General features: G+C 67.5%; 45 protein-coding genes and 1 pseudogene (1 of these 46 running past the window's edge). 19 read left to right on the forward strand and 27 right to left on the reverse strand.

Features of this window, described 5'->3' with window-relative positions; translation table 11 throughout:
* The first annotated feature begins 73 nt into the window (after positions 1 to 73).
* Together BYZ73_RS16500 and BYZ73_RS22440 are read left to right on the forward strand one after the other, a co-directional pair.
* Positions 74 to 298, forward strand: coding sequence for a hypothetical protein (locus BYZ73_RS16500; RefSeq protein WP_112316789.1), 225 nt, complete (start codon positions 74 to 76; stop codon positions 296 to 298).
* Positions 292 to 435 (forward strand): glycoside hydrolase family protein, encoded by a 144-nt coding sequence (locus BYZ73_RS22440; protein WP_181498088.1) that lies wholly within the window; start codon positions 292 to 294, stop codon positions 433 to 435. Before BYZ73_RS16500 ends, BYZ73_RS22440 begins: the two co-directional genes overlap by 7 nt.
* Here the strand turns inward: BYZ73_RS22440 and BYZ73_RS16505 are convergent.
* The 5 genes and pseudogenes from BYZ73_RS16505 to BYZ73_RS16530 all read right to left on the reverse strand — a co-directional run bounded on the left by BYZ73_RS16505 (position 427) and on the right by BYZ73_RS16530 (position 5,348).
* On the reverse strand, positions 427 to 813 hold the full coding sequence (locus BYZ73_RS16505; RefSeq protein ID WP_112316790.1) for a hypothetical protein: 387 nt from the start codon (positions 811 to 813) through the stop codon (positions 427 to 429). The genes BYZ73_RS22440 and BYZ73_RS16505 overlap by 9 nt on opposite strands.
* 9 nt (positions 814 to 822) lie before the next feature.
* Positions 823 to 1,116 (reverse strand): annotated as a pseudogene (locus BYZ73_RS16510) (PoNe immunity protein domain-containing protein); the annotation flags it as partial.
* Positions 1,117 to 1,678: 562 nt separating this feature from the next.
* On the reverse strand, positions 1,679 to 2,152 hold the full coding sequence (locus BYZ73_RS16520) for a hypothetical protein (RefSeq protein ID WP_112316792.1): 474 nt from the start codon (positions 2,150 to 2,152) through the stop codon (positions 1,679 to 1,681).
* A 90-nt stretch (positions 2,153 to 2,242) separates the two neighbouring features.
* Positions 2,243 to 2,632: a response regulator gene (locus BYZ73_RS16525; protein ID WP_146176210.1), complete on the reverse strand. Its 390-nt coding sequence runs from the start codon at positions 2,630 to 2,632 to the stop codon at positions 2,243 to 2,245.
* Positions 2,562 to 5,348, reverse strand: a complete 2,787-nt coding sequence (locus BYZ73_RS16530) for a transporter substrate-binding domain-containing protein (protein WP_112316793.1) — start codon at positions 5,346 to 5,348, stop codon at positions 2,562 to 2,564. Before BYZ73_RS16530 ends, BYZ73_RS16525 begins: the two co-directional genes overlap by 71 nt.
* A gap of 341 nt (positions 5,349 to 5,689) precedes the next feature.
* On the opposite strand from BYZ73_RS16530, the gene BYZ73_RS16535 reads away from it, so the two are divergent.
* On the forward strand, positions 5,690 to 6,529 hold the full coding sequence (locus tag BYZ73_RS16535; RefSeq protein WP_112316794.1) for a beta/alpha barrel domain-containing protein: 840 nt from the start codon (positions 5,690 to 5,692) through the stop codon (positions 6,527 to 6,529).
* On the opposite strand, the gene BYZ73_RS16540 is transcribed toward BYZ73_RS16535, so the two are convergent.
* Positions 6,526 to 6,903, reverse strand: coding sequence for a VOC family protein (locus tag BYZ73_RS16540; RefSeq protein ID WP_108023097.1), 378 nt, complete (start codon positions 6,901 to 6,903; stop codon positions 6,526 to 6,528). The genes BYZ73_RS16535 and BYZ73_RS16540 overlap by 4 nt on opposite strands.
* Before the next feature lie 104 nt (positions 6,904 to 7,007).
* On the opposite strand from BYZ73_RS16540, the gene ilvD reads away from it, so the two are divergent.
* Positions 7,008 to 8,846: a dihydroxy-acid dehydratase gene (gene ilvD, locus BYZ73_RS16545; RefSeq protein ID WP_112316795.1), complete on the forward strand. Its 1,839-nt coding sequence runs from the start codon at positions 7,008 to 7,010 to the stop codon at positions 8,844 to 8,846.
* Between the two features lie 105 nt (positions 8,847 to 8,951).
* Complete coding sequence (locus tag BYZ73_RS16550; protein WP_112316796.1) at positions 8,952 to 9,947, forward strand: NAD(P)H-binding protein; 996 nt, start codon at positions 8,952 to 8,954, stop codon at positions 9,945 to 9,947.
* Positions 9,948 to 9,957: 10 nt separating this feature from the next.
* Here BYZ73_RS16550 and BYZ73_RS16555 read toward each other — a convergent pair whose 3' ends face one another.
* On the reverse strand, positions 9,958 to 11,376 hold the full coding sequence (locus tag BYZ73_RS16555; RefSeq protein WP_112316797.1) for a TrkH family potassium uptake protein: 1,419 nt from the start codon (positions 11,374 to 11,376) through the stop codon (positions 9,958 to 9,960).
* Positions 11,377 to 11,789: 413 nt separating this feature from the next.
* On the opposite strand from BYZ73_RS16555, the gene BYZ73_RS16560 reads away from it, so the two are divergent.
* The 3 genes from BYZ73_RS16560 (at position 11,790) to BYZ73_RS16570 (ending at position 21,739) form a co-directional block, all read left to right on the forward strand.
* Positions 11,790 to 12,302, forward strand: a complete 513-nt coding sequence (locus BYZ73_RS16560; RefSeq protein ID WP_220086854.1) for a c-type cytochrome — start codon at positions 11,790 to 11,792, stop codon at positions 12,300 to 12,302.
* Positions 12,303 to 12,673: 371 nt separating this feature from the next.
* The gene (locus tag BYZ73_RS16565) at positions 12,674 to 16,966 is read left to right on the forward strand and encodes a hypothetical protein (protein WP_220086855.1); all 4,293 of its coding nucleotides are present in this window, start codon (positions 12,674 to 12,676) and stop codon (positions 16,964 to 16,966) included.
* Positions 16,967 to 16,978: 12 nt separating this feature from the next.
* Complete coding sequence (locus BYZ73_RS16570) at positions 16,979 to 21,739, forward strand: hypothetical protein (RefSeq protein WP_112316798.1); 4,761 nt, start codon at positions 16,979 to 16,981, stop codon at positions 21,737 to 21,739.
* Between the two features lie 23 nt (positions 21,740 to 21,762).
* Here BYZ73_RS16570 and BYZ73_RS16575 read toward each other — a convergent pair whose 3' ends face one another.
* Complete coding sequence (locus BYZ73_RS16575) at positions 21,763 to 22,146, reverse strand: GFA family protein (RefSeq protein ID WP_112316799.1); 384 nt, start codon at positions 22,144 to 22,146, stop codon at positions 21,763 to 21,765.
* 228 nt (positions 22,147 to 22,374) lie between these two features.
* Between BYZ73_RS16575 and BYZ73_RS16580 the strand changes: the two genes are divergently transcribed.
* On the forward strand, positions 22,375 to 22,773 hold the full coding sequence (locus BYZ73_RS16580; protein ID WP_108023690.1) for a DUF2177 family protein: 399 nt from the start codon (positions 22,375 to 22,377) through the stop codon (positions 22,771 to 22,773).
* 83 nt (positions 22,774 to 22,856) lie between these two features.
* Here BYZ73_RS16580 and BYZ73_RS16585 read toward each other — a convergent pair whose 3' ends face one another.
* Complete coding sequence (locus BYZ73_RS16585) at positions 22,857 to 23,063, reverse strand: cold-shock protein (RefSeq protein WP_108023109.1); 207 nt, start codon at positions 23,061 to 23,063, stop codon at positions 22,857 to 22,859.
* 220 nt (positions 23,064 to 23,283) lie between these two features.
* On the opposite strand from BYZ73_RS16585, the gene BYZ73_RS16590 reads away from it, so the two are divergent.
* Positions 23,284 to 23,610 (forward strand): arsenate reductase family protein, encoded by a 327-nt coding sequence (locus tag BYZ73_RS16590; protein WP_112316800.1) that lies wholly within the window; start codon positions 23,284 to 23,286, stop codon positions 23,608 to 23,610.
* 76 nt (positions 23,611 to 23,686) lie between these two features.
* On the opposite strand, the gene thrS is transcribed toward BYZ73_RS16590, so the two are convergent.
* Both thrS and BYZ73_RS16600 read right to left on the reverse strand, forming a co-directional pair.
* Entirely contained in the window at positions 23,687 to 25,633 is a 1,947-nt protein-coding gene (gene thrS, locus BYZ73_RS16595) for a threonine--tRNA ligase (protein ID WP_112316801.1), read from the reverse strand.
* Positions 25,634 to 25,792: 159 nt separating this feature from the next.
* Entirely contained in the window at positions 25,793 to 28,762 is a 2,970-nt protein-coding gene (locus BYZ73_RS16600) for a valine--tRNA ligase (protein WP_112316802.1), read from the reverse strand.
* A gap of 121 nt (positions 28,763 to 28,883) precedes the next feature.
* On the opposite strand from BYZ73_RS16600, the gene BYZ73_RS16605 reads away from it, so the two are divergent.
* Positions 28,884 to 31,172 carry a xanthine dehydrogenase family protein molybdopterin-binding subunit gene (locus tag BYZ73_RS16605; RefSeq protein WP_112316803.1) on the forward strand — a complete coding sequence of 763 codons (2,289 nt, stop codon included), beginning with the start codon at positions 28,884 to 28,886 and terminating at the stop codon, positions 31,170 to 31,172.
* 78 nt (positions 31,173 to 31,250) lie between these two features.
* Here BYZ73_RS16605 and metF read toward each other — a convergent pair whose 3' ends face one another.
* Positions 31,251 to 32,120 (reverse strand): methylenetetrahydrofolate reductase [NAD(P)H], encoded by an 870-nt coding sequence (gene metF, locus BYZ73_RS16610; protein ID WP_112316804.1) that lies wholly within the window; start codon positions 32,118 to 32,120, stop codon positions 31,251 to 31,253.
* A gap of 103 nt (positions 32,121 to 32,223) precedes the next feature.
* Between metF and BYZ73_RS16615 the strand changes: the two genes are divergently transcribed.
* The 3 genes from BYZ73_RS16615 to BYZ73_RS16625 all read left to right on the forward strand — a co-directional run bounded on the left by BYZ73_RS16615 (position 32,224) and on the right by BYZ73_RS16625 (position 34,332).
* The gene (locus BYZ73_RS16615; RefSeq protein ID WP_108023121.1) at positions 32,224 to 33,138 is read left to right on the forward strand and encodes a LysR family transcriptional regulator; all 915 of its coding nucleotides are present in this window, start codon (positions 32,224 to 32,226) and stop codon (positions 33,136 to 33,138) included.
* Between the two features lie 80 nt (positions 33,139 to 33,218).
* Entirely contained in the window at positions 33,219 to 34,007 is a 789-nt protein-coding gene (locus BYZ73_RS16620; protein ID WP_112316805.1) for an inositol monophosphatase family protein, read from the forward strand.
* Between the two features lie 79 nt (positions 34,008 to 34,086).
* Positions 34,087 to 34,332, forward strand: a complete 246-nt coding sequence (locus tag BYZ73_RS16625; protein ID WP_245943201.1) for a hypothetical protein — start codon at positions 34,087 to 34,089, stop codon at positions 34,330 to 34,332.
* A gap of 42 nt (positions 34,333 to 34,374) precedes the next feature.
* Here BYZ73_RS16625 and BYZ73_RS16630 read toward each other — a convergent pair whose 3' ends face one another.
* Genes BYZ73_RS16630 through putA form a run of 3 tightly spaced genes read right to left on the reverse strand, consistent with a single transcriptional unit; the run spans position 34,375 to position 38,975 of the window.
* Positions 34,375 to 34,734: a GFA family protein gene (locus tag BYZ73_RS16630; RefSeq protein WP_220086856.1), complete on the reverse strand. Its 360-nt coding sequence runs from the start codon at positions 34,732 to 34,734 to the stop codon at positions 34,375 to 34,377.
* Positions 34,734 to 35,474 (reverse strand): rhomboid family intramembrane serine protease, encoded by a 741-nt coding sequence (locus BYZ73_RS16635; protein ID WP_112316807.1) that lies wholly within the window; start codon positions 35,472 to 35,474, stop codon positions 34,734 to 34,736. Before BYZ73_RS16635 ends, BYZ73_RS16630 begins: the two co-directional genes overlap by 1 nt.
* Before the next feature lie 30 nt (positions 35,475 to 35,504).
* The gene (gene putA / locus BYZ73_RS16640; RefSeq protein WP_112316808.1) at positions 35,505 to 38,975 is read right to left on the reverse strand and encodes a bifunctional proline dehydrogenase/L-glutamate gamma-semialdehyde dehydrogenase PutA; all 3,471 of its coding nucleotides are present in this window, start codon (positions 38,973 to 38,975) and stop codon (positions 35,505 to 35,507) included.
* A 104-nt stretch (positions 38,976 to 39,079) separates the two neighbouring features.
* On the opposite strand from putA, the gene BYZ73_RS16645 reads away from it, so the two are divergent.
* The 5 genes from BYZ73_RS16645 to BYZ73_RS16665 all read left to right on the forward strand — a co-directional run bounded on the left by BYZ73_RS16645 (position 39,080) and on the right by BYZ73_RS16665 (position 44,006).
* Positions 39,080 to 39,556: an Lrp/AsnC family transcriptional regulator gene (locus BYZ73_RS16645; protein WP_112316809.1), complete on the forward strand. Its 477-nt coding sequence runs from the start codon at positions 39,080 to 39,082 to the stop codon at positions 39,554 to 39,556.
* A 297-nt stretch (positions 39,557 to 39,853) separates the two neighbouring features.
* Positions 39,854 to 41,308 (forward strand): glucose-6-phosphate dehydrogenase, encoded by a 1,455-nt coding sequence (gene zwf / locus BYZ73_RS16650; RefSeq protein ID WP_108023131.1) that lies wholly within the window; start codon positions 39,854 to 39,856, stop codon positions 41,306 to 41,308.
* The gene (gene pgl / locus BYZ73_RS16655) at positions 41,305 to 41,967 is read left to right on the forward strand and encodes a 6-phosphogluconolactonase (RefSeq protein WP_112316810.1); all 663 of its coding nucleotides are present in this window, start codon (positions 41,305 to 41,307) and stop codon (positions 41,965 to 41,967) included. Before zwf ends, pgl begins: the two co-directional genes overlap by 4 nt.
* A gap of 4 nt (positions 41,968 to 41,971) precedes the next feature.
* Positions 41,972 to 43,615 carry a glucose-6-phosphate isomerase gene (gene pgi / locus BYZ73_RS16660; protein ID WP_112316811.1) on the forward strand — a complete coding sequence of 548 codons (1,644 nt, stop codon included), beginning with the start codon at positions 41,972 to 41,974 and terminating at the stop codon, positions 43,613 to 43,615.
* Between the two features lie 103 nt (positions 43,616 to 43,718).
* A complete protein-coding gene (locus tag BYZ73_RS16665; RefSeq protein WP_108023138.1) occupies positions 43,719 to 44,006 on the forward strand; it encodes a hypothetical protein in 288 nt (95 codons plus the stop codon).
* Positions 44,007 to 44,318: 312 nt separating this feature from the next.
* Here the strand turns inward: BYZ73_RS16665 and BYZ73_RS16670 are convergent, their stop codons facing one another.
* From BYZ73_RS16670 to BYZ73_RS16725, 12 genes are all read right to left on the reverse strand, one after another.
* Positions 44,319 to 46,238: a heavy metal translocating P-type ATPase gene (locus BYZ73_RS16670; RefSeq protein WP_112316812.1), complete on the reverse strand. Its 1,920-nt coding sequence runs from the start codon at positions 46,236 to 46,238 to the stop codon at positions 44,319 to 44,321.
* Positions 46,239 to 46,531: 293 nt separating this feature from the next.
* Positions 46,532 to 48,070, reverse strand: coding sequence for a nitrogenase molybdenum-iron protein subunit beta (gene nifK, locus BYZ73_RS16675; RefSeq protein WP_108023142.1), 1,539 nt, complete (start codon positions 48,068 to 48,070; stop codon positions 46,532 to 46,534).
* 94 nt (positions 48,071 to 48,164) lie between these two features.
* A complete protein-coding gene (gene nifD, locus BYZ73_RS16680; protein ID WP_108023144.1) occupies positions 48,165 to 49,637 on the reverse strand; it encodes a nitrogenase molybdenum-iron protein alpha chain in 1,473 nt (490 codons plus the stop codon).
* Between the two features lie 58 nt (positions 49,638 to 49,695).
* On the reverse strand, positions 49,696 to 50,571 hold the full coding sequence (nifH, locus tag BYZ73_RS16685; RefSeq protein ID WP_075786406.1) for a nitrogenase iron protein: 876 nt from the start codon (positions 50,569 to 50,571) through the stop codon (positions 49,696 to 49,698).
* A gap of 372 nt (positions 50,572 to 50,943) precedes the next feature.
* The gene (locus BYZ73_RS16690) at positions 50,944 to 51,771 is read right to left on the reverse strand and encodes an SIR2 family NAD-dependent protein deacylase (RefSeq protein ID WP_112316813.1); all 828 of its coding nucleotides are present in this window, start codon (positions 51,769 to 51,771) and stop codon (positions 50,944 to 50,946) included.
* 5 nt (positions 51,772 to 51,776) lie between these two features.
* Positions 51,777 to 51,986, reverse strand: a complete 210-nt coding sequence (gene nifT / locus BYZ73_RS16695; protein WP_108023147.1) for a putative nitrogen fixation protein NifT — start codon at positions 51,984 to 51,986, stop codon at positions 51,777 to 51,779.
* Positions 51,983 to 52,270, reverse strand: a complete 288-nt coding sequence (locus BYZ73_RS16700) for a nitrogen fixation protein NifZ (RefSeq protein WP_075786403.1) — start codon at positions 52,268 to 52,270, stop codon at positions 51,983 to 51,985. The genes nifT and BYZ73_RS16700 overlap by 4 nt, the downstream gene beginning before the upstream one ends.
* Positions 52,257 to 53,045, reverse strand: coding sequence for a 4Fe4S-binding leucine-rich repeat protein (locus BYZ73_RS16705; RefSeq protein ID WP_112316814.1), 789 nt, complete (start codon positions 53,043 to 53,045; stop codon positions 52,257 to 52,259). Before BYZ73_RS16705 ends, BYZ73_RS16700 begins: the two co-directional genes overlap by 14 nt.
* Positions 53,046 to 53,051: 6 nt before the next feature.
* Entirely contained in the window at positions 53,052 to 53,246 is a 195-nt protein-coding gene (locus BYZ73_RS16710) for a 4Fe-4S dicluster domain-containing protein (protein WP_075786401.1), read from the reverse strand.
* A gap of 32 nt (positions 53,247 to 53,278) precedes the next feature.
* Positions 53,279 to 54,757 (reverse strand): nitrogenase cofactor biosynthesis protein NifB, encoded by a 1,479-nt coding sequence (gene nifB / locus BYZ73_RS16715; RefSeq protein WP_112316815.1) that lies wholly within the window; start codon positions 54,755 to 54,757, stop codon positions 53,279 to 53,281.
* A 260-nt stretch (positions 54,758 to 55,017) separates the two neighbouring features.
* Complete coding sequence (gene nifA, locus BYZ73_RS16720; protein WP_425451095.1) at positions 55,018 to 56,805, reverse strand: nif-specific transcriptional activator NifA; 1,788 nt, start codon at positions 56,803 to 56,805, stop codon at positions 55,018 to 55,020.
* Positions 56,806 to 57,130: 325 nt separating this feature from the next.
* On the reverse strand, positions 57,131 to 57,671 hold the 3' portion of the coding sequence (locus BYZ73_RS16725) for a cytochrome-c peroxidase (protein ID WP_108023154.1). The gene runs 503 nt beyond the window's last position; only the last 541 of its 1,044 coding nucleotides appear in the window; its start codon lies beyond the right edge, outside the window — the gene reads right to left on this strand; its stop codon occupies positions 57,131 to 57,133.

Raw genomic sequence — 57,671 nt, forward strand, 5'->3', positions numbered from 1 at the left:
CGGCAATGTCGGCACCTTCGGCGGCGGGCGGGCGGCCCTCTACCGCCGCCGCGAATACCTCGCGGACTGAGCCATGATCGAGGCCACCGACCACGCGATCCGCACCCTTCTGGCGCTTCTGGGCGCGCTGGTGCTGGTCTGGCTCCGCACCGATGGCATGGCGCTGATCGCGCGCATGGGCATCGTGCTGGCCTCGGGCGCCACACGCGCACCGCGCGGCCGGGCATGGTCCTGGCGGATGCGGACTGCGAGGCCCTGCTGCGGCCCGAGGTCCGCGACTATCGTGCCCGGTTGCTGACCTTCTTCTCGGCCGAGACGCGCGCCCGGCGCCTGAACGCGGGCGACGTGCGGGGCGCCTGCGAGGGCCTGACCTGGTGGAACAAGGCGGGTGAAGAGGTCGTCAAGCGGGTCGGGCAACTCGTTCCATTACCGTAACTCGTCCAAATCTATCGCGCGCGAGACATCACGGGTCGGCACAAAACGCGGCGGTGCGGCACGAAGGGCTGAGGCATCTTCGCTCGTGGCCTCGTCGTTGCCGAGATCCGCCATCATGTCAGAGCGCAGATCGATCGGCGCGGATATTCCCTTCTCATCCAAACACGGCATCGGATTTGGAATGAAATATGAACCTTTCAGGATGAAATCCGCATGCGGTTGCGCTTCCAGATTCGCTTGGGACATGCCCTCCGGCAAGCCGTCGAAAAGTCCGTCCGGAGGCAGAAAATTACCGTTCTCGAACGGAAGTCTCTCCAAATGGCCGGGTTCGAATTTCCTCCCGTCCTCCATCAACGACTTCCAATCAGCCGTCAGCATGTGCTCCCCTCAAGCGACGGGTCGGCAGCTGCGCGCCCAATCGGCCCATTCGGCCGGGTAATGCGGGTGGCCGCGCAAATCGGTATTGTCGATCCCGAAAGCAACCGAGGCCGCGGCCGCCTCCAGGCACCAGTAGCCGACATAGGTACTGTTCTCGCCAAGATCCTCCGCCCGCGTGGTCTGGGCCGCAAGCTCGGTTGCCATCTCATCATACCAACCCTTCAGGAATCTCCCCAAATGATGCGGACGTGCGAAATCGGGTTCTTCGGGGTCTATGGCGAGCCACAGGTTCTGATAGGCACTGGGCCAATGAACCGGACTTTGCGGGGGATATCGTCAAGACCAAGCTGACGTCGGAAGGCTGACCAGATCCGGTCGTAGCCGCCATAATCGCGCTTGGTCAGATCGAACTGATCGAGGGCATCGAAGAAGGCCTTCGCCTCGGCCTGCCCGGCGCAGCACAGGACGAGCATAGAGATAAATCGGAGGAAGGTGTCTTAACCGAAACGAGCGATGCCATCGGGCATCTCGGTCCCGAAGCGGGCAACCATTTCCGGGCAAAGATGCCCAACCGCACGCAGTCCTGGCGCGATAACCTCAGGCATAGGCGCGCCAGCGGAATAGAGGCAAAGCGAGGTTTTGAACAACGCATGAAGAAGCGGATTTCCTTTCCCTCCCTGTTTCAGGGGCCCGGTGGTGGTTGACGGTAGCTTTTCTCGTATGCCTCAAGATCCTCGTATTGGCACGCCAAGGCCTGCCTCCAGAATTCCGGGGGTGCCAGTTTGTCTCTCATTGCTTTCTCCGGGTTGGGGCAGGAATGGGCAAACCGTCTTCATCAAGCCAGACTTTTGTTACCTTTCCGGTTTTATCGACTGTTCAAGAGAACAGCATCATAACCGTCATTCATTGCCCGGCGAGCCTGTCGGCTCAGGTTTGCGTTTCCCAAACGAGCTTCGATCCAACGTTGCGACATCTGCAGGACTCCCTTGGAGGTCATACTCTGCCTGGAACTTAGCGCCTTCGCATCGGACAGGATGTGGCGCGGGGGCGGACCGGGATCGACATATACCGCGTCGATCTTGTTCGGCCCGGTGGTGGGGCCATCCATCGTCATCGCCGGATCGCCGGCCTTTTCCCAGCCCTCGTCAACCGCGTAGCGATCAGCCACGGTCTTGCCCCAGCGGCCCTTCAGGTAGTTGTTGTTTGTCGGCCGATCCGTGACCCGGGTCGCCGCAAGGTAGTGATCGAGACCGCTCTGCGTCAGGGCGGCATCGATCTGCTGCAGGATTTCCTTGCGGAACGCCGGGTCGGTCGCCAGCAGATAGACCGTCTCGAACAAGGCGACCGCCGATGGCAGGGCCGTGCGACGGCCGCCCGGGTGCGGAAAGGAGGGCGCGGAAGGGGCAGGGGGACGGAGCGACCCGGCGGGTCAGGAATTGACCAGCGTGTCGAGCCGGGCGATTTCGGCTTCATCGATCGGCTTTCGCAGAAAGCTGCGGACGGCCGGAAAGCTTTCGGCGCGTTCGACATCGGTCTCGCTTTCCGAGCTGGTCAGGATCACCACGACCGAATCCTTCAGGTGGTCCGGCCAGTTTTCGGCGATTTCCTCGAGAAATTCGAAACCGTTCATGCGCGGCATGTTTATGTCGATGATGAGCGCGTCGATCTTGGGGCAGTCCGGCGTTCGCAGGAAATGAATGGCGTCTTCGGCCATGCCGAATTCAAGCATCGTGTCGACGAGGCCGGTCTTATGAATAAGCCGCTTCACCATCTTCCGTTCGAACCGGCAATCGTCGATCATCATGAGTGTGTTGATCACCGTTCTTCTCCTTCAGGAAAATCGTGAAACGGCTGCCGTTCTCGGGTGCGGACTGAATCGCAATACGTCCCCCATGATTGAGGCTTACTCTTTGGCAGATGGCAAGTCCAAGTCCGCTGCCGGGATACAATTCGGTGTCATTGAGCCGGGTGAAAACCTGGAAAATCCGGCGATGGAATTTCGGATCGATCCCTATCCCCCGATCGGACACGGAAAACGCGACCATTCCGTGCGGTGCTGCGACCGGCTCTATGTCGATCTGCGGCGCATCTCCGGGGCGGTGGAACTTGATCGCGTTGCCGATGAGGTTTTGCAACAATTGATGCAGCTGACGCGGATTGCCAATAAGGCTTGGCAGGTCCCCGACTCGGATCTCGGCGCCGCTCGCGGCGATATCGGCGGTCAGGTCCTGAAGCACGTCGGCGGCGACCTTGCTCAGATCGACGGGTTCGACTGCGACTTCGCCGCCGACCGCGCGGGTGTAGTCCAGGACGTCGCTGATCATCCGGCCCATGCGTTCGAGAATTTCCTTCATGTCTGCAACCAGTTGCACATCATCGTCGGGCAGCTTTCCGGCGACGGAGTCGGTCAGCGCGTTGGCGATCAGCCTCAGCGTGCTGATCGGCGACTTGAGATCGTGCGAGGTCGCATAGGCGAAGTCGCGCAGTTCGGAATTGGTCCGCTCGACAATGGAGATCTGGTCGCGCAGCTCGGCGTTCAGCGTCTCGATCTCGGCCAGGTGCCTGCGTTCGCGGGTGACGTTCAGCACCATGACCAGGATCGACCCGCCGGTCAGGGCAAAGCTCGACCAGCGGAAGCTTTGCCCGGTCGTGGTCCGGAACTCGTAGGAATAGCCGTCGGTCAGGGCGGGCCCCGACAGGCCCGCAGCCAGCGCGGCGGGGGATTTGGTGCCCCAATGGGCGGCGTCGGCCGCGATCAGCGCGTTGATCGCGTCGCGGTAGACGGCGCCTTCGCGGATCAGCTCCGGACCCGAGGGGCTGACCGCGCGGGCGGCGGCATTGGCGAACTCGATCCGGCCGTTCGGCGCGACCATCAGAAGCCCCAGCGGAATCCGCTCGATCATGTTTGCGGTGAAGCGCAGGCGCTCTTGCCGGATGCGGTGGCGCTGAAACGGGATATAGCTCAGCGCGAGGACCGCCACGGTGACGATTGCGGCCAAAAGCGACAGCACTCGACCTTCGGTCCAGAACCCCCGGGGCTCGAGCCAGGCGGCGCGCAGGTCCTGATAGCGCTGCGAGGCCAGATAGCCGGGCATCACCAGGTTCAGGGCCTCGCGGATCGAGGGCAGGCCCCGCCGCAGTGCCGGCGCCAGATAGGTCGTTTCCAGCGGATAGTCGACCTGAACGACCCGGTCCTCGCGATGCATCTCGGACAGGGTGCGGCGGAGTGCGCTGCTTTCGGCCAGGATCGTGTCGATCCGGCCCTCCAGCAGCGCCGTCACCAGTTCGTCATAGGTTTCGAAACGCTGGACGTCGCTGGAATGGCGGCGGGCGACCGCAACCGCGACCCCGGCCCCCCAGGCGCCGACCCGCGCCTTGGCCAGCCCGTCGAACAGGTCCCGGCTGTCGCTGCGCACGAAGACGCCGATATCGAGGGCCTGGATCGGCAGCGCAAAATCCATTCTCTCCCTGCGTTCCGGGGTGATGCCGACCAGGGGCAGGATGTCGATGCCGCCCTGCGGGCCCTTGGCCCAGACCTCGGGCGGAACGGGCACGAATTGCAGCTGAAGCCCCAGCAGCTTGCCCAGATCGCGGATCACCTCGACCGCAAAGCCGGTGGTCGATCCGTCGTCATTGACCTGCGTGAAGGGCGGCAGGTTCACGACGCCCACGGTCAACACCTCGGGCAGGGGCGGCGGCGGATCGACGAACCACTGCCGCCGCAAAGCGGCGAGCGTTCCGTTGGCTTCGAGCGTGTCGATGGCGGCATTGATCGGACCAAGCAGATCGGCGCGGCTTTTATGGATGGCGATGACCCGCTCGATCGGCCTGACGGGCGGTCCGACGGCGGCAATCCGGTTGTCCAGCCGAACGCCATGGGCCAGCCCGACCATCCAGTCCTCGGCCAGCAGGGCGCCGTCGATCTCGCCCGACAGAAGCCGGATCAGCAGGGCATCGGCGTTCTCGAAGACCACGGGCCGGTTGCGGTCCAGCACCTCGGACGACCCCGAGCCCGCATATTGCCGGACCGTGCCGATGCGCTTGTTCACCGGGGTTACGAAGTCCGGGTTCCGCTCGTTCTCGATGCGGATGAAAAGCCGGACCTCGGTCCGCCCGACCGGTTTCGAGAAGAGGTTGGTCGCTTGCAGCGCGGGAAGGCGCGCGATGGCGGTCATCAGCGTGGTTTCGCCGTCGATCTGGGCCTGGATCCGCGGTTGAAGACCGTCGAAGCGCCGAAGCTCGATGGGCACGCCCATGGTCTCGGACAGGGCCCGGACCACGTCCGCCGAGAACCCGGTCGCTTCGCCATCGTCGCTGATCTGGCCGAAGGGGGCATTCTCGAGCCATCCCGCGACGATCGGCGCCGACGCGGCGTCGGGGGCGGTCTGCTGGGCCGTCTGGGCAGTCTGGGCGGACAGGGGGGACGGAAGACAGGCTGCGAGGCAAAGAAGCCCCGCAACAAGTGCCCACGCGCCTCGCCAGATTGCCGAACCTGAACTCCGACGTTCCAATTTGGTCTCCGACCTTCGCCCCATCCGCCAGAATTAGGCAACACATCTTGACGTTAGGTTAATCTGGCATGGTAGCAGAGAGTTTTCGCATTCCAAAGTGGGGGATTCACGATCCCTCCGGGCCGGAATTCGGGCGGGCAATATGGCTGCGGCTTCCGGCCCGGCCTGTGTGATCAATCCGACAAGTCGTGTTCGATCCCCGACCGATCAGAAGAAAAATACTTGAAAAACAGTTTCGTATAACTTGGCACACGGTGTGCTATGCCTTCGATATGAACTTTTAATATATAACGCAGGGCGCGGCGCCCGGTGTCCGCCGGACAGAGCGACGCCCCGATGCCGCGCAACGGAAGGATCTGACCCAGATGCTGCTGCTTGACGATACAGCTCTCGCCTGCCTCCTGAAACGGGATACGACCGCCGCGCTTTCCGTCGGCACCGGGCCGGTCCGGCCGGGCCGGATGACCTCGGTCGCGATGCGGGCCCGACGCAGCGGTACGATTTGCGGCACCGAAGAGGCCGCGCGGATGTTCGCTCTGCTGGGTTGTGCCGCGGATATTGCCGCCGAAAGCGGAACGCGGGTGCGGCCCGGCGATTTGCTGATCGCGGCGCGGGGGCCGGCCGAGGCGCTGGTGGGGGCCGCGCAGGCGGTGCAGACCCTGCTGGAATGGGCCTCGGGCGTCGCCGACAGCGCCGCGCGCATCGTGCAGGCCGTGCGCCGGGCCAATCCGGCGGTGGCGGTCGCCTGTCCGCGCAAGGCCATCCCCGGCGCGCGGCCGCTGGCGTTGAAGGCGGTGGCGGCGGGAGGCGCTGCGATCCATCCGGTGCTGCAGCCCGACGCGGCGCTGGTGCTGGCCGAATGCCGGGCGCTCGGCGGGACAGAGACGCTGACCGACCGGATCGCGGGCCGGCGGCTGGCGGCGCCGGGCGCGCGGCTCGCGGTCGAGGTGCGCGACCGCCACGAGGCACTGGAGGCCGCGGGCTTCGGCGCCGACATCCTTCTGTTGACCCGGATGGCGCCCGATGCTGTCGCCGCCACCTTGCGCGCGCTGGGACCGGACTGGCCGGGCGAGGTCCTGGCCGCCGGGCCGATCCCCGCCGAGGCCGCCCCGGCCTATGCCAAAAGCGGTATTCACGCCCTGGTCACCTCGGCGCCCTATCACGCGCTTCCGGCCGAGATCGAACTGGTCTACGAGGCGGGCTAGGCGGGTTCCGAAATCTCGATCAGGTTGAGGTCCGGGTCGCGCAGATAGATCGACCGGATCGGCCCGGTCGCCCCGGTGCGCGCCACCGGCCCTTCGACCGGGCGGAGGCCGCGCGCGGCCAGCGCCGCGATCACGTCGTCAAGCGGCCGGTCGGCCAGAAAGCACAGATCGAGCGCGCCCGGCACCGGCAGATGCGCCTTGGGTTCGAACTCGTGGCCCTTGACGTGAATGTTGATCTTCTGGCGCCCGAAACACAGCGCCTTGCGCCCCGCGCCGAAGGTTTCCAGCCGAAGGCCAAGACCCTCCACATAGAAGGCCAGACAGGCCTCTTCGTCGGCGGTGGTCAGCACCAGATGATCGAGCGCGGAAATCATTGCGGCGCCACTCTGCCATGACCGTCCCGCCCAATGAAAGGTTGATTTTTCCGCGCGCAAGGGGCACTCGTGCCCGATAGTCTGCCAGCCGGAAAGTCACGATCATGCCCGCATACCGTTCCCGTACCAGCACCCATGGCCGCAACATGGCCGGCGCCCGCGGTCTCTGGCGCGCCACCGGCGTGAAGGAGGGCGATTTCGGCAAGCCGATCATCGCCATCGTGAACTCCTTCACCCAGTTCGTGCCGGGTCATGTGCATCTCAAGGATCTTGGCCAGATGGTCGCCCGCGAGGTCGAGGCGGCAGGCGGCATCGCCAAGGAATTCGACACCATCGCCGTCGATGACGGCATCGCGATGGGCCATGACGGGATGCTGTATTCGCTGCCCTCGCGCGAACTGATCGCGGATTCGGTCGAATACATGGTCAACGCCCATTGCGCCGATGCGATGATCTGCATCTCGAATTGCGACAAGATCACCCCCGGCATGCTGATGGCGGCGCTGCGGCTGAACATTCCCGCGATCTTCGTCTCGGGCGGGCCGATGGAGGCGGGCAAGGTCACGCTGGGCGACGGGCGCGTGGTGTCGCTCGACCTGATCGACGCCATGGTCGCGGCCGCCGACGACAAGGTGTCGGACGAGGATCTGGCCAAGATCGAGGCCGCCGCCTGTCCGACCTGCGGGTCCTGTTCGGGCATGTTCACCGCGAACTCGATGAACTGCCTGACCGAGGCGCTGGGGCTGTCGCTGCCGGGCAACGGCTCGACGCTGGCGACGCATGCCTTCCGCAAGGAGCTGTTCCTCGAGGCCGGGCGCCGCGCGGTCGAGATGTGCCGCCGCTACTATGAACAGGACGATGCCAGCGTGCTGCCGCGCTCGATCGCGACGAAGGCCGCGTTCGAGAACGCCATGGCGCTCGATATCGCGATGGGCGGGTCGACCAACACGGTGCTGCATATCCTCGCTGCCGCGCAGGAGGCCGAGGTCGATTTCACCATGGACGACATCGACGCGCTGTCGCGCAAGGTGCCCTGCCTGTGCAAGGTCGCGCCCAACGCCGCCAATGTCCATGTCGAGGACGTGCACCGCGCGGGCGGGATCATGGCGATCCTGGGCGAGCTGGACCGCGGCGGGCTGATCGACCGCGACTGCGCCACGGTGCATGAACCGACGCTGGGCGCGGCCATCGACAAATGGGATATCGGCCGGTCGAACGATCCCGAGGCGCGCGAACTGTTCCTCGCGGCCCCCGGCGGCGTGCCCTCGCAAGAGGCGTTCAGCCAGTCCTCGACCTGGCCCTCGCTCGACACCGACCGCAAGGCCGGGGTAATCCGCTCGGTCGAGACGCCGTTCTCGAAGGATGGCGGGCTTGCGGTCCTGAAGGGCAATATCGCGCTCGACGGCTGCATCGTGAAGACGGCGGGCGTCGACGAGTCGATCCTGGTCTTCTCGGGGCCCGCGAAGGTCTATGAAAGCCAGGACGCCGCCGTGTCGGGCATCCTGACCGGCAAGGTCGAGGCGGGCGATGTGGTGGTGATCCGTTATGAGGGGCCGAAGGGCGGGCCGGGCATGCAGGAGATGCTGTACCCGACCTCCTATCTGAAATCGAAGGGCCTGGGCAAAGCCTGCGCGCTGATCACCGACGGGCGGTTCTCGGGCGGCACCTCGGGGCTGTCGATCGGGCATGCCTCGCCCGAGGCGGCCTCGGGCGGCACCATCGGTCTGGTGCAGGATGGCGATCTGATCGAGATCGACATCCCGAACCGCACGATCAACCTTGCCGTCTCCGAGGACGAACTGGCCGCCCGCCGCGCCGCGCAGGAGGCGAAGGGCTGGAAACCGGCCGAGCCGCGCAAGCGTCACGTTTCGCAGGCGCTGAAGGCCTATGCCCATTTCGCGGCCTCGGCCGACAAGGGCGCGGTCCGGATCGTTCCGGAATAATCGGCCGAGCACGGGTCTGGCGGGCGCGACGCCGCGCCCCGTTTTCCCGGGCGGGCGCAGGGCCTTAGGCTCTGCCCCGAAGACCGCTGCCAAGGAGCCGAGACCATGACCGATACCACGCTGTCGCCCCGGCCCCGGCGGGTCTTTCTGCTGGGCGCGACCGGCACCATCGGCCGCGCCACCGCCCAGGCGCTGCTGGCGCGGGGGCATGAGGTGGTCTGTTTCGTGCGGCCGCGCGTCGGAGAGGACCCGGGGCGCGGGCTGCCCGCCGGGGTGACCGTCCGCACCGGCGATGTCACCGATCCCGCCTCGCTGGCCCGCGACGGGTTTTGCGGCCAGCGGTTCGAGGCGCTGGTCTCCTGCCTTGCCTCGCGCACCGGCACGCCGCGCGATGCCTGGGCCATCGACCACAAGGCGCAGTCCGATGCGCTGACGGCGGCCCGCGCCGCCGGGGTGAGCCAGGCGGTGCTTCTGTCCGCGATCTGCGTGCAGAAGCCGACCCTTGCCTTCCAGCAGGCCAAGCTGGCCTTCGAGGCCGAACTGAGGACCTCGGGCCTGACATGGTCCATCGTGCGCCCCACGGCCTTCTTCAAGTCGCTCTCGGGGCAGGTCGAGCGGGTCAAGGCCGGCAAGCCCTTCCTCGTCTTCGGCGACGGGCGCCTGACCGCCTGCAAGCCGATCAGCGATGCCGATCTGGGGCGCTTCATGGCCGACTGCCTCGACGATCCGGCCCTGCAGAACCGGGTGCTGCCCATCGGCGGCCCGGGGCCTGCGATCACGCCCCGCGATCAGGGCGAGGAGCTCTTCCGCCTGCTGGGGCGCGAGCCGAAATTCCGCGAGGTGCCGGTGGCGATGATGGACGCGATCATCGCCATTCTCTCGGCGCTGGGCCGGGTCGTGCCCCGGTTCCGCGACAAGGCCGAATTCGCGCGGATCGGGCGCTATTACGGGACCGAGTCAATGCTGGTCCTGAACCCCGAGACGGGTCTTTACGACGCCGAGGCCACGCCCGAATACGGATCGGACCGGCTTTACGACTATTACGCGCGGCTTGTGAGCGGCGAGGACCGCGCCGATCTGGGCGAACACGCGGCCTTCTGAACCGCGCCCCTCAGGCCAGCGAACGCCAGAAGCGCGGCGTCAGCAGCACCAGAACGGTCAGCATCTCGAGCCGCCCCAGATACATGCCGATGGCCAGGATCGTCTTGGCCTTGTCCGACAGCGGCTGGAAGGTGCCGGCAGGCCCGATGATGTCGCCGACACCCGGTCCCACATTCGCCAGCGCCGTGATCGCGCCGCTCAGCGCCGTTTCGCCGTCGAGCCCGACAAGGGTCAGAAGGCTCGCGATCACCGCAAAGCTCAGGGCGTACATCGAGAAGAAGCCGATCACGCTCGACACGATGTCCTCGTCGATCACCCGGCCCTCGTAGCGGATGCGATAGACCCCGTGCGGATAGCGCACCGACCGGATGCCCTCGCGCACCAGCCGGTACATGATCACCCAGCGCATCGCCTTGGCCCCGCCCGCAGTCGAGCCGGTACAGCCGCCAACCGCCGTCAGGATCACGAAGGCTGACACCGCGACCGGACCCCATGTGGTGTAATCGGTCGTCGCATAGCCCGTGGTCGAGACCACCGAGACCACGTTGAAGGCCACCAGCCGCAGCGCCGCGAGGAAGGGCATGTCCGAGGTCAGGCCCAGCCACAGCGACAGCGGCAGGATCACCGCGGCCAGCGTCTTGAGCATCGCGCCGACCTGCTCGCTGCGGAATTTCCCGTGATAGACGCTGCGGATGTACCACGAGAAGGGCACCGAGCCGAGCACCATGAACAGCGTGCAGGTCCATTGCAGGAACGGGTTGGCGAAGAACCCGAAGGACGCGTCATGGGTCGAATAGCCCCCGGTCGAGAGCGTGGTCATGGCATGGGTCACGGCGTCGAAGACGCTCATCCCCCCGGCGCGGTAGAGCACGCCGCAAAGCGTCATCAGCGAGACATAGACCAGCAGCGTCGCCGCCGCGAACTGGGTGGCGTTGCGCAGCTCCTTCTCGCCCTTGTCCGAACTTTCGGTGCGGAAAAGCTGCATGCCGCCGACCTTCAGCACCGGCAAAAGCGCGATCCCGGTGCCGATGAAGCCGACGCCGCCCAGCGCCTGCAGCAGCGCGCGCCACATCAGGATGCCCTTCGGCGTGCTGTCGAGCCCGGTCATCACCGTCGAGCCGGTGGTGGTGATCCCCGACATGGCCTCGAAGAAGGCATCCGCCGCCGAAAGCTTCCACAGATAAAGCGGCACGGCCCCGCCGATGGCCGCGACCAGCCAGACCGAGGCCGTCAGCATGAAGGCATGGGGCAGGCGCAGCGCCTCGAAGGAGGACCGCGAGGCAACCGCGATCAGCGTGCCGATCAGCCCCAGCTGAAAGGTCGCCTCGGCGAAGACGCCCCGCGTTTCGGGATACAAAAGGGCCACGGTTGCCGACATCAGAGCCAGCAGCCCAAGCACAAGCCCGTTGGCAAAGAAGACGACGTTCAAACCGGATTCCCTTTGCGCGACATTGCCATCCCGGGCGGGGGATTTCCAGATGCCCGAAACCGGCACTTGCGGGGCGGTCCCGGAGGCGGGGGCTGCGGAAATACCGGCTTCCCCAGGGGCAGGCAGCGGTGTAATCTCGTGCCCGGACTATTCAGACAATCCGTTTTCAACGTCGGCCGCGGGCGCCGGGCCAGAGGGGTTCGGGCGGTCGCTTCGGGCAAACGGGACGGAAGGGTCGTCGCGGTCCGCTGTCCGGTCGCTCTTGCGGGGCGAGAGGGCAGGCGGGCGCGCACGGGAAGGGCCCTTTTCGAACCGGACCGCCAGGGGGGCGCATTTCAGCTTCGCCGGTTCCCGGGGACGCCGCCGCGGCATGCGGGCGGCCGCTTCGGCCCGGTTCTCAGGGAGAAGACATCGTGAAAGTCATACCATTGCTGCTGGCGCTTGGCGCCGGCCTTTCGGCCTCGTGTGTTCATGCGACCGGCGCGGCCGCGCCTGCGGATGCGGCGACGATCGAGCGCGGCGCCTATCTGGCGCGGATCATGGATTGCGCGGGCTGCCACATGCCGCGCGGCGCCGACGGTGTGCCGGCCTTTTCCGCCGGGCTCTCGGGCGGCACGGTCGGGTTCGAGATGCCGGGGCTTGGCATCTTCTGGCCGCCGAACCTGACCCCGGACGCGACCGGGCTCGGCGACTGGAGCGCCGATCAGATCCTGACCGCGATCCGTGCGGGGATCCGGCCCGACGGGCGGGTTCTGGCGCCGGTGATGCCCTGGGCCTCCTATGCCGGGCTCACCGACGAGGACGGCGCGGCTCTGGTCGCCTATCTGCAATCCCTGGCGCCGGTCGCGGCAAGGACCCCGCCGCCGGCTGAGACCGCCGACAGGGCGGCCGGACCGTTCTTCCGCGTGACGCTGCCGTCCCAATAAGCTCCAATGAGCCGGGGACCGCGGGGCGCGACGGCATGCGCCCCACGGTTCTGGCCGACGCGCGCCCCGCGCGGCGTTCCCGGGGGCGTCGCCTGTCGGGGTCCCGGCACCTGCCGTTGCGTCATCGCTCCAACCGATCCGCGCGGGGTGCGGCGGGCTGTGCCTGCCTCCAACGGTTCGACCAGCGCCGCTTTCAACCGTGCCGCGTAATAGTATTTTACAGAATCGCCCATTAGGGCTAATTTTGTTTCTATTCAGTCTATAATCCATTGGGGTTTGCCATGGCAGTCCGCCCCTCGTTGCGCTCGATTTCCGGGCTCTCTCTCGGTGCGTCCATTCCGGTTCAGGCGATTACCTCGCGAGGGGCCATCGTGTCCGCCATCGACGCGGCGATCGACGATCTGGTGCTGATCCCGCGCGCGCCCGATGTCATCAAGAACATCTTCGAAAAGTCCCGGCCGGGCACACCCGCGCTTCGGGTCGACGACCTGCTGGCCCTCCGGATCGAGCTGCGCAATTGCGAGATCGTGCCGGGCAGCCCGCCGAAGATCCGCAAGACGGCGGGCGGCACCGGGCGGCTGATCCTGCATTTCCCGCCCCAGACGGTGACCGAAGAAACCTTCTTCCAGCCGCCGCCGCCCAAGATCGGCAAGCCGGTTCCGGCAGAACCGAAATACGCCAATCCCAAGGACCAACCCAAGCCCGAGCCCGCCAACCCGGCCGCCGACGAGGTCCTGCGTGAGCCGCCGATCCGGGCGCGCATCGCCGATGAATCGCGGCTCTCCTTCCTGGTGCCCGAGGGCTTCGAGATCGACTATACGCTCGAAGGCGTGCTGGCGGCCTGCCAGACGCTGACCCTGTCGGTGGCCAGCAATGCCAAGCCGCGCAGCCAGCCCAGCCTGTTCCTGCCGCTGACCGACCTGATCCGTAACGGCGCGCTGAACGCGCTGTCGGTCAAGGCGCGCGCGCAGTTGGCCGGCCATGTGGCGTCCTCGTTCCGGCTGGCGGCCAGCGACGGCGGCGACATCACCACGCTGCGCGCCCGTCAGGCCAGCGCCAATGCGGCGGTCTTCGAACGCATCCCCGACCGGGTGATCGTGGCCCCGGGTGGCGCGAAGCCCCGGCCCGGCAACCCCACCGCGACGACCACCGCCATCGAGATGCCCTGGCGGCTGATCGTATCGCCCCATGCGGGGGCGAAATGGCGCCATGCGACGCGGCCCGCGCTGTCGGCCTCGACCGCGCATGTCGAGCTTTGGCACACGCGGATGGTCACGCCCGGGTCCGACGGCACCGAGATCCCGCCGCCCTATGCCGATCCGGCCCGCACCATTCGCGCAGTCTGGGCGCGCTCGGGCACCGGTTCCGAGGCCGCGAACCCGCCCATGGGACCCGCCTGGCCCACACGCTCGCCGGGGGTGCCGCCGAGCCAGCCCAACGATGCGCTGCCATTGCCGGGCGGGCGGCCGTTCCGGATGCCGCTGGACGATTTCGACCGGTTCCAGATCGCGCATCTCTCTTCGAACTTCTCGGTCACCGGCTACACGCCCGAACCCGTCGATACCAACCTTCTGATGCTGTCCTCGCTGGGCGGCTGGCTCGATTCGCGCGGGTCCTGGAACCCGCCGGGCCTGTCGGTCGAGGAATGGGTGCATCGCGGCGCGATGGGCCGGGACCATTACGTCAAGGTCGTCTATCGCGGCTGCCTCTGCCCGCTGAACTGCCGGGTCTCGCTGGTCAAGGTGACCGAACGCAAGTTCCACAAGCGTAGTTCCGAAACGCCCGGCTCGCAGGACGGCTATGACCGCAGCCAGCACGCCTATCTGCGCCAGCGCTATTTCATCATCATCCGCGAACGGGTGCTGACCTTCGACGACGCGCTGTTCCATGCCGCGAAAAGCACCGACAACAAAGTCAATTTCGCCCGCCAGTTCCCGTTCTCGAAAATCGAGATCCTGACCGAGCGCACGCCCGATCTGGACGATCCGGTCGATACCGACGTGTCGAATGCGGGCCAGTTGTTCTTTTGGCCCGCGGTCAATGGCGAACCGTTCCGGTTCCAATGCGCGGGCACCGATCTTGACGGCCATCGGGTGCTGTTCGATCTGCCGATGATCTTCATGGACAATACCGTGTCCTGCCCGCGGATCTTCAACCCGGTGACCGAACGGCTCGACGCGGACTATCCCGCCGCCGCCTTCAATGCCGCGACCGCCGCCGAGGAATACGCGAAATGGCCCCAGCGCCATACCGTGCCCCTCGAGTTCCAGCGCGTGGCGCTGGCCACCTCGGCCAAGTCCGGCGACACCGCCGTCGAAGTCGAGGAGATGGTGCTGGGCGCCGAGGCGCCGAGGCGCGGCGCGCCGGGCCAGCAACCCATCCGCAACGCCACCATCGAGGCCTGGAGCCGCGATCTGTCGCGCGCGCTTTTCCTGCCGAAGATCGTTCAGACCACCGCGCGGCTCGGGCCGGTGAACCAGCTGACCGGCTCGACCCGTACCAACCGGCTGAGCTGGAACGCGCGCTATCTGCAATTCGGGTTCGCCGCCGGTCCCGGCGCCCCGGTCGGTCAGCGCAACGTGGGCGAGGTCTTCGCCGATATCGTGCAAAGCCCGGGCATGGGCATGCTCGACTTCTCGTCCCAGGGCGACAAGTCGGGCGGCTTCGTCCAGCCGAACCTCAGGCCGCGCGCCCTGTCACGGATGGCCGGGCCGGTGATGTCGGACGTGACCCAGTTTCTCGACGGGCAGATGGAGCCGGGGGCGGGGTTCCCGATCTCGGTCAGCGACCTGCCGCTGCCGCTTCTGTTCGGCTGCATTCCGCTGGGCGAGCTGATCAAGGCCGTGACCGACATCGCGGGCGAGGGCGAGAAGGTGCCCCGCTTCGTCTCCGAGGCGGGCACCCAGGTCGAAAGCTTCATCGGTGCGCTGGTCCGGCTTTTCGGGCTGACCTATGACCTGCCGCGCGGGGTGTTGGGGCAGGGGGCGGGCGGTCTGGCCCAGGCGGTCGCGAAGATCACCGATCTGGGTCAGCAGGGGCAGGTGGCCCCGGCCGCATTGCAGGCCGCGCTGGCCAAGCTTTCCGAGATCGAGGCGCTGATCGCGGGGCTCAGGACCACGCTGGAAAGCCTGTCGCAACAGGCGCTTGACGGCATCGGCACGGCGCCCGACTTTGCCGCGCTGCCCGGCCAGATCGCGACGATCCAGACCCGGATCGCCGAGCTTCTGGCCATCGTCAACGGGCCGCAGGGCAATGCCATTCCGGCCAATCTGCGCCAGCAGATCCGGGCCTTCGCGACCGGGCTCGACACCTTGCTGGAAGCGGTCGGGGACAGTGCCGCGCTGTTTTCGGCGGCCAAGGACCTCTGGGACGCGCTTGACGCCATCGTGGGCGATCCGACGGTGCTGGCCAACCTGCTGTCCGACGGGGCCGGGCTGGAAGCGAAGATCAACGATGTCATCGCGGCGCTGGACCCGTTCGAGACCGCGATCCGCGACTTCGACCTTCTGGGCGCGGCGCCCAAGGCCGCGTTCCTCAAGGCGCTGAGCGCGGTCCGCGAGGTGCTGGAGGCGGCGGCCGATCTGGCCGGGCTGATCGAGGCGCTGACCGGGGACGAACTGACCATCCGTTTCGACTGGGCGCCCGAGATCGGCAACTGGCCCGCCGCCGCGGGCGACGAGATCTTCCGCGCGAACGACAAGCGCGGCTTCGTCGTTGCGGTCGAGGGCAAGGTCAAGAAGAACGGCAGTTCCAGCCCGAAAATCGCCGTGACCTGTTCTCTGAACCGCTTCGATCTGGTGCTGATCGGCAAGGCCTCCTTCCTGGAACTGAACTTCGACCGCATCGTCTTCTCGGTCGACAGCGCCGCCAAGATGGATGTCGACGTGGTGCTGGACGACATCCGCTTCGTCGGGCCGCTGTCCTTCGTCGAGACGTTGCGCGACCTGATCCCGCTCGACGGGTTTTCGGACCCGCCCTATCTCGACATCACCCCGCAGGGCATCCATGCGGGCTTCGACATCGCGCTGCCCTCGATCTGCGTCGGTGTGCTGAATATCAACAATCTCAGCCTCGGTGCGGGCTTCACCGTGCCCTTCATCGGCCAGCCGCTGTCGGTCGCCTTCAACTTCTGCACCCGCGAACAGCCCTTCTGCCTGACGGTCTACTGCTTCGGCGGCGGCGGTTTCTTCGGCGTCACCATCGATCCGAGGGGCGTGCAGATCCTCGAGGCGGCCCTGGAATTCGGCGCCTCGCTGTCGGTCGATTTCGGCGTCGCGTCGGGCGGGGTCGAGGTGATGGCGGGCTTCTATTACCGGATGGAGCTGCAAGAGGCCTCGCTGACCGGGTATTTCCGGCTGGGCGGCCATGTCAGCGTGCTGGGGCTGATCTCGGCCTCGCTCGAGCTGTATCTGGAACTGCGCTACGAATTCTCGTCGGGCAAGTGCGTGGGCATGGCCCAGCTGACGATCGAGGTGTCGGTGCTGTTCTTCTCGGGCAGCGTGACCATCCGCTGCCAGAAGAAATTCGCGGGCTCGAACGGCGACCCGACCTTGCGCGAAATGATGGGCTTCGATGCGAGCCTGCCGCTGGCCGACGAGCTGGCGGCGATCTCGGGGCCCGACGTGAATTATGCCTGGCGCGACTATGTCGAGGCCTTCGGCTGAGGGGGAATTACCATGGCAGAGCAGTTTCTGGTCTGGACCGTCCTGCCCTATGGCCGCGTGGCCGACGGGGGCGAACATGACGGCAAGTGGCGGGTCAGCCTTGTAGTCTCGCCCCGTCTGACGCCGCAGGCGCCCGATGAACAGGTGCTGAAAGCCTACGAGCCCTGGCTCGACTGGCCCGCCACGCTGGAGCGGGCAAATTTCCGGGGGCGGATCGGCAGCACGCTGGTGCGCCTGACCCCGGTGTCGAAACCCGACAGCGCTCTCTGGAAACGCTTCTTCACCGAAGAGACCCCGGTTGCGGGTTTCGTCTATACCGACATGAGCCGGGTCAACCTGCGGTCTTACGCGGTGCGCAACGTGCTGGCCTTCGCGCGGCGCCATTACGGGCGGCTCGCGGCGCAGTCGGGCGACGAACATCCGGTTCTCTTGCCCTGGAAGGATGCCGATCCCGCGCTGAAGGGCATGCTGGGCGATCTTGGGACGCGCACCCAGATCATCAATTTCGGCGACCGTTCGGTCGAGGTGCCGCTACCGGGATTCTCGCGCTTCTTCGGCGACGATATCGACAAGATCCTCGACCGGTCCGTCTTCTCGGACCATTCGGTCTTTTCGATGGCCGTGCCCGGGCCGGGCGTCGAGGGCGAGACGGGCACGCCCGATGCGGCCGAAAGCCGGCCGCGCCGCGCATTGCCGCCCGACTGGGTGCCGCCCGCGGCCGCGGGCGCGGCCGCCGGCGTGATGGGGCAGTTCACCTCGGCCGACGAATACACCTTCTATCAGGCCGACCGCTTCTACCGCCGGACCCGCGCGAGCGACCTGGAAAAGCTCAAGCGCCGCCCCGATTTCAAGGACGTGACCCCGCCGCCGCCCGCGCCCGAGTACGATTTCCACCGGATCGTGGCGTCTTATGCCGACTATGGCGATCTGAAACGCGGGCTGGGGCTGGTGATCGACTGCGTGCTCGACACCGGCAAGGTCATCGACGACCGGATCGCGGCGGGCGGCGGCACCGGCATCGGGCAGATGCAGCTGGCGCTGAAATGGGACGGGCCCGCGCCCGGCAAGGACGCCATGCCCCGCACCGCCTGGCTGGCCCGCAAGGACCGGTTCGTGCCGCGCCCGCGCAGCGCGCAGCATGACGCGGGGCTGTTGCGGCTCGAGGACAGCGACGATGGCTGGCAGGTGGCCAAGGACGAAAAGCCCGGTCTCTTCGATCTCTATCAGGTCGATCCCGATGGCGCGGCGCTGAAGACGGTGAACTTCGCGCTGACCGCGCAGAACCTCGTGGCCCGCAGCCTGAGCCTGCGCCAGAGCCATGGCGAGGTGACCTACACGACGCCCGACCGGCAGGGGGTGGCGGCGCTGCGGTCAGGCGGGATCGGGGTGTCGCAGCACGGCCGCGCCACCGATCTGGCCCAACTGGCCGCCGCGGCCGATCTGAAGAATGCCGAGATCGCGGCCGGCAATGCCGACAAGGTGGTGCTGTTTGCCGAGGATGTGCATCGCGGCTATCGCATCGACGTGGCCCGGGTGCCCGACCGGGTCCATCCCGGCGACTGGCAGAGCCTGCAGGCCCGGGTTGGCGACTATCGCGTGATCTCGACCGGCGAGCAGCTGAAATTCCCGCCCGACGAGGGCTATGTCTCGGGCCATTCGGTGTCGGGCGATCCCGACAACGCAGACGAACAGTACCTGCATGAAAGCCTGTTCCGCTGGTCGGGCTGGAGCCTGGCCGCGCCGCGTCCGGGCAGGACCATCCGGTCGGAAACCGGCGAGGACGACAACCTGCAGGCCGAACTGCCCGCCGATGTCACCGACACCGCCGAAAAGGGCAACGATCTGGCCGTCACCTTTGCGGCCCAGAAGGGCAGCCTGCCGCGCCTGCGCTTCGGCGCGCTGTACCGGCTGCGGGCGCGGGTCGTCGATCTGGCGGGCAATTCGCTGGGCCTCAAGGACCCGTCTCTGGGCGATCTGGAACAGGCCAGCGACGCGGTCGGCTACTGGCGCTTCGAGCCGGTCGATCCGCCCGTGCTGGTCCAGCGCGAAAGGCTGAGCGAGGGCGAACAGCTGGAACGGCTGGTGATCCGGTCGAATTTCAACGCAACGACCGGCGAATATCTAAATGACCCCGATTTCCAGGCGGCGGCGGCCGAACCGGCTTCGGCCGATTTCGCCTATACCGAAACCAATCAGCGCCATCTGGTGCCGCCCAAATCCTCGCAGCAGCAATGCGAGACCCATGGCTTCTTCGATCCGTTCTTCGGCGACTGGCAGCGCATCCGCGAGGGCTACGCCATCGCCGCGCGCGAGGCGGGCACGCTTTACGACCCGCTGCCGGGCGCGCAGATCGAGCTGATCACGCCGCAGACGCTGGGGGCGATCGCCACCACGGCGGCCGTGCCGCCCGCGCTGCCCTCGGCTGACAACCCGGTCGGCGACCGGATGGCGGGCGGGCAATACGTGATTCACCGCGAAGCCGCGCTGACCACGCCCTATCTGCCCGACGGGGCGACGGGCGGCATCTCGATCCGGGCGGCGCGCGGCCATGCGTTGCCGGGGATCGACGACGAGATGGTGCTTGGCCCCAGTGCCCGGGTCGTGCGCGACGACCGCGAGCGGTTGATCCTGCTGGTCCGGCATGGCGGGGACTGGCCCAATCTGGCGGGGTTCCGTCTGGTTCTGGCCGAACGCGCCGAAACCGACAGCGACCTGCCCTGTGCCGTCGATTTCCCCGACAGGGGCCTGCCGGTCTGGGACGAGGACAAGCGCGAACTGACCCTTTTCGTCGAGAAAGGCCGGATCGTGCGGCTGCTGTATGCCAGCTTCGTCTCGCCGCGCCATCTGGACAGTTTCGGCATCCCGCACTGGACCGAGTCGGCCAAGGCCGCCGAGGCCTGCCGCAAGGCCGCCTCGATGGGCACCAACTGGCTGATGACGCCCTATCGCCCGCTGACGCTGGTCCATGCCACACAGGCGCCGGTCTGCCGCCCCGAGATGATCCAGATGATCACGAGCCGGGGCAGGGGCGACCGCGAGCTGCGCCTCTCCTGCCGTCAGGTGCGGCTGCACGGGCCCTCGACCGGCAAGATCGAGATCGAGGCCGACTGGTCGGAATGGGTCGACGACATCGCCAAACCCCGGCCCGAGCGTGTCGCCTTTCGCGGCCAGCTGGGCGAGGTGCGGCTGGCCGAGAACCACCCCAACGCTCTGGTGCTTTCGACGGCGGTTTCGGCGCAGCTGACCGACCCCGAGGCCAAGCGCGGCGACGTGCATGATCTTGGCGACACCCGGTTCCGGCTGATCGCCTACCGGATGCGCGCAACGACCCGGTTCCGCGAATACCTGCCGCCCGCGCTTTACGGGCGAACCGATCTGGTCACGCAGCTGGGGCCGGTTGCGCTGGGCGAGGCGATGGCCCTGCCGCCCGAGGACGACATGGGGGCGCCCGTGCTGCCCGATCCCGCGGGCTCGACCGCGCAGACCCGGGTGCTGGCCTCGGCCCCGCCCAAAGACCCGCGGTTGCTGTATGTCGTGCCCACCTTCCGCTGGAGCCGCAGCACCGGCGCGACCGGCTATACCGCGACGCGGACCGGCAACGGGTTGCGGGTCTGGCTCGACCGGCCCTGGTTCAGTTCGGGCGATGGCGAGTTGCTGGGGGTGGTCCTTCACCGCGATGGCGGCAATTTCAACGAGATCCCGGAACGGTACGAAAAGCTCGTCACCCAATGGGGGACCGATCCGCTCTGGCAAAGCCCGGCACCCAAACAGACGATCCGCGACGCCGACTTCCCGGCCCGGGTGACCGCCGAAACGCTGGCGCTGCAGGAACAGCGCCCGGGTGATCCCTCTGTACGGATCGTCGGGCATCGGGTGCATTGGGATGACGACCGGCGGCTTTGGTATTGCGATATCGAACTGTCGCCCGGGTCGAGCTACATGCCCTTCGTGCGGCTGGCGCTGGTGCGCTATCAGCCCAATGCGATGCCGGGGGCCAGGATCTCGCGCGTGGTTCTGGCCGAGTTTGCCCAGGTGCTGCCGCGCCGCCGGGTGCGGGCGACGCGCTCGGGCTCGGTGCTGTCGGTCAGCCTGCACGGGCCGGACCCGGAAAGCGGGCCGCTGCGCTTTGACCGCGACTCCGCTTTCCAGAACGTGTCCTTCGTCAACGGGCCGTTCGAGACCGGCCGCAACCGGGTCGAGATCGTGCTGCAGCGCCAGAAGGACGGGATCGACAGCGATCTGGCCTGGGAAGACGTGCAGGTGCTGCACGACCATGTCGTGGGCGAGGAAGAGGAAGGCGGCATCGGCCCTGTCTTCTCGCCGGGGGGGCTGTCCGCGGCCCGCGACGGGGTGCTGTCGCTTGACCGTCCCGCGGGGACGGGGGCGCTCTCGGCCACCGTGTCGCCCGGACCCGCCGGGGGCCGCATCGTGACACCGGCGGCGGGTGGCCGGGTCACCCTGCCGCCCGCCGAGGATCGCAGTCTGGCCATCGGCCGCGCGCTTGGCACCGCGATGGGCGGCACGATCGGGGATCTGGTCACACCGACCCGCCCGATCGACCCGTTCCTGCCCGATCCCGCCTTCTGGGACGCCAGCGTGACGCTGCCCGGCGGTGCGGGGCCGCGCCGCATTCTGGTCCGCGAGTTCGAGCGGTTCTATTCCGACAACACGGTCAACGAGCGCCATGGCGGACGGCTCTTCCCGCGCCGGATCATCGAGGAACGTCTGGTCTTTGCCGAAACCTTCGACCCCGAGGCCCTGCTGGTCCGCTGACCCCGCTTCGGGGCCGTCGGGGGCTAGGCGTCGTCCGCGTCGCGGGCGCGGGCGAATTGCGCGGCCCCCGCGACGGGCGGCACCCAGCGTTCGCGGCGGATGGTCCAGGTCTCGTAGTCTGGCACGAAAAGGTCGGGCGTATCGAGCGTCCCCAGATGCATCTCGACCTCGTCGCCGCTGCGGGCGAAGACCGACGCGCCGCAGACCGGGAAGAAATACCGCCCCCGATAGTGCTTGGGCGCGCCCTCGACCGTGACCGCGGCCTCGGGAAAGATCGCTGCGGCATAGAAGACGGCGCCATGATGCTTGCGGCAGTCCAGGCAATGGCAGACGGCCACCCGAAGCGGCGGGCCGGCCGCCTCCAGCCGGACCGCCCCGCAAAGGCATCCGCCGGTGACCGGGGTCATGGTCTGCCTCCGTCGGTCCCGGTGCCCTGCGCACAGGCACGGGCAGGGGCAGGGGCAGGGGCTTGAACAGATGGCCAGTCCTGCCGCCGATTGACATCGGGTCCGGGCGGCCTGCCCGAAACCGGTCCCCGGGACCGGCGTCCGGGGGGCCAACCGGGAACCCGCGCCCGCGCCCGAACGTTGGCCGCCCGTAAGGGAAAAATCGGGAAAGCGAGGGTCATGTCCGTCATCATTGCGATCATTCTTTATCTTGTCACGGCGCTGGTGTTTCTGGCGCTCGATGCGCTGATGCTGCGCAAGGTCATGCAGCCGCTTTTCGCGCGCTATCTCGGCGACTGGATGCGGGACCGTCCGCGCATGGGGGCGGCGGCGGTCTTCTATCTGGCGTATGTGCTGGGGCTTGTCTGGCTGGTGTCCTGGCCCGCACTGGTGCGCGGCAATCCGGGGCAGGCGCTGATCGAAGGCATGGTGGTCGGTGCGATGGCCTACGGCACCTATGAATTCACCAACTTCGCCACGCTGCGGCGCTGGTCGCCGGTTCAGGTGGCGCTCGATACCTGCTGGGGAACCTTGCTGACCGGGGTCTCGGCCTGCATCGGGGTCTATGTGGCGCGCATCTTCGTCTGACGCGCCGCCTTCCGGCAGACCCTTCTAAGGTCAGGTTCCCGGGGAAGGGTGGCAGCCGGTGCCGCCACCTCCCGCGCGACCGATTACAGGGCCTTCAGATCCCCGGCCGACTTGCGACCGTCGCGGCCTTCGATCATCTCGTAGGCGATCTTCTGGTTGTCGGTCAGGCCGGTCATGCCGGCGCGTTCGACGGCGGAAATGTGCACGAAAACGTCCTTGCCGCCATCGTCGGGCGCGATGAAGCCATAGCCTTTGGTGGTGTTGAACCATTTCACGGTGCCGGTGGGCATCGTCTGTCTCCTCGGTCGTTTCCGCGCCCGCGGGATTGCGGCGCGGCAGGTCACAGCCAGGTCTTCCAGTCTCCCGGCTGCCCCTGAAGGAGGAGCGGTCGTCCAGGTCGTCTGCCGTCACACAAGAAACAATGCAGTAAGAATCGTGAAAAAATCAAGAGCCCTGTAGATTGCACCGTAATCTCGGCTAGGTTGCGCCCGGAAACAATCGAGGTTTGGAATGGTAATTTACGGTTTAAAAACCTGCGACACTTGCCGGAAAGCAAAGGCGGCGCTGGAGCGCGCGGGCAAGCCGGTCACGTTTCACGACGTGCGCGCGGCGCCGTTGCCGCGGGCCGAGATCGCGCGGTTTCTCCAGACGCTGGGACCGGATCTGGTGAACCGGCGCTCGACCACCTGGCGCGAGCTGGACGAGGCGGCGCGGGCGGCCGATCCGCTCGATCTGCTCGAGGCCCATCCGACGCTGATGAAACGTCCGGTGATCGAGGCCGAGGGGCGGCTTTTTCTGGGCTGGGACGCCGCGACCGCGTTGACGCTGGCAAGCTGACGCGGACCGTCCGCGTCCCCGAACAGCAAAAAGGCGCCGGTCGTCCGGCGCCTCTTTCGGTGGTATGTCGCGCGGCTCAGGCCAGATCGGGGGCGCGCGCCTCGGCGGCCAGTTGCGGCAGCAGGCTGTCGAAGGCCACGGTTTCGGTCCGGGTCTCGCCCAGACGGCGCACCGACACGGTCCGGTCCTCGACCTCGCGCTGGCCGATGGCAAGGATCACCGGCACCTTGGACAGCGAGTGTTCGCGGACCTTGTAGTTGATCTTCTCGTTACGGATATCGGCCTCGGCCCGCACACCCGCCGCGCGCAGGGCCGCGACGATCTCCTGCACATAGGCATCGGCATCCGACACGATCGAGGCCACCACGACCTGCCGCGGCGCGATCCAGAATGGCAGCTTGCCGGCATAGTTCTCGATCAATATGCCGATGAAGCGTTCGAACGAGCCCACGACCGCGCGGTGCAGCATGATCGGCCGGTGCTTGTCGCCATCGGCGCCGATATAGGTCGCGTCCAGCCGCTCGGGCAGGTTGGGGTCGACCTGCAGCGTGCCGCATTGCCAGTCGCGCCCGATGGCATCGCGCAGCACGAATTCCAGCTTCGGCCCGTAGAACGCGCCTTCGCCCTCGTTGATCTCGTACTCATACCCCGCGGCACGGCAGGCCGAGCCCAGCGCCGCTTCGGTGCGGTCCCAGCTTTCGTCGCTGCCGATGCGTTTCTCGGGCCGGGTCGACAGCTTGACCCGCCAGTTCTCGAAGCCGAGATCGGCATAGATCTTCGCCAGGAAGTCGATGAACTTCTTCGCTTCGGCCTCGATCTGGTCCTCGGTGCAGAAGATATGGGCGTCGTCCTGGGTAAAGCCGCGTACCCGCATGATGCCATGCAGCGCGCCCGAGGGCTCATAGCGGTTGCAGGACCCGAATTCGGCCATCCGCAGGGGCAGGTCGCGATAGGACTTGAGGCCCTGGTTGAAGATCTGCACGTGGCAGGGGCAGTTCATCGGCTTCAGCGCGTTGATGGCCTTCTGGCGGGCATGCTCCTCGTCCACTTCGACGATGAACATGTTTTCCTGATAATTGTCCCAGTGGCCCGACTTTTCCCACAGCTTGCGGTCCACGACCTGCGGGGTGTTGACCTCGACATAGCCGTCGCGTTCCTGCTGGCGGCGCATGTAATCCTGCAGCGTGGTGTAGATCTTCCAGCCGTTCGGGTGCCAGAAGATCTGGCCCGGGGCTTCTTCCTGCAGGTGGAACAGGTCCATCTCGCGGCCCAGACGGCGGTGGTCGCGCTTTTCGGCCTCTTCGAGGAAGGTCAGGTAATCCTTCAGATCCTGCCGGGTGCGGAAGCCCACGCCATAGATCCTCTGCAGCATCGGCCGGTTGGAATCGCCCCGCCAATAGGCACCCGCGACCTTCATCAGCTTGAAGGCATCGCCCGGCACCTGGCCCGTATGCTGCAGATGCGGGCCGCGGCAGAGGTCCTGCCAGTCGCCATGCCAGTACATCCGGATCTGCTGATCCTCGGGGATCATGCCGACAAGCTCGACCTTGTAGGGCTCGTTATTGTCCTCGTAATGCTTGATCGCGCGGGCGCGGTCCCAGATCTCGGTACGGACCGGGTCGCGGGCGTTGATGATCTCTTTCATCTTCGCCTCGATCTGGCCCAGATCCTCGGGGGTGAAGGGCTCGGCGCGGTCGAAATCGTAATACCAGCCGTTGTCGATGACCGGGCCGATGGTGACCTTCACATCGGGCCACAGCGCCTGCACCGCCCGCGCCATGATATGCGCAAGGTCGTGCCGGATCAGTTCCAGCGCCGGGGCGTCGTCCTTCATGGTGTTGATGGCGATCGAGGCATCTTCGGTGATCGGCCATTGCAGGTCGAAATGGCGGCCATTGACCTGCGCCGAAATCGCCTTCTTGGCCAGGGAGTTGGAGATGCTCGCGGCAATCTCGGCGGGGGTGGTCCCGGCCTCGACCGCGCGTTGATTGCCATCGGGGAAAGTGAGAGTGATCTGGCCCATGATCGGCCTCCTCGTCGGTTTGGCGCCCACGGAACGCCCGGTTGCGGGTTATGTCGGTTGGTCTAGTGAACCTGCGCGGGGCTCAAGTCAAGCCGCACGGGCTGCGGCAGGGCGGCCCGGGCGGCAATGGTGGCAAGGGGGAGGCTCAGGTCCCCCGGATCAGGCGAGTTCGGCCAGCCTCTCGAGAGCGACGCGCAGTTTCGCGGCCTCTTCGGTCTTGGCGGCGACCAGGTCCCTGGTTTCCTCGACCACGTCCTCGGGGGCGCTTTCGACGAATTTCGGGTTCTTCAACCGGCCTTCGAGCCCCTTGAGGTCCTTTTCCAGCTTGGAAAGCGTCTTTTCCAGCCGCGCCTTTTCCTCGGCCACGTCGATGATGCCCTCAAGCGGCAGGGCAAAGGCGCCGCCCTCGACCGCGATGGTCACGCAGCCCTTGGGCAGGGTCTTCGCCTCGGTCAGGCTTTCGATCCGGGCCATGCGCTGGATCATCGCCTCGTTCCGCGTCCAGGCGGTTTTGCCCGCTTGGTCCAGCTCGGTGTAAAGCATCGCGATCTTGGCGCCCGCGGGCACGTTCATCTGGGCCCGGGCCGAGCGGATTTCCTCGATCAGCGCGATCACCCAGTTCATCTCGCGGTCGGCGCCCGCGTCGATCAGATCGGCGCCATAGGCGGGCCAGTCGGCATGGACCAGCATCTTGGGCCGCTCGGCGGTCGTGGCCCAAAGCTCCTCGGTGATATAGGGCATGATCGGGTGCAGCAGGATCAGGCACTGGTCGATGACCCAGGCCATCGTCGCCCGCGTCTCGGCCTTCTGCGCGTCGGTGCCGTCCATCAGCAGCGGTTTCGAGAATTCCACATACCAGTCGCAGACCTTGCCCCAGACGAAGGCATAAAGCGCGTTGGCCGCGTCGTTGAAGCGGTAGGCCGCCAGCGCCTCGTCGACCGCCTCGCGGACGCGCGCAACCTCGCCCACGATCCACTTGTTCACGGTCTCGGTGGGGGCGGGGATGTCCCCGGTCGGCGCATAGCCTTCGAAGACGCCGTTCATCTCGGCAAAGCGGGTGGCGTTCCAGATCTTGGTGCCGAAATTGCGGTAGCCCGCGATCCGGCTGGTCGACAGCTTCAGATCGCGCCCCATGGCGGCCATGGCGGTCAGGGTGAAGCGCACCGCATCGGCGCCGTATTCGTCGATCAGCTCCAGCGGGTCGAGCACGTTGCCCAGGCTTTTCGACATCTTCTTGCCCTTCTCGTCGCGGACGAGGGCATGGACATAGACGGTGTGGAACGGGATCTGGTCGACCACGGCCAGCTGCATCATCATCATCCGGGCGACCCAGAAGAAGATGATGTCGAAGCCGGTGATCAGCACATCGGTCGGGAAGTATTTCGCCAGTTCAGAGGTCTTCTCGGGCCAGCCGAGCGTGCCGATGGGCCAGAGGCCGGACGAGAACCAGGTGTCGAGGACGTCGGGGTCGCGGCAGAGACCCACCGAAGTAAGACCCTTTGTGTCGTGGTCTTCGAACATGAGCGGGATTCTCCCGCTCATGTCCGGGAAAACTTCTTCAATGTGGCAGCCGTAAGCACGCCGCGCCGCTTTTGCGACGTCTTCAAAGCTTGAGCCAACAAACTGAATTGATTGTTTGTCTGGGCTTAGGGTTCCAATGCCGCTTTCGACGGCGTGATTAAATGCCGGCCCGTACCACACCGGGATCTGGTGGCCCCACCAGAGCTGGCGGCTGATGCACCAGGGCTCGATGTTCTCCAGCCAGTGGAAATAGGTCTTGGCGTCGCGTTCGGGCAGGATGCGGGTGTAGCCGGCCTTTTGGTCGAACGTGCCCGCCTCCTGCGCCGCCATGCCCTTGCGGACAGCGTCGAGCGCGGGGCCCACGATCTTCTGCGTGTCGACGAACCACTGGTCGGTCAGATAGGGCTCGATGGCGGTTTTGGACCGGTCGCCATGGGGCACCATGTGCCGGTCGCTGTCGATGCCGTCGAGCCAGCCCTCGGCCTCGGCCTCGGCGACGATGGCCTTGCGCGCCTCGTAGCGGTCGAGCCCGTCGAACCGGGCGATGGCGTCGGCCACCAGCGCCGCGTCGCAACCTTCGGCGAAATCGGCATTGTCCTTCAGGAATATCGCAGCGCGGGTCGACATGATGTTGATGGCCCGAAGCCCCGTGCGCTGGCCGACGCCCCAGTCGTTGAAATCATGCGCGGGCGTGATCTTGACGGCCCCGGTGCCCTTGGTCGGGTCGGCATAGTCGTCGGCCACGATCGGGATCGACCGGCCGCACAGCGGCAGCCGCACGGTCTTGCCGATAAGGTGCCGGTAGCGCGCGTCCTCGGGGTGCACGGCAACGCCGGTATCGCCCAGCATGGTCTCGGGGCGGGTGGTGGCGACGACCAGATAGTCGCGGGTCTCGAAGGCGGTGGGTTTGCCCTCTTCGTCGAATTCGACCGGGTGCTCGTAGGTCGCGCCATCCTCCAGCGGATAGCGCAGGCGCCACATGTTGCCATCGACCTCGACCTGCTCGACCTCAAGATCGGAAATCGCGGTCTCGAAATGGGGGTCCCAGTTCACCAGCCGCTTGCCGCGATAGATGAGGCCCTTGTTGTACATGTCCACGAAGACCTTGATGACGGCATCGTGGAAGTTGCCGTCCTCGCCCGCGGGCGCGCCGGGCGCGCCCGACATGGTGAAGGCGTTGCGCGACCAGTCGCAGGAGGCGCCCAGCCGTTTCAGCTGGTTGACGATGGTGCCGCCCGACTGGCCCTTCCAGGCCCAGACCTTTTCAAGGAATTTCTCGCGTCCCATCTCGCGGCGGCCGGGATTGCCTTCTTTCGCCAGTTCGCGCTCGACCACCATCTGGGTCGCGATGCCCGCATGGTCCTGACCCGGCTGCCACAGCGTGTCGAAGCCGCGCATCCGGTGCCAGCGCACCAGAATGTCCTGCAGCGTGTTGTTGAAGGCGTGACCCATATGCAGGCTGCCGGTCACGTTCGGCGGCGGGATCATGATGCAGAAGGTCTCGGGGCGCGAGGCATTCGCTCCGGCGGTGAAGCAGCCGGCCTTTTCCCAGGCCTCGTAAAGGCGCGGTTCCGCCGTTGCGGCGTCGAAAGTCTTTTCCATGGGCATCGGAGGTCCCTTGCATCGAATTGGGCTGCGGCGTGATTAGCGAAAGGCGGCGCCAAGGCCAAGCCCTCTGGACAGATGCCCCCCTGCCGCTACCCTCGCCGCAACAGGGAGGACAGGACAGATGGATACGAAATTCGGCAAGAGCCAGACCGGCGTGCGGTTCGAGGACCTGCGCTTTCTGACCGGCCAGGGACGCTATGTCGACGATATCGCCCCGGCCTCGGCGCTGCATGCGGTGTTTCTGCGCAGCCCGGTCGCCCATGCCGAGATCCGCGCGTTGGATGTAAGCCGGGCGGCTGCGGCGCCCGGGGTCGTGGCGGTGCTGACCGCGGCCGATCTGGCCGCGGCGGGGGTCGATCTGTCGATGCGCGCGACCGTGGTCACCAATCGCGACGGCAGCACGGGCGCCGCGCCCGCGCGGCCCGTGCTGGCCCGGGACCGCGTGCGCTTCGTCGGCGAGGCCATGGCCGTGGTGATCGCCGAGACCCCGCTGGCCGCCAAGGATGCCGCCGAAGAGATCGAGTTCGACCTGCACGATCTGGACCCGCACCTGGCGCTGACCGTGGGCGGGCCGCAGATCCATGCCGAGGCGCCGCTGAACCTTGCCTATGACTGGGCGATGGGCGACGAGGCGGCGGTGCACGAGGCGTTCCGCTCGGCGGCGCATACGGTGCGGCTGGAGGTTCCGGACAATCGGGTGATCGTCAATGCGATGGAGCCGCGCGGCGCCTGGGCCGAGTGGTCGGACGGGCGGCTGCATCTGTGCGTGAACGGGCAGGGGGTCTGGGGGCAGAAGGCCAAGCTGGCGGCGATGCTGGGGCTGCCCGAAGACGCGGTGCGCGTGACCAACCCCGATGTCGGCGGCGGTTTCGGGATGAAGGCGATGAGCTATCCCGAATATTACGTCATCGCCCATGCCGCGCGGGCGCTGGGCCGGCCGGTGCGCTGGATGTCGGACCGGACCGAGGCGATGCTGACCGACAATGCGGGCCGCGATCTCGTCTCGGTAGTCGAAATCGCCTTCGATGCCGGGCACCGCATCACCGGCTACAGGGTCGAGACGATTTCCAACCTGGGTGCCTACAATTCCGAATTCGCCCAGCTGATCCAGTCAGAGCTGTTCTCGAAGGTGCTGACCGGGGTCTACGACATTCCGGCGGCCTATCTGGCGGTGAAGGGCGTCTACACCAACACGACCCAGGTCGACGCCTATCGCGGCGCCGGGCGGCCCGAGGCGATCTACGCGCTCGAACGCACGATGGATCTTGCGGCCCGCGAACTGGGCATCGACCCCTGGGAGCTTCGGCGGCGAAATTTCATCGCGCCCGCGGCCTTCCCCTACCGCACGCCCACCGGCGAGACCTACGATGTGGGCGATTTCGCCCGGGTTCTGGCGCGCGTCGAGGCGGTCGCCGACCGCGCGGGATTTGCCGCGCGCAAGGCCGAAAGCGCGGCGCGCGGGCGGCTTCGGGGGCTTGGGCTGTGCTGCTACATCGAGTCGATCCTCGGCGATCCGACAGAAGGCGCCGAGATCGAGTTCTGCGCGGATGGGACGGTCAATCTTTATGTCGGCACCCAGTCGAACGGGCAGGGGCACGAGACGGTCTATGCCCGCTTTCTGGCCGACCGGACCGGGCTGCCGGTCGAGGCGATCCGGGTGATCCAGGGCGACAGCGACCGCATCGCCTCGGGCGGCGGGACCGGTGGCTCGCGCTCGGTCACCACTCAGGCCAGCGCGACGCTCGCGGCGGTCGAGGTCATGGTCGCGGCGTTCACGCCGTTCCTGGCGGCCGAGATGGGCGTCGATCCCGGGGTGCTCGGCTTCGACGAGGGCCGGTTCCGGGCGCCGGGCTCGAACCTGACGCCGGGGCTGATCGAGGCGGCGGCGATGGCGCGGGCGGCGGGGCGGACGGATCTGTTGCGCCACCGCGCGGCCTACACCCTGCCGGGGCGCTCCTATCCCAACGGCGCCCATGTCGCCGAGGTCGAGATCGACCCCGAGACCGGCGAGACGCGGGTGCTGCGCTACGCGGTGACCGACGATTTCGGCAATCTGGTCAATCCGCGTCTGGCCGAGGGGCAGGTCCATGGCGGGGTGGCGCAGGGGCTCGGCCAGGCGCTCTGCGAACGGGTGGTGCATGATGACTACGGCCAGCTTCTGACCGCGAGTTTCATGGACTATGCCATGCCGCGTGCCGCCGACATGCCCTTCGTGACCTTCACGACCGAACCCGTGCCCTCGACGACGAATCCCCTGGGCATGAAGGGTTGCGGCGAGGCCGGGACGGTGGGGTCGATGGCGGCGGTCGGCAATGCGGTGCTGGACGCGCTCTGGGACAAGGGGGTGCGCCGGGCCGACATGCCGTTCACCCCGGAACGGGTCTGGCGCCTGCTGCAGTCCGCAGACTGACGCCCTCCCCGCGGGGCCACGAATTTTCGCAGAAAATTCGGACCGGTCGTCCTTGGCGGACGCCCGGTGCCGCGTCGCTCAGGCGACCTTTTCCAGATGCGCCTCGGGCAGCACGCCCAGCGCATGACAGATGTCGCGCGTCAGGTACGGCTTGTTCAGCGTGTAGAAGTGGAAATCCCGCACGCCCCCTTCCATCAGCTCGGTGCAAAGCTCGGTCGCCATCGCCTTGCCCAGAAGCTCTTCGCGGCCGTCGCGGATCGCGGTCTGGAAGGCCTCGTCGATGCCCGGCGGGACATGCGCCCCGCAGCGGTCGGCAAAGCGGCGCACGCCCGCCCATTTCTCGATCGGCAGGATGCCGGGGATGATCTTCGCGCCGTCGATCCCCTGCTTCTCGCAGGCATCGCGGAACCGGAAGAAGGTCTCGGCCTCGAAGAAGAACTGGGTAATGGCCGAATCCGCGCCCGCCTCGAACTTGCGTTTCAGCCAGAGCACATCGGCATCGGCCGAGCCCGCCTCGGGATGCGGGTCGGGATAGGCGCCGACGCGCAGGCGGAACTTGCCGGTCGCGGCCAGCGCCTCGATCAGCTCGCAGGAATTGGCAAAACCCTCTGGATGCGGACGGAACGCGCCCTGGTCCTTCGGCGGGTCGCCCCGCAGCGCGACGATCTCGGTCACGCCCGACGCCGCATAGGAGTCGGCGATTTCCAGCGTCTCGGCCCGGGTGGCGTCCACGCAGGTCAGATGAGCGGCCACGTTCAGCTTGTAATGGTTGTGGATCGTCGCCACCGCCTCATGGGTCAGCTTTCGGGTGGTCCCGCCCGCCCCGTAGGTTACAGACACGAAGGCGGGTTTCAGCGGCGCCAGCGCCTGAGCGGCCTCCCAGAGGCGAAAGCTCGCCTCCAGCGACTGGGGCGGAAAGAATTCGAAGGATACGCGCGGGGCAGTCATCGGCTGGCACTCCGTGAGGTCTCGAAGGGTGCAGCCTTGTCGCACAGCCGGGACTGTGAAACAAACTCATAGTTCTCAAGATCAATATGAGCCGGGCAACAGGATGTATCTGGAACTGCGCCATCTCAGGACCATCAAGGCGATCCATGACGCGGGCGGGCTGGCCCGCGCGGCCGACCGGCTGAACATCACCCAATCGGCGCTCAGCCATCAGGTGAAGGGCCTCGAAGAGCAGGTGGGCATGGAGCTTTTCGTTCGCCGCACCAAGCCCTTGCGGCTGTCCGCTGCGGGGCTGAAACTCCTGCGCACCGCCGAGCGCGTGCTGCCCGAGATCGCCGCGCTGCAGGCCGATTTCGCGGGCATGACCTCGGGCCGGTCCGGGCGGCTGCATATCGCGCTCGAATGCCATGCCTGCTACGACTGGCTGCTGCCGGTGCTCGATAGCTTCCGCAAGGCCTGGCCCGAGATCGATGTCGACATCCGCCCGGGCCTGTCCTTCGACGCGATGCCCGCGCTCGCGCGCGAAGAGGTCGATCTGGTGCTGTCATCGGACCCCGAGGACATCGACGGCATCGGCTTCGTGCCGCTTTTCGACTATGAGCCGGTCTTTCTCTGCGCCGCCGGCCATCCGCTGGCCGAAAAGCCCTTCATCGAGGCCGAGGATTTCCGCGGCGAGACGCTGATCACCTATCCGGTCGAACGCGCGCGGCTCGACGTCTTCACCGGGCTCCTCACGCCCGCCCGGGTCGAGCCGCTGGCCCAGCGTCAGGTCGAGCTGACCGCCGTGATCCTGATGCTTGTCGCCTCGGGCCGGGGCGTCACCGTGCTGCCCGACTGGGTGGTGCGCGAGGCCCGCGCCAGCGCCGATTTCGCGGTGCGGCCGCTGACCGGGACCGGGCTGACCAAGCGGATGTATGCCGCGACCCGGGCCGAGGATGCGGCGCGGCCCTTCATGGCGCATTTCGTGCGGCTCGCGCGCAGCGAACCGGTCAAGCTGCAACGCGGCGCGGCCGGGTAGGGCGGCCCCCGCCATGCCATTTTCCTTGGCACCGGGCGCGCCCGCGTGTATGGCCCGCGGCAAGACCGAAGGAGACCCCCATGCAAGGCAGTGCAAACCTCAACATCATGATCAAGGCCGCCCGCAAGGCCGGGCGCGCGCTGGTCAAGGACTTCCGCGAGGTCGAGAACCTGCAGGTCTCGATGAAGGGGGCGGGCGATTTCGTCAGCCGGGCCGATACCGCCGCCGAGGAGATCCTGCGGCAGGAACTGCGCGGCGCGCGGCCGACCTATGGCTGGCTTGGCGAGGAAACCGGCGGCGAGGATGGCGACGACCCGACCCGGCGCTGGATCGTCGATCCGCTGGACGGCACCACCAACTTCCTGCACGGGCTGCCGCACTGGGCCGTGTCGATCGCGCTGGAACACAAGGGCGAGATCGTCTCGGGCGTGGTCTTCGATGCCGCCAAGGATGAACTCTATTTCGCCGAGAAAGGCGCGGGCGCCTGGATGAACGACCGCCGCCTGCGGGTGTCGTCGCGCTCGCGGATGATCGAGGCGATCTTCGCCACCGGCGTGCCCTTCGCCGCCAAGCGCACGTTGCCCGCGACGCTGCAGGATCTGGCGCGGCTGATGCCCAATTGCGCGGGTGTGCGGCGCTGGGGGGCGGCGTCGCTCGATCTGGCCTATGTGGCGGCGGGCCGCTACGACGGCTATTGGGAACGCGAACTGCACGCTTGGGACATTGCCGCGGGGCTTTTGCTGGTGCGCGAGGCGGGCGGATTTGTCGGGCCGATCCACGAAGGGCGCAACCCGCTGGATCACGGCGAGCTTCTGGTCGCCAACGAGGCGATCTACGATCAGTTCGCCAAGGTCATCCGGGCCACCTGAAAAACCCGGCAGCGCCTTTTTCCGGTCAGGTTTCAAGGCCATCCCTGACCCCCTGAGCCGGGGGCAGAGGAGGCAGGCGATGACCCAGGACAAAGCGCGTCGGCAGAGCCGCAAGCGTGCGATGCGCCGTTTCGCGGCGTTCGCGGCCGACCGGTCGGGGGCCGTGACCGTCGATTGGGTGGTGCTGACCGCCGCCATCGTCGGGGCCTGCATCGCGATGGTCTCGTCGATCCAGTCGGGCCTCGTGTCGCTGGGCGGGGATGTCAGCGGCGCGCTGACCAGCGCCAATGTGCAGACCCTCGACACGCTTGGCGGGACCGAGTGACGGACCGGGGCCGCGCCCAGACCCGGTGCGACGGCAGGCGATCTAGGGGCGGTCGCTTGGATGGTTCACGCCGTCGCTCCAGGGCACCTCGCCCAGATCGCGGGGATTGACGCTCTCGAGCGCACCGACATTGACGCCATATTCGTTGGGATCGGACCGCCTGCGGTGATGGGTGTAGATGCCGCAGGTCGGGCAGAAGTAATGTTTGGCCGTGCAGCTGCCCCATTGATAGAGGCTCAGCCGATCGGCGGCCCGTACCACCCGCAGCTTGTCCAGCGGCACCGTGGCCATGATCGCGCCGCGCCTTCGGCAATAGCAACAGTCGCAGCGCCGGGCTGTGGCCAGCCCCTCGGACAGCTCGACCTCAAGCTCGATGGCGCCGCAATGGCAGGTCAGGCGGATCATCGGCGCCTCCGGACCCGGGGGATGCTGGTCGCGCTGTACACCGCGACCGGATGGGGCGGCGAGCCGGAATTGCGGCCCCAGAACTCCGGGCCGCCCAGCCTCAGCCACAGCGGCAGCGTCAGCGCGAGCCCCGCAAGAAAGCCGCCCGAATGCGCCCAGTAGGCGACCCCGCCTTCACCTGTCGGGGCCGAGACCCCCGAATAGAGCTGAAGCCCGAACCAGAGCCCCAGCATCAGCCAGGCGGGCACGGGGATCACCCGGAAGATCACGACGAGGATGATCAGGATATCGACGCGGGCCTTCGGAAACAGCAAGAGATAGCCCCCCATCACCGCCGCGATGGCCCCCGAGGCGCCCACCACCGGCACGGGCGAGCCCGGGTCGATGACATATTGAAACAGCGCCGCGGCGACCCCGCCCGCGAGATAGAACAGCAAGAAGCCGAGATGCCCGAACCGGTCTTCCATGTTGTCGCCGAAGATCCACAGAAACAGCATGTTGCCCGCCAGATGCAGCACCCCGCCATGCAGGAACATCGAGGTCAAAAGCCCGGTCCAGTCGCCCGATTGCGACATCAGCGCGGGCACCATCCCCCAGGTCTGGAAGAAGGCGTTCACCGCCCGCGGGTCGGAAAAGAGCGGCAGATAGGACAGGAATACCGCCACATTCACGCCGATCAGCGCCAGGGTGACGATGGGAAAGCGGCTCGACGGGTTGTGGTCACGCAACGGGAACATGGCAGAAGGCTAGCGGGCGCGCCGGGGCCGTCAAGCCGAACCGGCGCGCGCCAGCAGCGCGGCATTGCCGCCCGCCGCCGTCGTGTCGACGCAAAGGTGCCGCTCGTGCCGGGCATGGGCCGGATCGGGCATCCCGGCGATCAGCGGCAGGATCGGCCCGTCGCGCTCGGCCAGGGCCTGCGCATAGGCGCGCCCGGTCTCGGCATCGCCCCACCAGAGCGCCCCCGAAATGCCCTCGGCCGCCGTCAGCGCGGCCGGATCGAGCCGCCCCTCGACCGCGACCGCCGCCCCGCCGAGCGCGCGCACCGCTTCGGCCTGCGCCGCCGCAGCAGCCTCCCCCGGCCCTAGGCACAGAAGGGGTGGCCGCGCCCGGGTCGTCAGCCGGTTCGATTCGCCGGTCGGTCCGGGCAGATCCAGCGTTTCGGGACCGCGCGCCGGGCTGGCCGCGCGCAGGGCCGCCTCGACCGCCTCGGGCGCGGCCGGAGTGCCGCCTGCGGGCTCGGAGGTGCTCAGTGCCTCGGGGGCCGCGCGTTCGGTGAAGCGGGGCAGGTAATGCGGCCCGCCCGCCTTGGGGCCTGTGCCCGAAAGCCCCTCGCCGCCGAAGGGCTGGCTGCCGACCACGGCGCCGATCTGGTTGCGGTTGACGTACAGGTTGCCGACGCAAAGCCGGTCGGCCAGATGCTGCACGCGGTCGTCGATCCGGCTGTGCAGCCCGAAGGTCAGGCCATAGCCGGTGGCGTTGATGGCCGCGATCACCCGGTCCAGATCGGCGCCCGCGAAGGTTGCCACATGCAGCACCGGGCCGAACACCTCGCGCTCGATCGCCTCGATGCCCGCCACCCTGATCGCGACCGGCGCCTGGAAATGCCCCTCGCGCGGGGTCTTGCCTTCCCAGATCACCCGCCCCTCGGCGCGCGCGGCCGCCACATAGGTCGCAATCCCGGCATGGGCCTCGGCGTCGATCAGCGGACCCAGATCGGTCGAGAGAGCCCAGGGATCGCCGACCCGCAGCTCGGCCATCGCGCCCTTCAGCATCTCGAGAAAGCCGGGCGCGATGTCTTCCTGCACGTACAGACAGCGCAGCGCCGAACAGCGTTGCCCGGCCGACTGGAAGGCCGAGGCGATGACGTCGCGGACCGCCTGTTCGGGCAGGGCGGTGCTGTCGACGATCATGGCGTTCAGCCCGCCGGTCTCGGCGATCAGCGGCGTGCCGGGGGCCATGTGCTCTGCCATTGCGCGCTGGATCAGCCGGGCGGTCTCGGTCGAGCCGGTGAAGGCCACGCCGGTGACGCGCGGGTCCGAGGTCAGCCGTGCGCCGATCTGCCCGTCGCCCGGCAGAAGCTGCAGGCATTCGGGCGGCACGCCCGCCTCGTGCAGCAGCCTGACCGCCAGATGCGCGATCAGCGGGGTCTGTTCGGCGGGCTTGGCGATCACCGCATTGCCCGCGGCCAGCGCTGCGGCGATCTGCCCGGTGAAGATCGCCAGCGGAAAGTTCCAGGGCGAGATGCAGACGAAAAGCCCGCGCGCGGGCGCATCGAGCGTCTCGATCCGCGAGGCGTAGTAGCGCAGGAAATCGACCGCCTCGCGCAGCTCGCCCACCGCGTCGGGCAGGGTCTTGCCGGCCTCGCGCGCCAGAAGCGCGAAGATCTCGCCGAAATGCGCCTCGTAAAGGTCGGCCGCCTGCCGCAGGATCTCGGCGCAGCGGGTTTCGGGGATGTTCCAGGGCCGGGCATGGGCCAGCGCCGTGCCGACATCGCGCAGCGAGGCGTCCTGCACCCAGCCGACCAGATCCTTCGGGTCCGAGGGGCTGTGGCGCGGCTGGCCGGGCTCGGCGCGGACCGGTCCGGCCAGAAGCGGGGCGGCATTGACATGGGCGGTGCGCTGGGCCGTGCGCGCCTCGTCGATCCGGGCCAGATGCGGCCCGTGCGCCAGATCCCAGCCGCGCGAATTGCGCCGCTCGGGCGCGAACAGCGCAGGCCCCGGCAGGATCTCGGGGTTGGCGGGCTCGTCAAGCCGCGCCTCGAGCTCGGACAGCGGGTCGGCCACCACCACCTCGGGCGGGACGCTGGTATCGACGATGCGGTTGACGAAGGACGAATTGGCGCCGTTCTCCAGCAGCCTGCGCACCAGATAGGCCAGCAGGTCGCGATGCGCGCCGACCGGGGCATAGATCCGGCAGCGCGTGCCCAGCCCCTTGTCCATGACGATCTGATGCAGTGCCTCGCCCATGCCGTGCAGGCGCTGGAACTCGAAGCTCTCGGGGTCGGGGTCCATGTCGAGGATCGCCGCCACCGTATGGGCGTTATGGGTCGCGAATTGCGGATAGATCCGGTCGGTCATCCGCAACAGCTTGCGGGCATTGGCGATATAGCTGACATCGGTCGCGGCCTTGCGGGTGAAGACCGGAAAGCCCTCGACGCCCGCGACCTGGGCGCGCTTGATCTCGCTGTCCCAATAGGCGCCCTTGACCAGCCGCACCATCAGCCGCCGGTCGTGCTTCTGCGCCAGCGCGTAAAGCGCGTCGATCACCAGACCCGCGCGCGGGCCATAGGCCTGAACGACCACGCCGAACCCGTCCCATCCCGCCAGCCGCTCGTCCGCCAGCACCGCCGCGATCACGTCCAGCGACAGCACCAGCCGGTCGGCCTCCTCGGCGTCGATATTCAGCCCCATGCCCATCGTCCGCGCCTTCAGCGCAAGATCAAGCAGGCGCGGCGCAAGTTCCGCGATCACCCGGTCGCGCTGGGCGACCTCATAGCGCGGATGCAGCGCCGAAAGCTTGATCGAGATGCCCGGATCGGCCCGCACGTCGCCCCGGGTCGCGGCCAGGCCGATCCGCGCGATGGCGCCGGAATAGGCGCTCATGTAGCGCCGGGCGTCGGCCTCGGTGCGGGCGGCCTCGCCCAGCATGTCGTAGGAATAGGTGTATCCCTTCGCCTCCATCTCAGCGGCGCGGGCAAGCGCCGCGTCGATGGTTTCGCCCAGCACGAACTGGCGGCCCATCTCGCGCATGGCGCGCGCGGCCGCCGCGCGGATCACCGGCTCGCCCAGCCGCTTGACCGCGCCCTTCAGCGTTTTCACAAGCCCGCGCTCGTGGCGTTCCAGCACCCGCCCGGTCAACAGCAGCGCCCAGGTCGAGGCATTGACCATCGGCGAGGCCGACCGGCCCAGATGACGGCCCCAGTCCGAGGGCGCGATCTTGTCCTCGATCAGCGCGTCCATGGTGGCCTCGTCGGGCACCCGCAGAAGGGCCTCGGCCAGGCACATCAGCGCGATGCCCTCGTCGGTGGACAGCCCGTATTCGGCCAGAAACACCTCCATCAGCCCGGGCCGGTCCCCGGCGCGGATCTGGTGCACCAGCTCGGCCGCCGCCGCCTCGATCCGCGAGCGGTCCTCGTCATTCAGGCCGGTCGCGGTCAGCAGGGCGTCCAGCGTCGGACCTTCGGGCGCATAGGTGGCCGCCTCGATCCGGTCGCGCAGCGGCAGGGTGTCATCCAGCATGGAAGTCTCTCCGTTTTCAGGCCATCATAGCGGCAAAGCGGCAGGCCGTTCGCCTGCATTTATCTTGCTTTCTAGGCGTTTCGCCCAAAGATAGGGTCCCGTTCATGCCGGATGGCTCGCTGCCCCTCGACCGTTACGACCGCGCGATTCTGCGGATTCTCTCTGCCGAGGGGCGGATTCCCGTGGCCGAACTGGCCCGCCGCATCGGTCTGTCGAAGACCCCGACCCAGGCCCGGCTGCGCCGGCTCGAAACCGAGGGCATCGTCACCGGCTACCGGGCGATGCTGAACCCGATCCGGCTGGGGCTGGCCCATGTCGCCTTTGTCGAGTTGCGGCTGTCCGATACCCGCGAGGCGGCGCTGCGCGACTTCAACGCCGCCGTCCGCGCCATTCCCGAGGTCGAGGAATGCCACATGATCGCGGGCGGGTTCGACTATCTGCTGAAGGTGCGCACCGCCGACATGGCGTCCTATCGCGAGGTCATGGCCGAACGGATTTCGGCGCTGCCCCATGTCGCCAACAGCTCGACCTTCGTGGCGATGGAGGCGGTCAAGGACGCGGCCTTCGCCACGCCGCCCTGACGGGCGATCCCGGATGGCAGGCGAAAGGGAGGGGGCGCCCGTCCCGGCGCGTTGGCCTCGCCTCGGGATCCGTGAGGCGTGCGCTTGCCAATCATTCCACTCCCGCGCGTCTTCGGCTGGGGCAAGCTTGCGGCCTCGCGCGCGGCCCGCCAAAATCGCGGCGCGCTTCGCCGCCTCGGCAGTTGCGCGCTGGCCGGGGAATGGTAGACAGGTCGCAGGGACCGAGGGCGGCCGCGACCGGGAGATGCGGGTGCCGCCCTGTCCCTGCAACCGCCAGGCAACGCCAGGGGAAGCGTCATGGTTTCACGCGTCATACCGGTCGATCCGTTCGATCTCGTCATCTTCGGCGCGACCGGAGACCTGTCCACCGGCAAGATTCTGCCCGGGCTTTACCGTCGCGATGCCGACGGGCAATTGCCGGACGCCGCCCGGATCGTCGGCGCGGCCCGCAGTCCGATGGACGACGAGGGGTTCCGCACCCTCGTGCGCGCCGCGATCCATGCCGCGATCCCCGAGGGGCGGCGCGATGCCGAGGCCGTCGAACGCTTTCTGACGCGGCTCGCTTATGTGGCAGTCGATGCCACCGGAGAGGGCGGCTGGCCCGAGCTCGCCGCCAAGATGCGCCCCGATGTGGTGCAGGCCTATTACTTCTCGGTCGGGCCGGGGCTTTTCGGGGCGCTGGCCGAGCGGCTGCATGCCCATGGCATGAACACCGAAGGCTGCCGGATCGTGGTCGAAAAGCCGTTCGGCCATGACCTGGCCTCGGCCCGGGCGCTGAACGCCACGCTGGCCGCGCATTTCGACGAACACCAGATCTACCGGATCGACCATTATCTGGGCAAGGAGACGGTGCAGAACCTGATGGCGGTCCGCTTCGCCAACATGCTGTTCGAGCCGCTCTGGAACGCGCAATACGTGGATCACATCCAGATCACCGTGGCCGAGACCGTGGGCGTCGCGGGCCGGGGCGGCTATTACGACAAGTCGGGCGCGATGCGCGACATGGTGCAGAACCACATGATGCAGCTTCTGTGCCTGATCGCGATGGAACCGCCCTATGCCTTCGAACCCGATGCCGTGCGCGACGAGAAGCTGAAGGTGATCCGTGCGCTCGACCCGGTGCGCCCGGCCGATATCGTGCGCGGCCAGTATCGGGGCGCGAACGGCAAGACCGGCTATCACGAGGATGTCGAGGATCCCGCCAGCCGCACCGAAAGCTTCATCGCGCTCAAGGCCCATGTCTCGTCCTGGCGCTGGAAGGGCACGGCCTTCTACCTGCGCACCGGCAAGCGTCTGCGCGCGCGCACCTCGGAAATCGCGATCACCTTCAAGGACCCGCCGCATTCGATCTTCGGCGAACAGGAAGGCCACCGCGCCAATGTGCTGGTCATCCGGCTGCAACCCAACGAGGGCATCAAGCTGAAGGTGACCATCAAGGAACCGGGGCCGGGCGGCATGCGTCTGATCGAGGTGCCTCTGGACATGTCCTTCGCCGAGGCACTCGGTCCCAGTGCGCAAGAGATCCCGGACGCCTATGAACGGCTCATCATGGATGTGATCCGCGGCAACCAGACGCTGTTCATGCGCGGCGACGAGGTCGAGGCCGCCTGGGCCTGGACCGATCCGATCATCGCCGCCTGGGAGGCGCGCGGCGACCGGCCCCAGCCCTACGATCCGGGCTCGTCGGGGCCCGAGGATGCGCTGATGCTGCTGCATCGCGACGGTCGGCGCTGGCGGGAGATCCGGCCGTGAAGCTGCTCACCTATCCCGATCTCGAGATGATGATGATTGCGCTTGCCAATGTGCTGGCGGGCGAATTGAACAACGCGCTGTTCCACGAGGACCGGGTCAGCATCGCGCTGCCCGGCGGCACGACGCCAGGGCCGCTTTACGACGATCTGTGCGCCAGCAGCCTTGATTGGTCCCGGGTCCGGGTGCTGCCGACCGACGAACGGCTCGTGGCTCCCGATCATCCGCGCTCGAACGAGGGCATGATCCGGGCGCGGCTTCTGACCGGCAAGGCGGCCGAGGCGCGGTTCGTCGGGCTGAGGCCCGGCGCCGACGGCATGGACGGGCTGACCGAGAGGGTGCGCCGCGCGCTGCCGCTGAACGTGCTGGTGCTGGGGATGGGGGACGACATGCATACCGCCTCGCTTTTCCCCGGCGCGCCCGAAATTGACGCGGCCCTCTCGCCCGAGGCGCCGCCGGTGATGCAGATCACCCCGCCGGGCCAGCCCGAGCCGCGCATCACCCTGACCGCGCCGGTTCTGCAGGGCGCGCTCAGCACCCATATCCTGATCACCGGCGCCGCCAAGCGCGCGGCGCTTGACCAGGCGGCCGAGCTGGCCGATCCGCATCTGGCGCCGATCTGCACGGTGCTGAAGGACGCAACGGTCCATTGGACGGAGTAACAACGTGACCCTTTCGACGATCTGGGACCGGCTCGACGCCCAGGCGGGCCGGGTATCGGCGCGCGCCATCGCGACGCTTTTTCACGACAGGAACCGCGCCGCGGCCTTCTCGGTCCGCTTCCCGGGTCCGTCTGCCGCCGCCGCCCATGGCGAAGAGATGCTGTTCGACTTCTCGAAGACCAATATCGACGAGGACACGCTGGAACTGCTGATCGAGCTGGCCATCGCGGCCGGTGTGCAGGCCCGGCGCGACGCGATGTTCGCGGGCCGCCGGATCAACGAGACCGAGGGCCGGGCGGTGCTGCACACCGCGCTGCGCAATCCCGAGGGCAAGGTCGCGCTTGACGGCCAGGACGTCATGGAAGGCGTGCGCGAGACGCTTCTGAGGATGCGGGGGTTCGCGCGCGAGGTCCGGGGCGGCGGCATTTGCGGGCAGGGCGGGCCGATCACCGATGTCGTCAATATCGGCATCGGCGGGTCGGATCTGGGTCCGGCCATGGCCTGCCTGGCGCTTGCGCCCTTCCATGACGGGCCGCGCTGCCATTTCATCTCGAATGTCGATGGCGCCCATGCCGCCGACACGCTGAAGGATCTGGACCCCGAAACGACGCTGGTCATCGTCGCCTCGAAGACCTTCACCACCATCGAGACCATGACCAATGCCGAGACGGTGCGTGGCTGGATGGCGGCGCGGGTGTCGGACCCCGGGGCGCAATTCGCGGCGCTGTCCTCGGCGCTGGACCGGACCGCCGATTTCGGCATCGCGCCCGAGCGGGTCTTCGGCTTCGAGGACTGGGTCGGCGGGCGCTATTCGATGTGGGGGCCGATCGGTCTGTCGCTGATGATCGCCATCGGCCCCGAGCGTTTCGACGACTTCCTTGCGGGCGGCGCGGTGATGGACGCCCATTTCCGCAGCGCGCCGCTGCGCTCGAACCTGCCGGTGCTGCTGGCGCTGGTCGGGCTCTGGCATGCGCAGGTGCTGGGCCATGCGACGCGCGCGGTGCTGCCCTATGACCAGCGGCTGGCCCGGCTTCCGGCCTATCTCCAGCAGCTTGAAATGGAAAGCAACGGCAAGAGCGTGACCATGAGCGGGCAGGCGGTCTCGCGGCCGACCGGTCCCGTGGTCTGGGGCGAGCCCGGCACCAATGGCCAGCATGCCTTCTATCAGTTGATCCATCAGGGCACCCAGGTCGTGCCCTGCGAATTCCTGGTCGCGGCGCGGGGCCACGAGCCCGAGCTGGCCCATCACCACCGGCTGCTGCTGGCCAACGTGCTGGCCCAGTCGAAGGCCTTGATGGAGGGGCGCGGCCTCGAGGCCGCGCGCGCCATTGCCGAGAAGGCGGGTTTTGTCGGAGACGAGCTGGACCGGCAGGCGCGCCACCGGGTCTTCCCGGGCAACCGGCCCTCGACCACGCTGATCTATCCGCAGCTCACGCCGCGGATGCTGGGCCAGATCGTGGCGCTTTACGAACACCGGGTCTTCACCGAGGGGGTGATCCTGGGCATCAACTCCTTCGACCAGTGGGGGGTCGAGCTTGGCAAGGAACTGGCCAAGTCGCTGGAGCCTCTGCTGGCGGGCGGCGCGCGTCCCGAGGCGCTGGACGGCTCGACCGCGCAGCTTCTCGATTTCGTGGCGGCGGCCGGCTGAGGGTCTGACGCGACGGGGGCCGTCCGCCGGGCGACCCGGGACAGGGAAAGGATTCGTTTACGTTTTCGGCCTAGGCTTTGCTTGGGTTGTGAGCGGAGCGAAGATGTCCACCTGTCGGGAATGCGGGAAAGTCCTGAGCGTGTTCGGTTCGGATGGCGACGCGCTTTGCGAGCTTTGCGCCATGGTCCAGGATGCCGAGGTTCTGTTCCGCCAGATCCGGTCGCTGGAGGATGACGGCAAGACCCGTGCCGAAATCACCGAGGCTGTCTGGGACCGCTGGACCGCCGAAGAGCGCGCCGCCGGGTCCGACGACCGCGCCCGGAAGGCACTGACCGATACCGACCCGCCCGACGCCCGCCCGCGCCGTTGGCCCCGCCTGTCGCTGCGCTAGGGCCCGCCCGACCTTCCGGGGCTCCGGTCGGCAAGACACCGGACCGGGCCGGTCCCGCGGCTCTCGTCCGTCTCGCGCGCGCCATCCTTCGCGAGACCGTCCCGGGGGCTTTGGGGGGAAGCGTCCCCGGATCGTCTTTCGACCCTTGTTGCTCTCAGGCGCCCGGATCGGCGCTGCGGCCGATCCTTGCGGTCGCCGCATCCAGGCCTTGATGGCGGACGGGGCCGTGTCCGACGTCTTCCCGGGGCGTCCTTCCCGGCCAGCGGGAGGATCGAACCATCGACCCCGAGGGACGGTCCTGAGGCGCGGGTGTCAGGCCGGGCTGCGGCGGCGGATCGGGTCGGCCAGCAGGCGCAGCCCGTTCAGCACCACCAGCACGGTGCCGCCCTCATGACCCACCACCGCCACCGGCAGCGGCAGATCGAACATCAGCCCCGAGGCGACCAGCGCCGCCATCGCCCCCATGGCGAAGATCAGGTTCTGGCGAATGATCCGCGCCGTCCGCCGCGCCAGCGCATGGGCGGCGGCAAGCTGGCCCAGATCCTCGGACAGCAGCGCGACATCGGCGGCCTGCAGGGCCACCTCGGACCCGGCGGCGCCCATCGCGATGCCGACATCGGCCCGCGCGAGGGCGGCCGCGTCATTGACCCCGTCGCCGACGAAGGCGACCCGGCCCGCCCCGGTCAGGTCGGCCACGATCCGCACCTTGTCCTCGGGGCGCAGGTCGGCATGGATCTCGGCGGGCGCGATGCCCAGATCGCCGCCGATCCGTTCGGCCACCGCGCGCCGGTCGCCGGTCAGCATCGCCACCCGCCCGACGCCCCGCGCGCGCAGCGCCGCCAGTCCGGGCCGGGCGGTCGGACGCGGCTGATCCTCGACCGTCACGGCCCCCAGAAGCCGCGCGCCGCGCCCCAGCAGCACCAGCGTCTGGGTTCCGCGATCGAGATCGCCGACCGGGGCGGGCCGGTCGTGGGGGGCGCCCTTGGCCCCCATCCGCGCCGCGAGCCGGGCATTGCCCGCCCAAAGCACGCCCTCGTCATCGACGCCCACCATGCCCTCGCCGGGCACCGCACGGGCCTCGCGCACCGCGACCGGCCCGAGCCCCCGCGCGGCGGCGGCGCGGCGGATCGCATCGGCGATGGGGTGCTCGGAATGCGCCTCGAGTGCTGCAAGGCGCGCGAGGAAGGCATCGGGATCGCCGTCGCAAGCCAGCTCGACCACTTCCTGGCGGCCGGTGGTCAGCGTGCCGGTCTTGTCGAAGGCGAAGGTATCGACCCGGGCCAGCGTCTCGAGTGCGGCGCCGCCCTTGAACAGCACGCCCCCGCGCGCCGAGGCCGACAGCGCCGACAGGATCGCGGCCGGAACCGAGATCACGATGGCGCAGGGGCTGGCCGCGACCAGCAGCGTCGCCGCCTTGTAAAGCGCCGCGTGCCAGCCGAGACCCAGCCAGACAAAGATCGCGAAGGCCAGCACCGCGCCCGCGAGCACGGCCACCGTATAGCGCTGGCCGAACCAGTCCGAGAAGCGTTCGGACGGCGCGCGGGCGGCCTGCGCCTCTGTGACCAGCGCGATCATCCGCGCGACAGTGCTTTCGGCCAGCGGACGCGTGACCTCGATGGCCAGCACGCCATGCAGGTTCACCGTTGCCTCGAAGACCTGCGCGCCGGGCTGCTTGTGGACGGGGACGGATTCGCCGGTGATGGTGGATTCGTCGATCGACCCCTCGCCCTCGCGGATCGTGCCATCGACCGGCACCCGCGCGCCGGGGCGCAGGATCACGATGTCGCCCGGCGCCAGATCGGCCACCGCGACCTCTTGGGTTTCGCCCGAGGCGGTGCGGCGCAAGGTGCGGTCGGGGCGCAGCTCCATCAATGCCTCGATGGCGCGGCGGGCGCGGCCCATGGCGCGGTGTTCCAGCGTGGTCGACAGGCTGAAAAGCGTCAGCAGCACCGCGCCCTCGGCGGTCGCGCCGACCGCGGCAGCCGCCAGCGCCGCGATCACCATCAGGAGGTCGATATCGAGTTCCCGCTCGGACCAGAGCGCGCGCAGCGCCCGGAGCGCCGCGGGAATGCCTCCCGCAGCATAGACGAGCGCCAGCGCCACGGTACCCGCGACCGCAGGCCAGCCGGTGTCGGGAAAGGGCCCCCATCTGAACGCGGCGGCCGTCAGCATCCCGGCCAGGGTCAGCCCGGTCAGGGCCAGGCGACGAAGGTCTTCGGTCGGCATCGTCATGATCGGGTCTTCCGGTCTGGCAGGCGCCCGGCCGCAGGTCGTGTCCCTGTGGTCCGGGCGGCCCATGGCTGGTCCGCGCCCGGGATATATCCTGTCGCGCGGCCTGCGTCAGCGGCCTTGAACGCGACGCGACCATGCGCCTCTTCGGGGCTGCGGGCGTCGGAGGCGGGGCGCAAAAGACATGCGGCCGGTCCTTTCGGACCGACCGCATGCCGGGGGAGACGCCCTTGGGAAGCTGCGGTTCCGGCGAGGGACTTGGGTTGGGACAGGACCGCCGGAACCGTCGAGGAGCGTCAGCGGGTGAGATCGAAGGAAATATCGGTCTCGCCCAGGGTCCCCGTCTCGGTGTCGAGCTTGTCGAAGATCGTGTCGAGGATCTTGACCAGCACGGTCAGGCCGCCCTGATAGCCGAAGGTCGGGAAGCGGTGATGGTGGTGCCGGTCAAAGATCGGGAAGGTCAGCCGGATCAGCGGGATGTTCAGGTCACGCTCGATATACTTGCCGTAGCTGTTGCCGATCAGCAGATCGGTCGGCTCGGTCGCGAGGATCGAGCGCAGGTGCCACAGATCCTTCCCGGCCCAGACCTGGCAGCCCTGCCCGTAGGGCGAGGAGGCCAGCAGCTCTTCCATCTTCTTGGCCCAGTCCTTCGAGCCGTTGGTCGCCAGGCAGTGGGTCGGCTCGCCGCCGGTTTCCATGACGAACTTGGCCATCGCGTAAACGAAGTCCGGATCGCCGTAGATCGCGTAGGTCTTGCCGTGCAGATATGCCTGGCTGTCGGCCATCGCGTCGACCAGGCGGCCGCGCTCCAGCGTCAGGCAGTCGGGAACCGCCTTGCCGGTCAGTTCGCTGACGGTCATCAGGAACTCGTCGGTTCCGGAAACGCCCATCGGATAGTGCAGGGCGGCGGTTTTCTGGCCCTTCTCTTCACAGAATTCCAGCGTCCGGCGGGTGCAGTATTCCTGCAGCGACAGGGTCGCCTTGGCGTTGACCGCGGCCTTGACGTCATCCAGCTTGGTGCCGCCGGCATACATCTGGTAGTCGCCGTCCGAGGGGGTGTCGTAGACATCCGACACGTCCGACAGGATGGTGTACTCGACGCCCATGGCGGCCAGCATCCGGTTCATCTCGCGGATGTTGGCGACCGCGAAGCCGTCGAAGCCGGGGATGATGTTGATGCTGTCGGTCTCGGCGCGCTCGGCATCTTTCCAGAAGTGGGTCAGGATCCCCTTCTGCATGTTGTCATAGCCGTCGACATGCGACCCCACGAAGGCGGGGGTGTGGGCGAAGGGCACGTCGAAGTCCTCGGGCACCGAGCCCTTTTCCTTCGACTGGATGATGAACGAGTTGAGGTCGTCCCCGATCACCTCGGCCATGCAGGTGGTCGAGACGGCGATCATCTTCGGCTGGTAGAGCGCATAGGTGTTGGCAAGCCCGTCGACCATGTTGGTCAGCCCGCCGAACACGGCCGCGTCTTCGGTCATCGACGAGGACACCGCCGAGGCCGGTTCCTTGAAGTGACGCGACAGGTGCGAGCGGTAATAGGCGACGCAGCCTTGCGAGCCGTGCACGAAGCTCATCGTGCCTTCATAGCCCGCGGCGGCGAAGACGGCGCCCAGCGGCTGGCAGGCCTTGGCCGGGTTGATGACCAGCGCCTCGCGGGCGAGGTTCTTCTCGCGGTAGTCCCAGGACTTGGTCCAGTCGAGGATCTCGGTCACCTGGGGCGCGGTCGGCGCATTCTCGAACGTCGCCCGCTTGTTCTTGAACATTTCCTTGTATTCGGGCTCGTGGAACAGCTTGTTGTGGTCGAGCACCTTGTCTGCCGATTGGGGCATGGCTTGGGATCCTTCTTCGGGCCGTCCGCATTCCGAGACGCGGCCGAAAGGGTTGAGGGAGCTGGCGGGAGGTCTCGGCCCCCCGCCGAAGGCATCAGGCCGATTTCTTCCAGGGCGCGTCGAACAGGCCCCAGACCGGGTTGTTGATCGCCAGATCCATGTCGCGGGCGAAGATCGCGAAGCCGTCATAGCCGTGATAGGGGCCGGAATAGTCCCAGCTGTGCATCTGGCGGAACGGGATGCCCATCTTCTGCACCGGGTATTTTTCCTTGATGCCCGAGCCGACCAGATCGGGGCGCATGCCTTCGATGAACTTCTCGAGCTCGTAGCCCGTCACGTCATCGTAGATCAGCGTGCCTTCCTTGATGTACTCGCCGGTCCGCTTGTAATCGTCGCCATGGGCGAATTCGTAGCCGGTGCCGACGATCTCCATGCCGAGGTCGTGATAGGCATCGACCACGTGGCGCGGACGCAGCCCGCCGACATACAGCATGACCTTCTTGCCTTCGAGGCGGGGCTTGTATTTCGCCAGCACCGCGTCAACCAGCGGCTGGTACTTGGCGATGACTTCCTCGGCCTTGTCCTGGATGGTCTTGTCGAACTTGGCGGCGATGGCGCGCAGCGAGGCGGCGATCTGGCTCGGTCCGAAGAAGTTGTATTCCATCCAGCCGACGCCGTAATTCTCTTCCATGTAGCGGCAGATGTAGTTCATCGACCGGTAGCAGTGGATGAGGTTCAGTTTGGCTTTCGGCGCGTTCTCGATCTCGGTCAGCGTCGCGTCGCCCGACCAGGACCCGACCACGTTCAGGCCGATTTCCTCCAGCAGCATCCGCGAGGCCCAGGCGTCGCCGCCGATGTTGTAGTCGCCGATGATGTTGACGTCATAGGGGCCGGGCTGGTAGCTCGATTCCTCGCCGCCGTTGAACACCCAGTCGCGGATCGCGTCGTTGGCGATGTGGTGACCCAGCGACTGCGACACGCCGCGGAAGCCTTCGCAGCGAACCGGCACGATGGTCTTGCCGATGTCTTTCTTCTTCTTCTTCGAGACGGCCTCGATGTCGTCGCCAATCAGGCCGATCGGGCATTCCGACTGGACCGAGATGCCCTTGGCCAGCGGGAACAGCTCGTTGATCTCGTCGATCGTCTTCTCAAGCTTCTTGTCGCCGCCGAAGACGATGTCCTTTTCCTGGAAGTCGGTCGTGAACTGGAAGGTCACGAAGCTGTCGACGCCCGTGGTGCCGGTATAGTAGTTGCGGCGCTGGGACCAGGAATAGTGGCCGCAGCCCACCGGGCCGTGGGAGATGTGGACCATGTCCTTGACCGGGCCCCAGACCACACCCTTCGAGCCGGCATAGGCACAGCCGCGGATGGTCATCACGCCGGGGACCGACTTGATGTTCGATTTGACCGTGTCGCATTTCGACACGATCTCGGTTTCTCCTTCGGCCACGGGGGCCGCCACGCCCAGGTGCTTGGCGCGTTTCTTGGCCGACTTGGCGGGATAGGCGGAGAGGACCTCTTCGATCAGCTTTTCGGGCGCGATCGGATCGGGAATGTCTTTAGCCATCTGGCAGGCTCCTTGGGGCGGGGTGGGGGGGCCGGCTGGCGCGCCGGCCCCGCGATACTCAGGCCTCGGACGCGGCGATCGCGGCGAGCCGGTCTTCCTCGGACTGCATGATGCCGAAATCCATCAGCATCTCTTCCAGCTCTTCCATGGTGATCGGGGTGGGGACGACGCCCTGGCCCGAGTTGTTATGGATCTTCTGGGCCAGCTGGCGGTACTCGTCCGCCTGGCTGCTGTCGGGGGCGTACTGGATCACGGTCTCGCGGCGCAGCTCGGCGTGCTGCACGATGTTGTTGCGCGGCACGAAGTGGATCATCTTGCAGCCGAGCTTCGAGGCCAGCGCCTCGGCCAGTTCCAGCTCGCGGTCGGTCTGACGTTCGTTGCAGATCAGCCCGCCCAGACGCACGCCGCCGGAGTTGGCGTATTTCAGGATGCCTTTCGAGATGTTGTTGGCCGCGTAAAGCGCCATCATCTCGCCCGACATGACGATGTAGATTTCCTGGGCCTTGTTCTCGCGGATCGGCATGGCGAAGCCGCCGCAGACCACGTCGCCGAGCACGTCGTAGGACACGTAGTCCACGTCATCGTAGGCGCCGTTTTCTTCCAGGAAGTTGATGGCGGTGATCACGCCACGGCCGGCACAGCCGACGCCCGGCTCGGGGCCACCGGCTTCGGTGCATTTGATGCCCTTGTAGCCGATTTTCATCACGTCTTCGAGTTCGAGGTCCTCGACCGAGCCCGCTTCGGCGGCGAGGTGCAGCACGGTGTCCTGCAGCTTGGTGTTGAGGATCAGACGGGTCGAGTCCGCCTTGGGGTCGCAGCCGACGATCAGGATCTTCTGACCCATCTCGACCAGGGCGGCCAGCGTGTTTTGCGAGGTGGTCGACTTGCCGATCCCACCTTTACCGTAGAAGGCGATCTGTCTCAGAGAGCCCATGGGGATATCCTTTGCAGCTAGGTTCGTTTCCGTGTCGTGTCGCGAGAAGGCATCGCGGCCGCTCTCGACTGGAAATAAGCAGGAAGCGTGCCAAGCTGGTTTGGAATCTAAAGCCACGTAAATACAGTGTCTTGCGCGGATTTCGTTGACGCTGCGCGGATGTGTCGAACGCGACAAAGACCCGACAATTCCGCCCTGCTTCCGGCGTCTCGCCTGCGACGGGCGGTTCGTCATGGGTATTTGAGCCAAGAAGAAGCGGCAAAGAGCGCGGTCGTCTTTCTTCTTGGCCGAAATACCCAAATGCAGACGGCCCCCGAAGGGGCCGTCAGGTAAAACCGTGCGCGCGGCACGCGCGCGCCGCTGGATCTGCCGTCAGGCGGGGGCGCCCAGCGCCTCGGCCACCGCATCGAGCGGCAGGTCGAGCCGTTCGATCCCGAGCTCCTCGAGAAAGCGCGCCTCCATCCGGGTCAGATCGCCTTCGATCACCGCGGCATGGCCTTTGGCCGAGCGTTTGGCGATCTGGCGGGCGAAGGTTCTCAGCATCTGGTCGTCGAACCGGCAGCCGAGGAACAGGAAGGGGCGGCCGGTGCGGCGGTTCTGCACTTCCTCGGGGATCGGCGACTGAATGTCGATCTCTGTCAGAACCTCGACATAGTCGTTGTCGGACATCAGGAAGGCATGGCCTTCGCGGATCAGCCCGTGGGGCTTGTAGATCAGCATCTGCCAGGCGGGATCGGGCTCTTCGCCGACAAGGCTGCCCGACGCATCATAGGCGCGGGTCCAGATCTCGCTCCATTCGCCATGGCGGCTGACGCCCTGGACGAAGCCCCAGCCGCCGGTGCCCTCCGCGGCCGCGATCAGCGCGCCGTCATACCAGGCATCGACCACCAGCGGCGGGCGGACCTGGGCGATCCAGCGATGCAGCGGCCCGGGCTCGGGCCGCGCGGCGAAGGCCTCCTGCACGATGGCATCGAGGGTGCGGCGGAAGCGCCGGCCCTCGACAAATTGCGCGACCGACCAGAGGTTTCCCGAGGCGCGTTTCGGCGCGCGCACCCTGGCCTCGATCGCGGCGCAAAGCGCCTCGGGCGAGGCGGGCTGGCCGCCGCCCGCGGTGGCGGCGACGCCCGCGCCGAGATAGGGCACGCGGCGCCCGGCCGCGACCTCGTCGAGCAGCGCGGACAGTCGGTCCGGGGCCGCCATCCCGCTCACTCCGTCGAGAGGCGGCGCGCCTCGATCGTGATCGGCAGCGCGGGCGGCGTGTCATAGGCGGGCATGTCGAACACCCAGCCATTGGTCAGCTTCGCCCAGCCGCCCCAGATCCCGGGATGCTCGGAATCGACGATCAACTCTTCGAGGTCCTTCTTGGCCACGTAGACTTCCATGCCCTTGGGCGTGTCGCGAACGGTGATCTTCATGCGGTCTTCTCCTTGGCGGGGGTGTCGAGGCTGTCGAGTTCGTCGCGGCGCATGCCGACGATCGAGCGGCTGTCGATGAATTCGACCGCGTAGACGTAGAACTGCTGCAGGAAGGTGCCGATGTCGCGGACATAGCCGACCTCGCCCTTCCTGACCACGAATTCGCCGATCTCGCGGCCGGGCACGGTGCCGTCGTTGCGGATATGCTTGCGCGCGCGGACCTTCTCGCCGGGCTGGAAGGCGGGCGGGCCGTAAATCTCGATTTCCTTGTCATCCGTCGACATCGCTGTTCCTTTCGGCGGGAGGGGCGGCCGCCCCGATCTCGGCCAGCCGGTCGGCCGCGGCCTGACGGACCGGCGCTTCGGGATCGTCCAGAAGCCTGCGGGCAAGCGCGGCCCCGGCGCGTTCGGCGACCGCATGGCGGACCCGGAGGTCGCTGTCCTCGGCGAGCGGCCCGAGCCGGGCGGGGTCGATCCGATGGGCCACGGCGCGGCGCACCGCGGGGTCGGGATCGACGATCAGCGGGTCGAGCCAGCGCGGCGCCACCCGCTCGGCGACCAGCTTGCGGATTTCGGGGGCGGGGTCATGGGTCAGGATCGGCAGCACACCGGGATCGGCGCGCCGGGCCGCGACCTGCCGCACGAAGGGATCGGGGTCGCGCAGAAGCGGCACCAGATCGGCAAAGGGCATCCGCCAGGCCAGCGCGATCCGCACCTCGCGGTCGGGATCGTCCAGCGCGGCCTTCGACTGCGCGGCGGGCAGGCGGACCGCCGCGACCGCGCGCACCCCCGGATCGGGGTCGTTCAGCAGCGGGCGCAGGCGGAAGATGTTGGCGAGCCGCGCGGCATTGGCGCGGGTCTCCGAATAGGGATCGTCCAGACAGCTATCGGCCGCGTCGGGGTTCATCATGAAGAACCGCGCGATCCTCGGCGCATAGCGGTCGAAGGCACAGGACCAGCCCGGGCCGCATTGCTGGCGGGCCAGAAGCCCGGAAAACCGGCAGGCGGCGCAGTCAAGCGCCGTTCCCTGCCAGTCGACCGGGTCTGGACCGCCGGTCATGCAGGATCAGGCCGGAACGCAGGTGTTCGGCACCGGGCAGACGGCCGCGCATTGCGGGGCGTCGAACTGGCCTTCGCATTCGGTGCATTTCTCGGCATCGATGATGTAGGCGTCGCCCTTGAACTTGATGGCGGCGTTCGGGCATTCGAATTCGCAGGCGCCGCAGACGGTGCATTGCGATTTGACGATTTTCAGGGCCATGGGAGTCTCCTTCGGGTTTGGTCTTGGCCGGGTCACGCGCTCTCGGCAGTCCGTCCGGGGCGCGCGGTTTTCGAGTGCAGGACGGCGGCGATGGCCGTCTCGATGTAATCCTGGGCGAGGCCGTCGATCGCCTCGATACCGGCCTCGGCCAGGCGTTTCTTCGGGCCGGCTCCGATCTTGGAACAGAGCACGTAGGGCACATCCTCAAGCACCCGCAGGATCTCGTCCATGCGCGCTTTGTCGCCATGCCCGCCCAGGCAGTAATTGTCGGCGCGGCGGTGGCCGACGAAGCGGATGCCCTCGGCATCGGCCTCGTAGATCTGGAACTCGGTCACCTTGCCGAAATGCATGTTGATGCGGCCCGAGCCACGGGTGCAGACCGCAAAAAGCGTCGATTTCCCGGTCTCGGCCACGGTCGCCTCGGCCTGCGCTGCGGCGGCGGCGCGGTCGCGGCGTTCCTCGGCCACCCAGTCGCGATAGGCGGTGCGAGCTTCGGACGCGTCCGCGATCACCTCGGGCAGCTTGTCCAGCGTGAAGTCCTGGCCCCGGTCCTCGCCCAGAAGCCCGACCGCATCGGCGCGGCACTGGCGGCAATGGCGCATCAGGTTGGCGCCGCCCGCGCAGGCGTCCTGCACCTTCTTCAGCTCGGCGCCGGTCGGGCCGCGCTGGCCGGTCAGGCCGAAATGGGTGCCATGCGCCGGGTCGGAAATCAGCGGCATGATGTTGTGCAGGAAGGCGCCGCGCGCCTTGACGGCCTTGTTCACCTCGATCAGGTGCTCGTCGTTGATGCCGGGGATCAGCACCGAGTTGACCTTCACCAGAACCCCGCGCGCCTTCAGCATCTCGAGGCTCAGCATCTGGCGGTCGCGCAGGATGGTGGCGGCCTCGATCCCGGTGCGGCGCTTGCCGTCGTAGAAGATCCAGGGATAGATGTGCTGCCCGATCTCGGGGTCGATGGCGTTGATGGTGATGGTGACGTGGTCGATGTTCATCGCCACGATCTCGTCGATATGATCGGGCAGGGCGAGCCCGTTCGACGAAAGGCAAAGCTTGATGTCGGGCAGGTCCTTCGAGACCAGATCGAAGGTGGCCTTGGTGCGGCGCCAGTCATAGGCGGCATCGCCCGGGCCCGCGATCCCCAGCACCGACAGCTGCGGCACCGAGGTCGCGACCGCCAGCACCTTGCGCGCCGCCTGCTCTGGCGTCAGCCGTTCCGACACCACGCCGGGGCGGCTTTCGTTGGCGCAGTCGTACTTGCGGTTGCAGTAGTTGCACTGGATGTTGCAGGCGGGCGCGACGGCCACATGCATCCGCGCGAAGTAGTGATGCGCCTCTTCCGAATAGCAGGGGTGATCCTTGACCTTGGCCCAGGTTTCCGGGTCCATGTCGGCCGGGCCTTGCGACGATCCACAGGACCCCGACGAACAGCCGCCGCCCTGGGCCATCGCCTCGCCCATGTCCTTGCGGGACGCGACCTGAAGGCCGGAAATCGGGATCAGAGTGGCGGACATCGGCACGTCTCCTCGCAGAAATCGGGTTCCGGAAAAGAAAGAAGCATTCAGCGTGCCAAGTCTTGTGGGCGGGCCGGACCCCTTGTTTGCAGCGCGTTCGGGTGCTGCGGCGCGGGCGGCGACGGAACAACGATCCGACAGAACGTCTGAAACCCGACAAAGGGGTGTGGGCTGTGCGGGGGCGCAGACGAAAGGGGCGGCCCCGTCCGGGACCGCCCCTCGTTTGGTCTGCGCCGGGGGCGAAGCCCGCCGAAGCCCGCCTAGAACCGGCGCAGCGGGATGTTGTGCTTTTTCAGCGCATAGCCGATCTGGCGCGGGGTCAGGCCCAGAAGCCGCGCGGCCTTGGCCTGCACCCAGCCCGCGCGTTCCATCGCATCGACCAGCCGGGCGCGTTCGTCCTGGGGTTCGGGCTCGACCGGCGGCGGTGCGGCAGGTGCCTGGCAGGCGGGAGCCGCTGCCGGCCCCTCGCCGAAGCCGATCGGACAGGCGGTCGCCGGCGGGCGCTGGCCCACGCCGCTGTCGATCACCGGCAGGGGTGTGCGCACCGCGGCAAGCCCGCCGATCGGAGACTGCTCGCCGGTCTGCATCCGCCACAGCTCGGCCGAGAGGCAGGTGCCCTGATGGCAGGCCAGTTCCTGCGCGCCGATCTCGGTGCCCGAGGACAGCGCCGCGACCCGGCTGATGCAGTTTTCCAGTTCGCGCACATTGCCCGGGAACTGACAGCGCGCCAGCGCCGAGACGGCCTGCGGCGTCATCCGCTTGTTCATGCCGTTCTGTTCGTTGAACCGGTCGAGGAAGGCCTGCGCCAGTTTCGGCACATCTTCCAGCCGGTCGCGCAGCGGCGGCAGCAGGATCGGCACCACGCAGATCCGGAAGTACAGATCGGCCCGGAACGCGCCGCGCGCCACCGCCGCCTCGAGATCGCGGTTGGTGGCCGTCACCAGCCGCACATCGACGCGCAGGGTCTTGGCGCCGCCCACGCGTTCGAATTCGCCTTCCTGCAGGATCCGCAGCAGCTTGACCTGGAATTCGGGACCGATCTCGCCGATCTCGTCAAGGAACAGCGTCCCCTTGTCGGCCAGTTCGAACCGCCCCTTCTTCTGCGCCACGGCACCGGTGAAGGACCCTTTCTCATGGCCGAACAGCTCGGATTCCAGCAGCGACTGGCTCAGGGCCGCGCAGTTGACCTTGACGAAGGGCTTGTCCTTGCGGTCCGACAGCGCATGCACCGCGCGGGCGAACAGCTCCTTGCCGGTGCCGCTTTCGCCGCGCAGAAGCACCGGCGTCCGGGTCGTCGCCACCTTGCGGATCTGCGCGATCACCGACTTGATCGCCGGGCTGTCGCCGATGATGCCCCGGATCGGTTCCGCCGGAACCCGCGCCTCGGCCACCGACTTCTCGTTGGCATGGCGCAGCGCCAGCCGCGCCTCTTCCATCAGCCGCTCGCGGTCGCGCGCGACCAGACGGCGGAACTTGACCGACTGTTCGAGGATCGCGGCGACCATGGTCATCACCCGCTGGTCCTCGTCGATATTGGGATAAACCTCTTCGGTCAGGTCGCGCCAGGCGCCGAGCACGCCGATCACATAGGGCGAATGCACCTGTTCGCGGATCGGCACGGCGATGAAGGCAAAGCGGTCATGCGGCGCCTGCGGCGGCAGCGCCTCGGGGCCAAGCTCGCCTGCCACGTCGCAGGAGACAAGCGCCACCCCGGTCCGGAACACCGCCCTAGTGGCGGCGACCGGCATCGCGCGGCTGGCCGCGGGCGCGCTGGCCGCCCCGCGTGAGGTGGCCGCGATCACGAAGGGGTTCACCTTGCCGGACGCGGTCTGGCCCGCGCCGCTGTCGTCGAGCAGCGCCAGAGCACCCATTTGAAGGCCCATGAACGAGGACAGGACGTTCAGGACGGACGGCATGGCCGCGACCGGGTCGCTTGCGCCGGTCAGGATCTTGGCGGCCTCGCAGACGGTGTCGAGCGGAAACCGCTCGCGAACGTCAAACTTGGGCAGCGCGGGACTGCCGCTCAGAGTCATACTGGTGGAGGACATCGCGCATCTCTATGCTTCTGATTGAATAATTCCAACGCTTTGCGCGCTTGTCCAATGGATTGTCGGAAACGGGACAAAATGACAGGTCACTTTCCGTTTTCTTTAATCGCCCTGCCTGAATGAAAGACAGTTGATGCCGCGCTGCCGCATATTTCGGCGGTCGTTTGAAATGAATCGGACATGATTTGTCATTGGCGGCGCAATCTTTTCGCCCCGCGCCCGCCGGGACGGGTCCCGGCCGAGTCGAAGCCGGGGCGGGGCCTGCAAAGGGAAGGGCCGGCGCGATGACCGGCCCTTCTGAGGTGCCCGGAGACAGACGGTCGGGCTAGCGTTGCATCACCTCGGCGCTCGGCCGCGGCGTGGCATCGGTTTCAGGCGGCAGGACCGGCGTGGTGATCGCGGGCATGGTGCCGGTCAGGCTGTCGAGGAAGGCCACGATCCGGGTCGCTTCCTCGTCCGAGACATCCTCGCCCAGCTGGGCCGCGCCCATCACCTGCACGGCGGTTTTCAGGTCCCAGACCTTGCCCGAATGGAAATAGGGCGCGGTCAGCGCGACGTTGCGCAGCGGGGCCGCGCGGAACACGTATTCGTCGCTGGCCGTGGCGGTCACCGAATAGCGGCCCTTGTCGCCCTCGGGCAGGATGTCGGCGCCGGGTTTCTCGACCAGACCGAAGGGGAAATAGCCGTTTCCGCCCAGGTTGACGCCGTTGTGGCAGGTCACGCAGCCCTTGTCGACAAAGAGCTGAAGCCCCTCTTTCTGGGTGTCATCCAGCGCCATCTCGTCGCCGTTCAGGAAGGCGTCGAAGGGGGCCGGGGTGATCAGCGTCGCCTCGAAGGCCTCGATGGCGCGGGCCATGTTGTCGAAG

The sequence above is a fragment of the Rhodovulum viride genome, from assembly GCF_003265965.1.
Lineage (GTDB): Bacteria > Pseudomonadota > Alphaproteobacteria > Rhodobacterales > Rhodobacteraceae > Rhodovulum > Rhodovulum kholense.

Excerpts from the sequence above, each read along its gene's own strand:
- BYZ73_RS16550 (WP_112316796.1), top strand. The coding sequence starts at position 8,952 with ATGACCGATACCACGCTGTCGCCCCGGCCCCGGCGGGTCTTTCTGCTG.
- BYZ73_RS16505 (WP_112316790.1), bottom strand. The coding sequence starts at position 813 with ATGCTGACGGCTGATTGGAAGTCGTTGATGGAGGACGGGAGGAAATTC.
- zwf (WP_108023131.1), top strand. The coding sequence starts at position 39,854 with ATGGTTTCACGCGTCATACCGGTCGATCCGTTCGATCTCGTCATCTTC.
- nifB (WP_112316815.1), bottom strand. The coding sequence starts at position 54,757 with ATGTCCGCCACTCTGATCCCGATTTCCGGCCTTCAGGTCGCGTCCCGC.
- metF (WP_112316804.1), bottom strand. The coding sequence starts at position 32,120 with ATGACTGCCCCGCGCGTATCCTTCGAATTCTTTCCGCCCCAGTCGCTG.
- BYZ73_RS16645 (WP_112316809.1), top strand. The coding sequence starts at position 39,080 with ATGCCGGATGGCTCGCTGCCCCTCGACCGTTACGACCGCGCGATTCTG.
- BYZ73_RS16670 (WP_112316812.1), bottom strand. The coding sequence starts at position 46,238 with ATGACGATGCCGACCGAAGACCTTCGTCGCCTGGCCCTGACCGGGCTG.
- BYZ73_RS16570 (WP_112316798.1), top strand. The coding sequence starts at position 16,979 with ATGGCAGAGCAGTTTCTGGTCTGGACCGTCCTGCCCTATGGCCGCGTG.
- BYZ73_RS16605 (WP_112316803.1), top strand. The coding sequence starts at position 28,884 with ATGGATACGAAATTCGGCAAGAGCCAGACCGGCGTGCGGTTCGAGGAC.
- BYZ73_RS16575 (WP_112316799.1), bottom strand. The coding sequence starts at position 22,146 with ATGACCCCGGTCACCGGCGGATGCCTTTGCGGGGCGGTCCGGCTGGAG.
- BYZ73_RS16620 (WP_112316805.1), top strand. The coding sequence starts at position 33,219 with ATGCAAGGCAGTGCAAACCTCAACATCATGATCAAGGCCGCCCGCAAG.
- nifK (WP_108023142.1), bottom strand. The coding sequence starts at position 48,070 with ATGCCCCAATCGGCAGACAAGGTGCTCGACCACAACAAGCTGTTCCAC.
- BYZ73_RS16635 (WP_112316807.1), bottom strand. The coding sequence starts at position 35,474 with ATGTTCCCGTTGCGTGACCACAACCCGTCGAGCCGCTTTCCCATCGTC.
- BYZ73_RS16530 (WP_112316793.1), bottom strand. The coding sequence starts at position 5,348 with ATGGGGCGAAGGTCGGAGACCAAATTGGAACGTCGGAGTTCAGGTTCG.
- ilvD (WP_112316795.1), top strand. The coding sequence starts at position 7,008 with ATGCCCGCATACCGTTCCCGTACCAGCACCCATGGCCGCAACATGGCC.
- BYZ73_RS16690 (WP_112316813.1), bottom strand. The coding sequence starts at position 51,771 with ATGGCGGCCCCGGACCGACTGTCCGCGCTGCTCGACGAGGTCGCGGCC.
- nifH (WP_075786406.1), bottom strand. The coding sequence starts at position 50,571 with ATGGGCTCTCTGAGACAGATCGCCTTCTACGGTAAAGGTGGGATCGGC.
- BYZ73_RS16625 (WP_245943201.1), top strand. The coding sequence starts at position 34,087 with ATGACCCAGGACAAAGCGCGTCGGCAGAGCCGCAAGCGTGCGATGCGC.
- BYZ73_RS16535 (WP_112316794.1), top strand. The coding sequence starts at position 5,690 with ATGCTGCTGCTTGACGATACAGCTCTCGCCTGCCTCCTGAAACGGGAT.
- BYZ73_RS16615 (WP_108023121.1), top strand. The coding sequence starts at position 32,224 with ATGTATCTGGAACTGCGCCATCTCAGGACCATCAAGGCGATCCATGAC.
- BYZ73_RS16590 (WP_112316800.1), top strand. The coding sequence starts at position 23,284 with ATGGTAATTTACGGTTTAAAAACCTGCGACACTTGCCGGAAAGCAAAG.
- BYZ73_RS16705 (WP_112316814.1), bottom strand. The coding sequence starts at position 53,045 with ATGACCGGCGGTCCAGACCCGGTCGACTGGCAGGGAACGGCGCTTGAC.
- BYZ73_RS16700 (WP_075786403.1), bottom strand. The coding sequence starts at position 52,270 with ATGTCGACGGATGACAAGGAAATCGAGATTTACGGCCCGCCCGCCTTC.
- BYZ73_RS16540 (WP_108023097.1), bottom strand. The coding sequence starts at position 6,903 with ATGATTTCCGCGCTCGATCATCTGGTGCTGACCACCGCCGACGAAGAG.
- BYZ73_RS16710 (WP_075786401.1), bottom strand. The coding sequence starts at position 53,246 with ATGGCCCTGAAAATCGTCAAATCGCAATGCACCGTCTGCGGCGCCTGC.
- BYZ73_RS16585 (WP_108023109.1), bottom strand. The coding sequence starts at position 23,063 with ATGCCCACCGGCACCGTGAAATGGTTCAACACCACCAAAGGCTATGGC.
- nifA (WP_425451095.1), bottom strand. The coding sequence starts at position 56,805 with ATGTCCTCCACCAGTATGACTCTGAGCGGCAGTCCCGCGCTGCCCAAG.
- nifT (WP_108023147.1), bottom strand. The coding sequence starts at position 51,986 with ATGAAGATCACCGTTCGCGACACGCCCAAGGGCATGGAAGTCTACGTG.
- nifD (WP_108023144.1), bottom strand. The coding sequence starts at position 49,637 with ATGGCTAAAGACATTCCCGATCCGATCGCGCCCGAAAAGCTGATCGAA.
- BYZ73_RS16500 (WP_112316789.1), top strand. The coding sequence starts at position 74 with ATGATCGAGGCCACCGACCACGCGATCCGCACCCTTCTGGCGCTTCTG.
- thrS (WP_112316801.1), bottom strand. The coding sequence starts at position 25,633 with ATGGGCCAGATCACTCTCACTTTCCCCGATGGCAATCAACGCGCGGTC.
- BYZ73_RS16600 (WP_112316802.1), bottom strand. The coding sequence starts at position 28,762 with ATGCCCATGGAAAAGACTTTCGACGCCGCAACGGCGGAACCGCGCCTT.
- putA (WP_112316808.1), bottom strand. The coding sequence starts at position 38,975 with ATGCTGGATGACACCCTGCCGCTGCGCGACCGGATCGAGGCGGCCACC.
- BYZ73_RS16665 (WP_108023138.1), top strand. The coding sequence starts at position 43,719 with ATGTCCACCTGTCGGGAATGCGGGAAAGTCCTGAGCGTGTTCGGTTCG.